This window comes from Synechococcus sp. CS-1326, from assembly GCF_025128115.1.
GTDB lineage: Bacteria > Cyanobacteriota > Cyanobacteriia > PCC-6307 > Cyanobiaceae > Regnicoccus.
Genome location: NZ_JAHLYV010000002.1, coordinates 1 through 54,258, shown reverse-complemented (window position 1 = coordinate 54,258; position 54,258 = coordinate 1). Strand labels below are relative to the sequence as shown.

56 protein-coding genes, 1 tRNA gene and 1 pseudogene (1 of these 58 only partly in view) are annotated in these 54,258 nt (G+C 65.0%); 25 read left to right on the top strand and 33 right to left on the bottom strand.

Annotation, left to right across the window (positions count from 1 at the left end):
* The 4 genes from KQ307_RS00375 to KQ307_RS00360 all read right to left on the bottom strand — a co-directional run.
* Positions 1-320, bottom strand: partial view of a hypothetical protein gene (locus KQ307_RS00375; RefSeq protein WP_259726613.1) — the 5' portion only. It extends 70 nt beyond the left edge of the window; the window shows 320 of its 390 coding nt (coding positions 1-320); the start codon lies at positions 318-320; its stop codon lies beyond the left edge, outside the window.
* A 26-nt stretch (positions 321-346) separates the two neighbouring features.
* Complete coding sequence (locus tag KQ307_RS00370; RefSeq protein ID WP_259726565.1) at positions 347-1,510, bottom strand: aromatic ring-hydroxylating dioxygenase subunit alpha; 1,164 nt, start codon at positions 1,508-1,510, stop codon at positions 347-349.
* A 115-nt stretch (positions 1,511-1,625) separates the two neighbouring features.
* Entirely contained in the window at positions 1,626-2,342 is a 717-nt protein-coding gene (gene bchM / locus KQ307_RS00365) for a magnesium protoporphyrin IX methyltransferase (RefSeq protein ID WP_259726564.1), read from the bottom strand.
* A 48-nt stretch (positions 2,343-2,390) separates the two neighbouring features.
* The gene (locus KQ307_RS00360; protein ID WP_259726612.1) at positions 2,391-3,551 is read right to left on the bottom strand and encodes an N-acetylglucosamine-6-phosphate deacetylase; all 1,161 of its coding nucleotides are present in this window, start codon (positions 3,549-3,551) and stop codon (positions 2,391-2,393) included.
* 143 nt (positions 3,552-3,694) lie between these two features.
* On the opposite strand from KQ307_RS00360, the gene purE reads away from it, so the two are divergent.
* Positions 3,695-4,201, top strand: coding sequence for a 5-(carboxyamino)imidazole ribonucleotide mutase (gene purE / locus KQ307_RS00355; protein ID WP_259701221.1), 507 nt, complete (start codon positions 3,695-3,697; stop codon positions 4,199-4,201).
* On the top strand, positions 4,201-5,319 hold the full coding sequence (locus KQ307_RS00350; protein ID WP_259726563.1) for an AI-2E family transporter: 1,119 nt from the start codon (positions 4,201-4,203) through the stop codon (positions 5,317-5,319). Before purE ends, KQ307_RS00350 begins: the two co-directional genes overlap by 1 nt.
* Positions 5,320-5,587: 268 nt before the next feature.
* On the opposite strand, the gene KQ307_RS00345 is transcribed toward KQ307_RS00350, so the two are convergent.
* The 3 genes from KQ307_RS00345 to KQ307_RS00335 form a co-directional block, all read right to left on the bottom strand.
* Positions 5,588-6,817, bottom strand: coding sequence for a pentapeptide repeat-containing protein (locus KQ307_RS00345; RefSeq protein WP_259726562.1), 1,230 nt, complete (start codon positions 6,815-6,817; stop codon positions 5,588-5,590).
* The gene (locus tag KQ307_RS00340) at positions 6,814-9,552 is read right to left on the bottom strand and encodes a pentapeptide repeat-containing protein (protein WP_259726561.1); all 2,739 of its coding nucleotides are present in this window, start codon (positions 9,550-9,552) and stop codon (positions 6,814-6,816) included. Before KQ307_RS00340 ends, KQ307_RS00345 begins: the two co-directional genes overlap by 4 nt.
* A gap of 80 nt (positions 9,553-9,632) precedes the next feature.
* The gene (locus tag KQ307_RS00335) at positions 9,633-9,959 is read right to left on the bottom strand and encodes a translation initiation factor (protein WP_259701193.1); all 327 of its coding nucleotides are present in this window, start codon (positions 9,957-9,959) and stop codon (positions 9,633-9,635) included.
* A 112-nt stretch (positions 9,960-10,071) separates the two neighbouring features.
* Between KQ307_RS00335 and trpB the strand changes: the two genes are divergently transcribed.
* Positions 10,072-11,331: a tryptophan synthase subunit beta gene (gene trpB / locus KQ307_RS00330; protein ID WP_259701192.1), complete on the top strand. Its 1,260-nt coding sequence runs from the start codon at positions 10,072-10,074 to the stop codon at positions 11,329-11,331.
* A gap of 22 nt (positions 11,332-11,353) precedes the next feature.
* Here trpB and glsA read toward each other — a convergent pair whose 3' ends face one another.
* Genes glsA through KQ307_RS00315 form a run of 3 tightly spaced genes read right to left on the bottom strand, consistent with a single transcriptional unit; the run spans position 11,354 to position 14,304 of the window.
* Entirely contained in the window at positions 11,354-12,355 is a 1,002-nt protein-coding gene (gene glsA, locus KQ307_RS00325) for a glutaminase A (RefSeq protein ID WP_259701191.1), read from the bottom strand.
* A gap of 4 nt (positions 12,356-12,359) precedes the next feature.
* Complete coding sequence (locus KQ307_RS00320) at positions 12,360-13,172, bottom strand: 20S proteasome subunit A/B (RefSeq protein WP_259701190.1); 813 nt, start codon at positions 13,170-13,172, stop codon at positions 12,360-12,362.
* 10 nt (positions 13,173-13,182) lie between these two features.
* A complete protein-coding gene (locus KQ307_RS00315) occupies positions 13,183-14,304 on the bottom strand; it encodes a heat-inducible transcriptional repressor HrcA (RefSeq protein ID WP_399241660.1) in 1,122 nt (373 codons plus the stop codon).
* 210 nt (positions 14,305-14,514) lie between these two features.
* On the opposite strand from KQ307_RS00315, the gene KQ307_RS00310 reads away from it, so the two are divergent.
* Positions 14,515-15,240, top strand: a complete 726-nt coding sequence (locus KQ307_RS00310) for a hypothetical protein (RefSeq protein WP_259726560.1) — start codon at positions 14,515-14,517, stop codon at positions 15,238-15,240.
* A 21-nt stretch (positions 15,241-15,261) separates the two neighbouring features.
* Here KQ307_RS00310 and KQ307_RS00305 read toward each other — a convergent pair whose 3' ends face one another.
* Positions 15,262-15,621: a rhodanese-like domain-containing protein gene (locus KQ307_RS00305; RefSeq protein WP_259726559.1), complete on the bottom strand. Its 360-nt coding sequence runs from the start codon at positions 15,619-15,621 to the stop codon at positions 15,262-15,264.
* Between the two features lie 91 nt (positions 15,622-15,712).
* Between KQ307_RS00305 and KQ307_RS00300 the strand changes: the two genes are divergently transcribed.
* From KQ307_RS00300 to KQ307_RS00260, 9 genes are all read left to right on the top strand, one after another.
* Positions 15,713-17,323 carry a DUF3352 domain-containing protein gene (locus KQ307_RS00300; protein WP_259726558.1) on the top strand — a complete coding sequence of 537 codons (1,611 nt, stop codon included), beginning with the start codon at positions 15,713-15,715 and terminating at the stop codon, positions 17,321-17,323.
* A gap of 4 nt (positions 17,324-17,327) precedes the next feature.
* Entirely contained in the window at positions 17,328-17,873 is a 546-nt protein-coding gene (locus KQ307_RS00295) for a histidine phosphatase family protein (RefSeq protein ID WP_259726557.1), read from the top strand.
* A gap of 41 nt (positions 17,874-17,914) precedes the next feature.
* A complete protein-coding gene (locus KQ307_RS00290; RefSeq protein WP_259701184.1) occupies positions 17,915-19,108 on the top strand; it encodes a citrate synthase in 1,194 nt (397 codons plus the stop codon).
* Between the two features lie 63 nt (positions 19,109-19,171).
* Positions 19,172-20,320, top strand: a complete 1,149-nt coding sequence (gene nuoH / locus KQ307_RS00285) for an NADH-quinone oxidoreductase subunit NuoH (protein WP_259701183.1) — start codon at positions 19,172-19,174, stop codon at positions 20,318-20,320.
* A gap of 73 nt (positions 20,321-20,393) precedes the next feature.
* Positions 20,394-21,002: an NAD(P)H-quinone oxidoreductase subunit I gene (gene ndhI, locus KQ307_RS00280; RefSeq protein WP_259701182.1), complete on the top strand. Its 609-nt coding sequence runs from the start codon at positions 20,394-20,396 to the stop codon at positions 21,000-21,002.
* Entirely contained in the window at positions 20,999-21,628 is a 630-nt protein-coding gene (locus tag KQ307_RS00275; RefSeq protein WP_259701181.1) for an NADH-quinone oxidoreductase subunit J, read from the top strand. Before ndhI ends, KQ307_RS00275 begins: the two co-directional genes overlap by 4 nt.
* Entirely contained in the window at positions 21,625-21,954 is a 330-nt protein-coding gene (nuoK, locus tag KQ307_RS00270) for an NADH-quinone oxidoreductase subunit NuoK (protein ID WP_259701180.1), read from the top strand. Before KQ307_RS00275 ends, nuoK begins: the two co-directional genes overlap by 4 nt.
* Before the next feature lie 15 nt (positions 21,955-21,969).
* Complete coding sequence (locus KQ307_RS00265; protein WP_259701179.1) at positions 21,970-22,896, top strand: NAD(+) kinase; 927 nt, start codon at positions 21,970-21,972, stop codon at positions 22,894-22,896.
* A 36-nt stretch (positions 22,897-22,932) separates the two neighbouring features.
* Positions 22,933-23,427, top strand: a complete 495-nt coding sequence (locus tag KQ307_RS00260; RefSeq protein ID WP_259701178.1) for a CYTH domain-containing protein — start codon at positions 22,933-22,935, stop codon at positions 23,425-23,427.
* 88 nt (positions 23,428-23,515) lie between these two features.
* Here the strand turns inward: KQ307_RS00260 and KQ307_RS00255 are convergent, their stop codons facing one another.
* Positions 23,516-23,779: a response regulator transcription factor gene (locus KQ307_RS00255; RefSeq protein ID WP_259701177.1), complete on the bottom strand. Its 264-nt coding sequence runs from the start codon at positions 23,777-23,779 to the stop codon at positions 23,516-23,518.
* Between the two features lie 126 nt (positions 23,780-23,905).
* On the opposite strand from KQ307_RS00255, the gene KQ307_RS00250 reads away from it, so the two are divergent.
* Complete coding sequence (locus KQ307_RS00250) at positions 23,906-24,802, top strand: methylenetetrahydrofolate reductase (RefSeq protein ID WP_259701176.1); 897 nt, start codon at positions 23,906-23,908, stop codon at positions 24,800-24,802.
* A gap of 12 nt (positions 24,803-24,814) precedes the next feature.
* Here KQ307_RS00250 and KQ307_RS00245 read toward each other — a convergent pair whose 3' ends face one another.
* From KQ307_RS00245 to KQ307_RS00220, 6 genes are all read right to left on the bottom strand, one after another.
* Entirely contained in the window at positions 24,815-25,990 is a 1,176-nt protein-coding gene (locus tag KQ307_RS00245) for an NDP-sugar synthase (RefSeq protein WP_259726556.1), read from the bottom strand.
* A 45-nt stretch (positions 25,991-26,035) separates the two neighbouring features.
* Entirely contained in the window at positions 26,036-26,902 is an 867-nt protein-coding gene (locus KQ307_RS00240; RefSeq protein ID WP_259726555.1) for a segregation/condensation protein A, read from the bottom strand.
* An 81-nt stretch (positions 26,903-26,983) separates the two neighbouring features.
* Complete coding sequence (locus KQ307_RS00235) at positions 26,984-27,355, bottom strand: LapA family protein (RefSeq protein ID WP_259701173.1); 372 nt, start codon at positions 27,353-27,355, stop codon at positions 26,984-26,986.
* Between the two features lie 111 nt (positions 27,356-27,466).
* Positions 27,467-29,089 carry an NAD(P)H-quinone oxidoreductase subunit 4 gene (locus tag KQ307_RS00230; RefSeq protein ID WP_259701220.1) on the bottom strand — a complete coding sequence of 541 codons (1,623 nt, stop codon included), beginning with the start codon at positions 29,087-29,089 and terminating at the stop codon, positions 27,467-27,469.
* A 135-nt stretch (positions 29,090-29,224) separates the two neighbouring features.
* Positions 29,225-31,228, bottom strand: coding sequence for an NAD(P)H-quinone oxidoreductase subunit 5 (locus tag KQ307_RS00225; protein WP_259726554.1), 2,004 nt, complete (start codon positions 31,226-31,228; stop codon positions 29,225-29,227).
* Between the two features lie 87 nt (positions 31,229-31,315).
* Positions 31,316-32,017: an NnrU family protein gene (locus KQ307_RS00220; RefSeq protein WP_259726611.1), complete on the bottom strand. Its 702-nt coding sequence runs from the start codon at positions 32,015-32,017 to the stop codon at positions 31,316-31,318.
* A gap of 159 nt (positions 32,018-32,176) precedes the next feature.
* Between KQ307_RS00220 and KQ307_RS00215 the strand changes: the two genes are divergently transcribed.
* Positions 32,177-33,136 (top strand): LysR family transcriptional regulator, encoded by a 960-nt coding sequence (locus KQ307_RS00215; protein ID WP_259701170.1) that lies wholly within the window; start codon positions 32,177-32,179, stop codon positions 33,134-33,136.
* 6 nt (positions 33,137-33,142) lie between these two features.
* Here the strand turns inward: KQ307_RS00215 and KQ307_RS00210 are convergent, their stop codons facing one another.
* Together KQ307_RS00210 and KQ307_RS00205 are read right to left on the bottom strand one after the other, a co-directional pair.
* Positions 33,143-33,817 (bottom strand): DUF3172 domain-containing protein, encoded by a 675-nt coding sequence (locus tag KQ307_RS00210; protein WP_259701169.1) that lies wholly within the window; start codon positions 33,815-33,817, stop codon positions 33,143-33,145.
* A complete protein-coding gene (locus tag KQ307_RS00205; RefSeq protein ID WP_259726553.1) occupies positions 33,817-34,164 on the bottom strand; it encodes an NAD(P)H-quinone oxidoreductase subunit M in 348 nt (115 codons plus the stop codon). The genes KQ307_RS00210 and KQ307_RS00205 overlap by 1 nt, the downstream gene beginning before the upstream one ends.
* A gap of 115 nt (positions 34,165-34,279) precedes the next feature.
* Here KQ307_RS00205 and pds point away from each other — a divergent pair, with 115 nt between their 5' ends.
* Complete coding sequence (gene pds / locus KQ307_RS00200; protein WP_259701167.1) at positions 34,280-35,668, top strand: 15-cis-phytoene desaturase; 1,389 nt, start codon at positions 34,280-34,282, stop codon at positions 35,666-35,668.
* A 20-nt stretch (positions 35,669-35,688) separates the two neighbouring features.
* Positions 35,689-36,603 carry a phytoene synthase gene (locus tag KQ307_RS00195; protein ID WP_259726610.1) on the top strand — a complete coding sequence of 305 codons (915 nt, stop codon included), beginning with the start codon at positions 35,689-35,691 and terminating at the stop codon, positions 36,601-36,603.
* Here the strand turns inward: KQ307_RS00195 and KQ307_RS00190 are convergent.
* The 3 genes from KQ307_RS00190 to KQ307_RS00180 form a co-directional block, all read right to left on the bottom strand.
* Positions 36,600-37,550, bottom strand: coding sequence for an alpha/beta fold hydrolase (locus tag KQ307_RS00190; protein WP_259726552.1), 951 nt, complete (start codon positions 37,548-37,550; stop codon positions 36,600-36,602). The two genes, KQ307_RS00195 and KQ307_RS00190, sit on opposite strands and share 4 nt — an antisense overlap.
* A gap of 72 nt (positions 37,551-37,622) precedes the next feature.
* Positions 37,623-38,051 carry an RNA-binding protein gene (locus KQ307_RS00185; protein ID WP_259701165.1) on the bottom strand — a complete coding sequence of 143 codons (429 nt, stop codon included), beginning with the start codon at positions 38,049-38,051 and terminating at the stop codon, positions 37,623-37,625.
* Between the two features lie 225 nt (positions 38,052-38,276).
* On the bottom strand, positions 38,277-39,602 hold the full coding sequence (locus KQ307_RS00180) for a CCA tRNA nucleotidyltransferase (protein WP_259726551.1): 1,326 nt from the start codon (positions 39,600-39,602) through the stop codon (positions 38,277-38,279).
* On the opposite strand from KQ307_RS00180, the gene KQ307_RS00175 reads away from it, so the two are divergent.
* The 3 genes from KQ307_RS00175 to KQ307_RS00165 are packed head-to-tail and all read left to right on the top strand — an operon-like array spanning position 39,595 to position 41,050.
* A complete protein-coding gene (locus tag KQ307_RS00175; RefSeq protein ID WP_259701163.1) occupies positions 39,595-39,846 on the top strand; it encodes a Ycf34 family protein in 252 nt (83 codons plus the stop codon). The genes KQ307_RS00180 and KQ307_RS00175 overlap by 8 nt on opposite strands.
* Positions 39,843-40,478 carry a tRNA (adenosine(37)-N6)-threonylcarbamoyltransferase complex dimerization subunit type 1 TsaB gene (tsaB, locus tag KQ307_RS00170; RefSeq protein ID WP_259726550.1) on the top strand — a complete coding sequence of 212 codons (636 nt, stop codon included), beginning with the start codon at positions 39,843-39,845 and terminating at the stop codon, positions 40,476-40,478. Before KQ307_RS00175 ends, tsaB begins: the two co-directional genes overlap by 4 nt.
* Complete coding sequence (locus KQ307_RS00165) at positions 40,478-41,050, top strand: YdcF family protein (protein ID WP_259726549.1); 573 nt, start codon at positions 40,478-40,480, stop codon at positions 41,048-41,050. Before tsaB ends, KQ307_RS00165 begins: the two co-directional genes overlap by 1 nt.
* Here the strand turns inward: KQ307_RS00165 and KQ307_RS00160 are convergent.
* From KQ307_RS00160 to rpaB, 5 genes are read right to left on the bottom strand one after another with little or no spacing between them, the layout of a single operon-like run.
* Positions 41,007-41,735, bottom strand: coding sequence for a 1-acyl-sn-glycerol-3-phosphate acyltransferase (locus KQ307_RS00160; RefSeq protein ID WP_259701160.1), 729 nt, complete (start codon positions 41,733-41,735; stop codon positions 41,007-41,009). The two genes, KQ307_RS00165 and KQ307_RS00160, sit on opposite strands and share 44 nt — an antisense overlap.
* On the bottom strand, positions 41,732-42,631 hold the full coding sequence (gene fabD, locus KQ307_RS00155) for an ACP S-malonyltransferase (RefSeq protein ID WP_259726548.1): 900 nt from the start codon (positions 42,629-42,631) through the stop codon (positions 41,732-41,734). The genes KQ307_RS00160 and fabD overlap by 4 nt, the downstream gene beginning before the upstream one ends.
* Before the next feature lie 28 nt (positions 42,632-42,659).
* A complete protein-coding gene (locus KQ307_RS00150; RefSeq protein ID WP_259701218.1) occupies positions 42,660-43,661 on the bottom strand; it encodes a beta-ketoacyl-ACP synthase III in 1,002 nt (333 codons plus the stop codon).
* A 51-nt stretch (positions 43,662-43,712) separates the two neighbouring features.
* Positions 43,713-45,035, bottom strand: a complete 1,323-nt coding sequence (plsX, locus tag KQ307_RS00145) for a phosphate acyltransferase PlsX (RefSeq protein WP_259726547.1) — start codon at positions 45,033-45,035, stop codon at positions 43,713-43,715.
* A complete protein-coding gene (rpaB, locus tag KQ307_RS00140; protein WP_259701157.1) occupies positions 45,016-45,762 on the bottom strand; it encodes a response regulator transcription factor RpaB in 747 nt (248 codons plus the stop codon). Before rpaB ends, plsX begins: the two co-directional genes overlap by 20 nt.
* A gap of 89 nt (positions 45,763-45,851) precedes the next feature.
* On the opposite strand from rpaB, the gene radA reads away from it, so the two are divergent.
* Positions 45,852-47,279 carry a DNA repair protein RadA gene (gene radA, locus KQ307_RS00135; RefSeq protein ID WP_259701156.1) on the top strand — a complete coding sequence of 476 codons (1,428 nt, stop codon included), beginning with the start codon at positions 45,852-45,854 and terminating at the stop codon, positions 47,277-47,279.
* Positions 47,280-47,303: 24 nt separating this feature from the next.
* Here radA and KQ307_RS00130 read toward each other — a convergent pair whose 3' ends face one another.
* Positions 47,304-47,825: a photosystem I assembly protein Ycf3 gene (locus KQ307_RS00130; protein ID WP_259701155.1), complete on the bottom strand. Its 522-nt coding sequence runs from the start codon at positions 47,823-47,825 to the stop codon at positions 47,304-47,306.
* A gap of 141 nt (positions 47,826-47,966) precedes the next feature.
* On the opposite strand from KQ307_RS00130, the gene KQ307_RS00125 reads away from it, so the two are divergent.
* Genes KQ307_RS00125 through KQ307_RS00115 form a run of 3 tightly spaced genes read left to right on the top strand, consistent with a single transcriptional unit; the run spans position 47,967 to position 51,967 of the window.
* A complete protein-coding gene (locus KQ307_RS00125; protein WP_259726546.1) occupies positions 47,967-50,285 on the top strand; it encodes a cation-translocating P-type ATPase in 2,319 nt (772 codons plus the stop codon).
* Positions 50,272-50,940, top strand: coding sequence for a dTMP kinase (gene tmk, locus KQ307_RS00120; RefSeq protein ID WP_259726545.1), 669 nt, complete (start codon positions 50,272-50,274; stop codon positions 50,938-50,940). Before KQ307_RS00125 ends, tmk begins: the two co-directional genes overlap by 14 nt.
* Complete coding sequence (locus KQ307_RS00115; RefSeq protein WP_259726544.1) at positions 50,933-51,967, top strand: DNA polymerase III subunit delta'; 1,035 nt, start codon at positions 50,933-50,935, stop codon at positions 51,965-51,967. Before tmk ends, KQ307_RS00115 begins: the two co-directional genes overlap by 8 nt.
* Here the strand turns inward: KQ307_RS00115 and KQ307_RS00110 are convergent.
* From KQ307_RS00110 to KQ307_RS00095, 4 genes are all read right to left on the bottom strand, one after another.
* Positions 51,882-52,643: a response regulator transcription factor gene (locus KQ307_RS00110; protein WP_259726543.1), complete on the bottom strand. Its 762-nt coding sequence runs from the start codon at positions 52,641-52,643 to the stop codon at positions 51,882-51,884. The genes KQ307_RS00115 and KQ307_RS00110 overlap by 86 nt on opposite strands.
* A gap of 279 nt (positions 52,644-52,922) precedes the next feature.
* Positions 52,923-52,994 (bottom strand) — tRNA-Asn (locus tag KQ307_RS00105).
* A 23-nt stretch (positions 52,995-53,017) separates the two neighbouring features.
* The gene (locus KQ307_RS00100) at positions 53,018-53,707 is read right to left on the bottom strand and encodes an ABC transporter ATP-binding protein (protein WP_259726542.1); all 690 of its coding nucleotides are present in this window, start codon (positions 53,705-53,707) and stop codon (positions 53,018-53,020) included.
* A gap of 3 nt (positions 53,708-53,710) precedes the next feature.
* Complete coding sequence (locus tag KQ307_RS00095) at positions 53,711-53,977, bottom strand: hypothetical protein (protein WP_259701149.1); 267 nt, start codon at positions 53,975-53,977, stop codon at positions 53,711-53,713.
* Positions 53,978-54,123: 146 nt separating this feature from the next.
* Between KQ307_RS00095 and KQ307_RS00090 the strand changes: the two are divergent.
* A pseudogene (locus KQ307_RS00090) lies at positions 54,124-54,258 on the top strand (photosystem II D2 protein (photosystem q(a) protein)); the annotation flags it as partial.

Sequence of the window (54,258 nt, the reverse complement as noted above, 5' to 3'; positions counted from 1 at the left end):
CGAGCGAGCCCAGTCACACCGCTGTTGCCAATCCAGGGGGGAGGTTCTGCTTGCCATTGAACCTGAAGGCCACCACGATCAGGAGTATGTACGAATTCGGGGCGAATCCTGAAGGCCTCAGATCCCCGTTTGGCCGCAGCCATGATGCCCTCTTTCCGCAAGGTGAAGGCGCCGGTGGCTTTGCTGGGACCCGGGGAGACAACACCAGAGCGCTTCAACTCGGCGAGCAGGGGTGCGCAGGGCGCGAAGCTCACGATCAGCTTTCGTTTGGTATCGCAGCAGATGTTTAGGAGAATAGGCCCAAAATTCTGACCCAGCAAATCAAACAGCCGGGCTGAAATGTTGTCTACCGACTTGACTGGGCCAATGCCTTCCAATAGGCCTCCCTGAACCAGGCGATCCGGTTTTCTTCACGCCCGAGTATGGGGGACTCATTGATTGAACTCGCAGGGACCTGCATGGCCTCGCAGATCACATGATCTTCATGGGTGATCTTTCTGTTGAAGATTCCAACAAAGAATGGCAGCCAGAGATTGATGAATTGCTCAACCTGAAGTCTGAACCATGAGGCTTGAGGCCTCTTGAAAGGGGCTTGGAAAAACCAGCTCCGAACCGTGGTCGAGTGATGATCTATAGGGACTGACTGTGTTATCGTTACATACCATGCTTGAAGAGCTAGGTTGTGATTAACTAGGAAGTTTGGGAAAATGTTCAGGATTCGGTACTCTTTGGGCTGATAGTTTCCAGCCTGGCAATCTGCCGCCATGGATGACAGGTCACCTTGCTGCCCGCCATAGAAGAATGCACTGTGTGGATCGAATCTTGGATAATAGGCTTCATCGGGATCGAGCCAGCCTCCCTTTCCAAAGCTGGTTGGGTGAACGGCAAACGCGTGATACTCCTCAAGCGTGATCTCAACAAGCAGTTTCCAATTTGCCTGAACTACGGTGGAGCTGTAGCCAGGTCGAATCCCTTTTCGGCACATCGCCCGCAGAATGGGCCAGCCATCACCAAGAAACTCCTCAAGACCCTGGTCCTGGTTGGTAGTCGAAGGATCTGCTGTGGTCCACTCGGATGAAGCCGCTTCGCCCGCGGTGGAATCTGTTCTCATCGAGGCCTGATGAGCAAAGCGTCCAAAGATGAGCACACCGCAGCAGGCGATCTCAACGCTCCTCAGCCGTGCCCCCAGCTCCTTGGGGGACCTTCCGAACAGTTTCTTGCACTGGGGGATGCCCACCGCTTCCCCTTCCTGGTTGTAGACCCAATGATGGAAGGCGCAGCGGACCAGGCCGGATCCTTTCGCTGCCGTGCGAATCGGATGAAAGCGATGGCGACAGACATTCTCAAATCCCTTGATCGATGCCCCGAAGCGCTGAACAAACACCGATCCGCCGCCCAGGCTGCAGCGGATCCAGTCGTTGTCGTTCGGGATGTCGGTCGTCAGGCCCAGCAGCGTCCAGACCTGGCCCAGTGCGGCTTGCTCACTGGCAAAGGCCTCCGGCTCCCGCATCGAGCGGGCCCAATCGACACAGTGTCGTTGATCAATCAAGGGAGCACTGCTCTCCAGCGAACCTGGTGGCCATCATGGCCAGAGTATTCCTGGATTCGAGAAAACCCAGACTGCTTCAGATCCGCTCGAATTCGATCAGCCTCGAAAAGTAGAACGGTGCCTTGTTGAGGCTGCGGCGCTGAGCGCGAAAGCCACTCCTCTGGGCCGCCGCCACAATGCCGTCCTCCCGCAAGGTGTAGGCGCGGGTGGCCTTGCTCGGGCCCGGGAAGAAATCGCCCACCCGCTTCAGGGCGGCGAGCAGGGGGGTGTAGGGCGCGAAGCTCACGATCAACTTCCGGGTGGCCAGGGAAGCGAGGTGGTTCACCATCTGCTCGGCCGGCTCCTGGGGATAGTGGATGAACACATCCAGGCAGATCACCGTGTCGTAGCTGCCGCCCAGGCTCTCCAGATCCGAAGCGGTGAACTGAAGGCGCCCGGCCTCGATCCCGGCCGCCTCGGCGCGTCGCCGCGCCTCCGTCACCATCGCTTCCGACAGGTCGCTGGCCTCGATCGAACCGGCACCCAGCGCCGCCAGGGGCAGGCTGAGGCTTCCCACTCCGCAACCGGCGTCGCAGAAGCTGCGCGATGCCAGATCCCCCTCCTCCTGCAACCAGGCCAGCACCTGATCAACGGTCTTCTGGTGGCCGAGCCGGATGTTCCGCTGCACCCTGTTGACGTCGTCGCTCTCGCTGTAGATGCGGTTCCAGCGTTCGAAGCCGGTGTTGTTGAAGTAGGCCTGAACCTCCGCCTTCTCGTCGGCGATGACGCCTGTTTCGGCTGGGGTGGTGGACATGGTGCGGGGTGTTGCTCGAAGCCGTTCCCGCCGAATCCTAAGGAGGGCTCAGGAGCTGCTCCTTGACCACCCCAGCTGTCCCTCGCTGCTCTGGCTCCAGCGCAGGGTTTCGGCCAGGGGCAGTCCCACCAGAATCTCCTCCACCGGCCGGTCCTCACCCAGCACCCGGCGGGGCAGCACCGTGGCGGCGGCGATCGCCCGACCTGGTTCGCCACTCCAGCGGGCCAGCCGCACCACCCCCTCCAGCAGCGGCAAGGTGGCTCCGGCCAGGGTGCCGTCCTCCAGGCGGCAGCTGCCGTCCTCCACCAGCAGGAGACGTTCGTCCCAGCTGTGGCGACCGGCCGCGAGTCCGTAGGGGCCGAGGGCGTCGCTGACCAGCACCACCTGCTGGGGGGCCAGCCTCTGCAGCAGCACCGCCATGGTGGGAGCCACGTGCACGCCATCGGCGATCAGGCCGAGGGCGACATCCCCCCGCAGGACGGCAGCCCCCACCGGCCCCGGTGCACGATGGTGCAGGCCAGGCATGGCGTTGAAGGCATGGGTCACCATGCCCACTCCGGCGCCAAAGGCGTCCGTGGCTTCGGTTTCGCTGGCGGCGCTGTGGCCCAGGCTCACCACGATTCCCTGGCGGCGCAGGGCGTCGATCACGGCGTCGGCCCCCTCCAGTTCCGGCGCCAGGGTCACCAGGTCGATGGCGTCCTCGAAGCCTTCGATGCGTTCGGCCAGGGCGGCGCTGCTCGGGACGCAGAGGTGTTGTTCGGGGTGGGCGCCGCGGCGGGCGTGGGCCAGGAAGGGGCCCTCCAGGTGTGCTCCCAGCAGCTGGCAGCGGCCGGAACGGTGCTGGGCGCGGGCTTCGCCGAGCACCGTCAGGGCCTGGCGCAGCGGCTCGATGGCGCAGGTCACCAGGGTGGGGCAGATCGCTTCGACTCCATCGCGCCAGAGCAGCTCCAGCAGCTCCAGCAGGCGCGGCAGATCAGCCGGTTCGAGTTCCGGGAAGGCCAGGCCAAGCCCACCGTTGATCTGGAGGTCCACGCCGGCCGGGCTCAGCCAGTCGCCGCGCCAGTCGTGACCGGCGGCCTGGCTGCCGCTTGCCAACAACGTGACGCTGGCGATCTGGCCTTGGGGGTCGACCCCGATCCGCCAGCGCCGGTCCCGCCTGTGGATGCAGGGGCCGGACTGGGGAAGCCGAACGTTGCTGAGCCAGCGCATGGTGATGGGCACCGGGGCGCCGTGAGCGGGAGAATGCCATCCTCGCTGCCCATGCTCCATGGTTTCTCTCCGTGGTTGATCCGCCCCTGGCTGCCGCCGGCAACCCTTCAGCCCTGCCCGACCCCATCCGGGTGGCGGTGGTGATGGGCAGTGATTCGGACCTGCCCACCCTGGAGCCGGCGGTGGCCGTGTTGGAGCAGTTCGGGATTGCCGTGGAGGTGCGGGTGCTCTCCGCCCACCGCACACCACTGGAGATGGTGGCCTTTGCCCGTGGGGCCGCCGAGCGTGGCCTCAAGGTGATCATCGCCGGGGCCGGCGGGGCGGCCCATCTGCCCGGCATGGTGGCGGCGCTGACGCCCCTGCCCGTGATCGGGGTGCCGGTGCAGAGCCGGGCCCTCTCCGGACTGGATTCACTGCTTTCGATCGTGCAGATGCCGGCAGGCATTCCCGTCGCCACCGTGGCGATCGGTAACGGACTCAACGCCGGCCTGCTGGCGGCGCAGATCCTGGCCACGGCGGATGCCGCCCTGGCCGAGCGGCTGGTTCAGCATCGAGCCGAACTGCACGACCAGGTGCGAAGCAAGGACGAGCGTCTGCTGAGGCTGGGGGTGGCCGGCTACGGCCGGGACATCGAACGGCAGGACGGCTGATGGTTCCCGACGCGCCCCCTGCCTTCCCGTCGTCGCTGCCGATGCGCGTAGGCCTGACCCTGCCGCTTCTGGTGCTCAACCTGTTTGTGCTGCGTCAGCTGCTCGTTCCCCTGGCGCCTTTTCCGGCCCTGTTTCTCACAGCGGCCCTGATCGCTTTCCTGCTCGACATCCCGACCCGCTGGCTGACCGGCCATGGCGTGCCGCGACGGCTGTCCTTCCTGCTGGTGATGGGCGCCGGCCTCGGGCTGCTGGTGCTGGTGGCCCTGTGGCTGCTGCCGCGCCTGGTGCAGCAGCTGAGCGACCTGCTTCATGCCTTGCCAGGCTGGCTGGTTCAGGGGGAAATCCTGCTCAACCAGGCCCAGGACTGGGCCACGGCCCATGGGCTGCCCGCTGACTTCGGCGACCTGAGCAGTGAGCTGCTCAGCCGCTCCACCAAACTGGCCAGCCAGCTCAGCCAGCAGTTGCTCAGCCTGCTCGGGGCCACGCTCACCCTCACCATCAACAGCGTGATCGTGGTAGTGCTGGCGGTGTTCCTGCTGGCCGGGGGCGAATCGATCAGTCAGGGCCTGGGTCGCTGGCTGCCATCGAGCTGGAGGCAGCTGGTGCTGAGCACGGTGTACCGCACCTTTCGCGGCTACTTCGCCGGACAGGTGGTGCTGGCTCTGATTCTCAGCGGTGCCCAGATCCTGGTGTTCACGCTGCTGGGCATTCCCTATGGCGTGCTGTTTGCGGTGGCGATCGGTTTCACCACCCTGATTCCCTATGCCAGCGCCCTGACGATCATCCTGGTGAGCGCCCTGCTGGCCCTCGAGAATCCCCGCACCGGCCTGGAGGTGCTGGCGGTGGCGATCACGGTGGGACAGGTGGTGGACCAGGTGATCCAGCCGCGGCTGATGGGCCAGATCGTCGGGCTGCAGCCCGCCTGGCTGCTGGTCAGCCTGCCGATCGGCGCCCGGGTGGGCAGCCTGCTGGGGATGGGCGATCTGCTCGGCCTGTTGCTGGCGGTGCCGGTGGCGAGCTGCCTGAAAACCTTCCTCGATGAACTGGCCCGGCGACTGGAGCTACCTGAGCCCCCTGGGGAGGCGCTCAGGGCCGAGGCGGCACAGGCAAATTTGTAGAAATCGCATGTTACCGCGATAACAATTTAATGATGCAGGGTGGGCATAAGGGCGATGAGCAGAAGGCGCTCAGAATGCTTTTGGCCAGGTTGCTCTTGCCGGCCCCCGAGAGTCCGTTGAACCTCAGGTTGGAGCTGTGATGGCTCCAATGATGGGTCTGTGCCGCTTGGCCCCCCGCTTAGTGGTGCCATGTGATGTTGGTGGCGGGGTTGGGGGTAGTGTTGGAGGCTGGGGCGGTGGTGATAGGAATGTGATGGCCTGGAAGGCATCATTGCGTCTTTGCGGAACCAGCCCTGGATGCCACTAGCCTGCCCGATTCGCACAAACCATCGGGAAGTTTTGGAGGCGGATTTCTTAAATTAGATCCGATAGAGTCCATGGGGACCGAAGTCCAGATGGGCTCGTCACGCTTGTTGTTGCACATCAGGGCGGGCCATTCACTTGAGCTGGCGGCCAGAGGCAGATTGGAGTGGATCCGACTCCCCATAACGTTGAGAGAGAGTCGGTTTTTGATCGCGTAAAAGCTGGCCAGCGGGCCAGCCGGGATTACCTCCAACAAACATCCCTCGGTCGGGCATTGTTGCAATTCCGCCAAGGAGGAGAACCGCAGATTTGCGGCAGGTAGGCGGACCGCCAGATGGCTTACCTGAGCCTGCCAGAAGTCGGAGAACAGGAAGTTGCCGCTCTCAAGCAGCAGGTGGTCGAGGTTGGTCTGAATGAAGCTGATTCCGGCATAGGCCTGCCTGCCCGCTCCCTTGGGGGAGGGGGATTGGTTGATCAGGGCCACGCACCGCAAGGTGGCCCGCTCAAAGCGGGCGCCATCCAGCTTGCCCTGGATCACTAACCATTGCTCACAGGGGTTGCTCTTGGGGATCTCACCCTTGGTATTGACTTTCCATTTGTCCGACAACTTCCCTTGCAAGAAGGGGTCGGTCTTGGGGATCTCACCCTTGGTATTGACTTTCCATTTCGACAGCTTCCCTTGCAGCAGCGCGCCGCTGAGGTTCGCTCCAACCAGATCGGCCTTGAGGATGAAGCAGGAGCTGGTGCCACCCAACAGCTTTATCCCCTCCGGACATTTTTTGTCCAAGGGGGGCAGCTGTGATTGGCAGGAGCTGAAATCGAAACGTGATTCGTGCAGATCCGCTCCGGAGAAATCCACATTCTTGAGGGGTACGCAGCTGAAGTTGGCTTGGCTCAGGTGGCTTCCCCGCAGTCGCAGGCCGTGCAAGCCATGGTGGGAAAACATGGCCTTGCGAAGGTCCATGCCGGAGAGGTCCTCCCCGCGGATCTGGCCTAGAGGCAGGGGGGCTCCCATCCCCTCCAAGCTCAGGTCCATTCCGTTGAGTAAATAGGGATTGTCCTTCTGGAGAAAGGGCAATAGAGCTTTGTCATAACCTCGTAAAGGTTGCTCTACCGAGCTGCCATTGATGTATATCGTGACTGCGCCAATCAGCATGAGGCCGAGGGTATGGCTGCAGGCTTGTATGGTCTTCACGGGGCCGTGCCTGGGTGGATGGCGAAATGCTGTGGCAGGGCGTTGGGCAGCATCCAATAAAGAAGATGCAGGGGGCGAAGTGTCAGCGGGCCGAACAGGATTGGAGCCAGAAAGTCCTGGCGGAAGGTTGCCAGTTCGTCCTGGACGTGTCTCTCGAAACCGTTGCTCTTGAAAGCCCCTTCGCGCTGTAAAGACTCGTTGTAGGAACCCAAGTTGAGGAAATTGTCGACAACGATGCCCTGAAGGTGTACGTTGCGAGCGCGCACCCGTTCAAAACTCACCTTGCGCAGATTGGCTCCGGTGAAGTTCACATCCTCCAGGGTGGAGTCACTGAAAGTGGCGCCCTGCAGGTTAGCGCCGGTGAAGTCCACGTTCTTAAGTCGCACATTTTTGAAATTGGCATTTTCAAGTGTGGCCCCTACCAGGTCAACATTTTGCAAAGTTAGTAGTTCGAAATGGGTATTGATGAACTCCCCGCCAGACCAGAAGATAGTGTAGTTGCGGTTCAGGGGATCGCTCTTCAAAAGGCTGACTGAATTCACCCCATACACCCCACCTTCGAAGCGCCTGTTTGAGCATCTCGATCCTGCCTGGAAGTGGTCCTGGTCCTGGATCAGCTCCTGAACCGGGTCCAGCGGGCAGAAGGACCACCGGGCACGGTCTTTCTCCTCGTCAGACGTCAAGGGGCGAGTATACTTTAAGGGATCCCAGGAAATCACCTGAGGTTTTTTCAAAGGAATATCTTTTCCACATTTGCCGGGATCTGGCAGGGCATTGCGGTTCTCGGGAGGGAAATGGGCATAGAAGGCTACGAGACCATCCATTTGAGTTTTGCAATCGAGCTGTACGTCGGTGAGGTCGGAACCGACGACTACGGCTCCCCTCAGATCGGCCCCTCTCAGATCAGCACCTCTGAGATCAGTGTCTTGCATTTGGGCATGCCTCAAGTTCGCGCCCTGTAGTTTCGCTCCGCGCAGATTGGCAGAGTTAAGATTGAGAAAAGGCAAAAAACTTCTTTCTAGAAATGCACCGTTCAAGTTGGCTCCGCTGAAGTTCATGCTGCCGAGATAAACTCCCGGTAAACAGCTTTTTAGCTCTGTTGAAATTATACTTTCAGCATCTCGCTGGGACTTTCCCCCCAGATTCGCAAAGTCTTGATATTTGTCCAACTCTTTCGCGCATTCAGTCTGTCTGTCGTTCGATTTTTTATGCTCGGACGGTTTCTGATCATTGGGCAGCAGCAGTCCCGATTCGTAGAGGTGACGCAGGATGTTGCCCTTGCGTTCCCCATCCGCCCCACCATCGGGCCGTCTCAGCTGGGGCAGCACATCCCGCAGATCCGACGCCATCTGGACGCGCTGATCTTGGTTGTCCTTCTTGGCGTCGAGAACGAAGGTTTCCACTTTGGCTTTGAGTGCTATCTCCAGCCCGTCCATGCGGCCGTTCAACTGCTGTTTTACCTCCTGCTCCGCCTTGTGGTTCTGTTCCTGGGACTGCTGATCCTTCTGTTGCTGGAGCTGGCCATCCTGCACCGAGGCATAGGTCTGGACCGCGACAGTGCCCAATGCCGTGAGCAGGGTTCCGATCCCGAGGGTGGAACTGGAGAGCCCGAGATCCTTGGCCAGGAAATCCCTTGCCCCACCGATGGCGTTCCGCACGGCCTTGTCGAGTCCTTTCCGCAGACTGAGCGGACTGCGGTGCCCTAGTCTGACCAGCAGCCAAACCCCACAGGCCACCGCGCCCACCACCACGGTCAGGAACCCCAGCTTGAGAAGCAGGTCGACAGACGCTTGCACCGTGGAGGTCACGAACGCCACCATTCCCTGGAAGGCCTCCACCAAAGCCGCCGTGTTGAGCAGTCCATTGCGTCCCAGCTGGTATACCAGCCACAGGCCCATCGCCACGCTGATTGCAGTGGCGGCCCATCCGCTCATCGCCCCAATGCGCCCAGCGAGTAGGCGCAGGCTGCTCAGGCTTTCTGGATCGAGCGGGGAATCGTTCAGAGTCGCATGGTTGGCATCGTCCTCGGCGATCAGCAGGTCATCGACATCGATCGCCATCGATCGCACCTGGATCCGCAACTGGGCCAGTGCAAAGAAGCCCAGCCAAAGCAACAGCGCCAGGCCGGCGAGTAATAATCCAAGGATTTTCAGCCAGGGGGGGGGCAGCTCTGTGGCCCATTGACGCAGTCCAACCACCAACGAGCCGCCGGCATAGAGCACCAGGCCTGGGGTCAGCAGGCGTGCCAGGAACCGCCACGGCTCGGAGCTGATCAGCCGGTAACTCCGGCCCATGCCACCGACTAGGGCGCCCGCGATCGAGCGATTGCCCAGGTTCACATCAAGGGCTTCCACGCTGGTGAACAGCAGGAACATCGCCCCGATCCCGAGCAGGGGATGCACGGTCACCAGCAAGCTGAGCACCGCCATAAACAAGAATCCCCCGTAAAGATCCAGGGTTAACCTCCGCCAAAGGGAGGGGTGCTGGGTTTCCGTCGCCTGAAAACAGCGCCGCAGACTGAACAGTTGCTCGCACCAGGCGCACCACACCACAAGGAATTGCAACAGGTTCAGCGATTCCACCACGTACGCCGATGCCTCTCGGGAGGGCATCTCCAGTAGGTACGGGATGAATAGAACGAACTGCAGACCCAGCAGCCAACGGGCTGGCCGTGTAAGGGCCCGCCACCAAAAGGGCACAGCATCAATGGCCACTTGCAGGCTGGTCAGCGTCACCAATCAGCCCGGTAGGTCATCCTCACTCTGATGCATTTCTCTAACTTTTCCAGCGGTTCGTTATGTGGGGTCCATTGCCGTCAACCCCCCGCCTGCTTCGGCCGGAAGCCGGCCGCCTCCAGTGCCTCCAGCGCAGTTGCCAGCTGATCCCCCTGCAGCTCGATCACCCCGTCTTTGAAGCTGCCGCCGGTGCCGGCTTTCGCCTTGAGCAGCTTCAGCAGGGCCCTGGCCTCGGCTTCGGCGATCTCCAGACCGGTGATCGCCGTCACCAGCTTCCCCCCCTTGCCCGCTCTGGTGCGCTGCACCCGCACCCGTTGCAGGGCGCGGGCCGGGGGTGGCGCGGCTGGAGAGGAGGGCCGCTCAAGGCTGTCCGCCCCGCTGAATTCCTGCCAGCCTCCCTTGCCCATCCGATCCGCTTCCCTGCCTGAGCGATCAAAGCGCAGCGTTCCCCCTGTTGGTGCGCCGGGCGAAGCTCAAGCGGGCTTCTTCCTAGGCTGATCGCCTCGCGCCCAGCTACCGGTGACCAGCACGCTCCCTTTCCCCCAGCCGGATCCCGCCACCCTGGAGCCTTCGGTGCGCCCCAATGCCCTGGGCCGCTTCGGCCGTTTCGGCGGCCAGTACGTGCCGGAAACCCTGATGCCCGCCCTGGCCGAGCTGGAGGACGCCGCCGCCGAGGCCTGGGCGGATCCAGCCTTCACCAGCCGGCTCGATCACCTGTTGCGCACCTATGTGGGCCGGCCCACTCCGTTGTACGAGGCGGAGAGGCTCAGCGATCACTACCGGCGTCCCGAGGGTGGGCCGCGCATCTGGCTGAAGCGGGAAGACCTCAACCACACGGGCGCCCACAAGATCAACAACGCCCTGGGCCAGGCGCTGCTGGCTCTGCGCATGGGCAAGAAAAGGATCATCGCCGAAACCGGTGCCGGCCAGCATGGGGTCGCCACAGCCACGGTGTGTGCCCGTTTCGGCCTGGAGTGCGTGATCTACATGGGCGCTGAGGACATGCGCCGTCAGGCCCTCAACGTGTTTCGGATGCGGCTGCTGGGGGCCACCGTGCAACCCGTCACCGCCGGCTCAGCCACCTTGAAGGATGCCACCAGCGAAGCGATCCGCGACTGGGTGACCAACGTGGAGGGCACCCACTACATCCTCGGCTCGGTGGCCGGCCCCCATCCCTACCCGATGCTGGTACGTGATTTCCATGCGGTGATCGGCCAGGAGGCCAGACGCCAGTGCGCTGAAGCCTTCGGCCGCCTGCCGGATGTGCTGCTGGCCTGCGTCGGCGGCGGCTCCAATGCCATGGGCCTCTTTCATCCTTTCGTGGCTGACACCGCCGTACGCCTGATCGGTGTGGAAGCCGCCGGTGAAGGGGTGGCCAGCGGCCGCCATGCCGCCACGATCACCGAAGGCAGGATCGGTGTGCTGCACGGGGCGATGAGCCTGCTGCTCCAGGACGCCGAGGGTCAGGTGCAGGAGGCCCATTCGATCAGCGCCGGCCTGGATTATCCCGGTGTCGGTCCGGAGCACAGCTACCTCAAGGAGCTGGGCCGCGCCGAGTATGTCGCCGTCACCGATCAGCAGGCCCTTGATGCCCTGCAGCGGGTCAGCCGGCTGGAGGGGATCATCCCTGCCCTGGAAACCGCCCATGCCTTCGCCTGGCTGGAGCAGCTCTGCCCCACCCTGGCGCCGGGCACCGAGCTGGTGATCAACCTTTCCGGCCGCGGCGACAAGGATGTGAACACCGTGGCCGAGCGGCTCGGCGACACGATGGCGGGCTGATGGCTCCGCAGGGGCCGGGCAATCAGCTGCTGCAGCCTGGCCTTGAGGCGAACAGGTTGAGGCCCAGTTGCTCGGAGAGAAACCGGGCGGTGAGCTGACCGCGCACGCTGTTGCCTGCCTCATCGAGCGGCGGTGAATAGGTGGCCAGTCCGCCCTTGCCGGGTGCCACCGTGATCATGCCGCCGGCCACACCGCTCTTGCCCGGCAGGCCGATCGCATAGAGCCAGTCGCCGGAGTTCTCGTAGAGCCCTGCAGTCACCATCACTGCCAGCACATGCTGGCAATGGATCGCTTCGATCACCTGCTCGCCGCTGAGCGGGTTGCGGCCGCCGTTCGCCATCGTGGCTGCCATCACCGCCAGATCCCCGCTGGTCACGGCCAGGGAGCACTGGCGTGTGTAGAGGTCGGTGGCGGCTTCGGGATCGAAGTAGATCCGCTCATGGCTGCCCAGCAGGCTGGCGATGCCGGAATTGCGCTGGTTGCTGGCGGCTTCGGAGGCGTAGACCTCAGCATCGATCTGCAGCTCCCGGCCGGCGAAGCGGGAGAAGCCCTCGCTGATGAAGGCCCATTTCGCTTCAGCCGTGCTGCCCGGCGCCAGGCTGGTGGCGGCGATCGCTCCGGCATTCACCATCGGATTGCTGAGTCCCTCCACCGAGCGCTCCGCCGCCAGCACCGAGTTGAACGGCAGGCCGGTGCTGTTGACTCCCAGCTTCAGGCGGGCGTCCTGCTCGCCGATCGCCTGGCAGACGAGGGCGAACATGAAGGGCTTGGAAAGGCTCTGGATGCTGAATGGCTGGCTTGCATCGCCTACTGCGAAAAGGTCGCCGTTGGTGTCCGCCACGGCGATCGCGAAGCTGTCGGGGTTGGCGCTGGCAAGGGCGGGGATGTAATCGGCGACACGGCCATCACCGATCGTGCCGAAACGCTGGTGGGCCTCGCGGATCAGCGCCTGGACGATCGCCGGGTCCGGCAGGTGACCGGTGGACACCCAGCTGGAGCCATGGTTCTGGCTGGCATTCCCCATGCCCTCAGCCCTGCTCTTCCCATGGGAAGCGGGGCATCCGCTCCAGGGCCTGGCGTTGGCTCTCATTCCAGACATCAACCATGGTGTCGAGCTCGGCGGCCCCACGCTCCAGTTTGAGTTGCTGCGAGATGGCCAGGCTGTCGCGTGGGTAGAGCGCCACTTCGAACGGCGGGCCGACGGTGAGGTTGGAGCGTCGCGTGATCACCTGGGACATCAGGCAGAGCCGGGCGGCATCATTGAGCGAAAGCCGGTGATGGCCGACGCCGTCGAGAGGTGGCTTGCCGTATTTGCTTTCCCCGATCTGCAGGAAAGGTGTTTCCGGTGTGGCCATGATCGCGTTGCCCTGCGCATAGATCTGGAACAGGCCGTGGGGCTGGCCGGCAATCTGGCCCCCCAGGATGAAGGAGGCGGCTCCGCTGGCACCCACCTGGCGCAGGGCCGAATGGGTTTCCTTCTGCACCGCCACGCTCAACCTGCCGATGTAGTCGGCGGCTTCGAACAGATAGCGGGCGGTCAGCAGGTCGGCATGGGGTGGGGTGTCGTGATCGGACGGTGCGTCAGCCAGGGATTCCGGGCCGTCCTGGAGATGGGTGCTCCCCTCGCGCCGGGCCCGGTTGAGGTCGCGGTTGATCCAGTTCAGGATCGCCTGGGTGGTGGCCAGATTGCCGGCCGCCAGCAGCAGGAACAGGCGATCGGCGCTGGGCTGGAAGACATGCAGCTTGCGATAGCTGGAGATGTAGTCCACCCCTGCATTGGTTCGGGAGTCGGAGGCCATCACCAGCCCGTCCTCCAGGAGGAAACCAACGCAATAGGTCACCGGTCGAGCCTCAGCTCAGCAGTCGCTGCAGGCTAGTGGCCACCGTTCGGACCGCGGCCCTGGCCGTGGCGTAGGCCATTCGCATCGGTCCCACCAGGGCCACCTGGCCGCGGCTGCCATCGCCGGTCCGGTAGGAGGCCTGAACCACGGAGCAGGCCCGCAGGGCGGGGTGGGGGTGTTCCGCTCCGATCCACACGCCGTCGCCGGGGTTCGCCGCATCGTTCGCATCCGGTGGATCGCTCGCCCAGGCGGACTCGGGGCCCTTGCGCCGCAACAGCCGTTGTGGCTCCTCCTCCACCAGCTTGACGAGGGGGCGGAGCATGGCCGTCTGGCTGAACTCGGGCTGGGCCAGGAGTCCGCTCAGCCCCAGCGCCACAGCTCCCTCGGGATTGGCCGCCGAGCGTGCCAGGCGGTGGCTGCTCAGGGCCTGGCGCACCACGCGGCCGCTGCATTCCAGTTGGGACGGCAGCTCCTGCCAGTGAATGGTGCCGTTGAGGCTGCTTTCGAGCTGTTGAACCACCCAGCACTCCAGTGTGGTCAGTTCCACCTCAGCCCCCGGCGGCAGCCGCACGTTCAGGCTGCTGGCTGCTCCGGCGGCTTCCACCAGGAAAATCAGCAGACGTCCCTGGCTGGGAACCAGCCGAACCGCCTGCAGCGTTGATTGCGGTCGTTGCGGTCGGGTGATCAGGCTGAGCAGGCCGGTCAGGTCAGCCAGGCGGCGGGCCAGATGCAGCAGCAGGTCGTCCAGGGCCGCCCACTGAAGACTCAGGGCCAGCAGCTCCTTTTCCAGTTGCAGGGCACCAGCACCGGGGGCTGGCAGCAGATCATCCACGAACAGCCGATAGCCCTGCTGGCTGGGCACGCGACCTGCCGACGGATGGGGTTGAACCAGCAAGCCTCTCTGCTCCAGCACCCCCATCGCCGTGCGCACCGTGGCCGGACTGGCAGGAAATCCGAATCGTTTCACCAGGGTCTGACTGCCAACGGGCTCAACCGTGTCGACGTAGTGCTGAACGGTTGCCCGCAACACTTGTTGATCCCGCCGAGTCAGTTCTGGCAACACAGGTTGGAAAGGCTTTTTGGCAATAGCTTGGGAGCACTTTGGCAACACTTTGGCAGCGTATGATGCCATTTCAAACCAAGTTTAAGCCATTCAGCAGGGCGTGGCAGCCCTGGGCCCAGGTCCTGCTGAATTCTTCATCCCTGTGCGTGAAATCTCTGTTTGGCCCGATGGTTGCTTCCAACGATGACACTGCCGAGTTGACGTCACGCGGACCGATTGATGTCAGCGAGGTGCCCCCGGCTCCCGCCACCCCTGAGCCCACTTCCCCGCCGGCGAGAAATGCAGCGGCTGCTGTTGCCGCTGGCCCTCGCCTACGCCCTGCTGGCCCCCCTGGTGGTCACCGATGCCTTGCGCGCCTACCGCGGCGCTGATGAGCAGGGGACCGTTCAATTGCAGCAGGCCCGTCAATTCCGCCGGCAGGTCGTTGATGCGGTCAAGCCCGTATCAACGCCGGTCGAGCTCGCCCGGGTTCTGCAGAGATTCCCCCAGATCCGCTCTGCCATCAATCCATCTCAACCGCTCGAATCCATCAAGAAATCCCTGTTTGATTCTCTTGATCAGGCTGTTGTCACCCTGGAGAACAGACAGGGGGATCAACTCAGTGGTGCCCGGGTTGGTTTGTTGCAGCGCACGATTGTCACGGTTCTGCTTGCCTTGATCACAGCTGCCTTCCTGCAGTTGCTCCGCCAGCAGAACTTGCGTCGGGTCGGCTACTACAACCTGGCACTGAAGCCCTATTTCATGGCGAATCTGTTTGAGCCGGTTCGTGTCGTTGGTCCGCGCCGCCCCGAACAGCTGCCTGGATCCGAGGTGTCCACGGGATGGTTCGCCAATCTCTTTCGCCCAGACCCGAACAAGCCGGCGCGGCGACCTCCCCAGCCGCAAAGGCCCGCCCCGCCGCGTGGCTCCGCTCAACCCTCCCTGTGGCAGAAGTTCTGGGGCGGCACCCCGCCGGCACCGCGGCCGATGCGGCCACCGAATCCACCCAAGCACCCCCGGGGCTGAGCAGTTCCCCGGGCCCCTGGCTCAGTAGCGCGGCACCGATCGATCCACCTGCACGCTCCAGGAATCGATGCCTCCCTGCAGGTTCCAGACCCGATCAAAGCCCTGGGTTTCGATCAGCCAGCAGGCGAACTGCCAGCTGCGGATGCCCGCATGGCACAGCACCACCACCTCTCTCTGCCGGTCCAGAAGCTCGTCGATCCGCTCAACCCATTCGGCGGAGCGGCTCAGGGGCAGATGCAGCACCGGCTGGGCCAGTCGGGCCAGCTCCAGCTCAGCCGCTTCGCGCACATCCACCAGTTGCAACGGCTCCCCCCGGCCGAAACGCTCCTGCAGATCGGTGGCGGTGAGTGTGCCCGGGGGCTGAGGGGTTGGGGTGGTCATCACAGCTGGGTTCGGTGAAGCAGGAGTTGAAGCAGGAATGGTGGAAAGGAAGCTGTATGGATAAAGATGATGGGGTCGCTGGGTTCAAGGCATGAAGGCGCGCCCCTTCCTGGTGCTGGTGCTCAGCTTCTCCCTGGTGCTGCTGGCCCTGGGCCTGGGGGGCTGGTGGCTGGTGTTGCGGCAGAGCCCGCTCAGCCTGCAGCATCGCAGTCTCTCGATGCCGGAAGCGGCGCGGTTCGTCCCCCGCAGCGCTCCGCTCAGCCTGCATCTGCTGGTCAGTCCCGACCGGCTTGCGTCCTATGCCAGGGCCGTTTCCGCGCCGGGCAAGCGGCGCCAGGCGGTGGCAGCCGTCGAAGCCCTTCGCGATGGGGCCTTCGCCACGGCGGGCCTCGATTACTCCAGCGAGCTGGCCGATTGGCTGGGGGATGAAGTCAGCCTGGCCGTGCTGGCTCCCGAAGGAACAGACGGGCCCACGGGTTGGTTTCTGGCTCTGCGCAGCCGGGATGAGGAGGGAGCCCGCCGCTTCCTGCAGCATTTCTGGCAGACCCGCAGCCTTGCTGGAGCGGAACTGCAGATCAGCAGTTATCGAGGCATGGGATTGATCAGTGGTCGCGGTGCCCTGGCCGACCAGTCCGTCAGGCCCCTGGCCACGGCCTTGATCAACGACCGAATGGTGCTGATTGCATCCGGTCGCGGCATCCTCGAGCAGGCTCTCGATGTTTCCCAGATCGATGAGCTCAATCAGGCGGCGAACCCTCGCCTGGCGGCTGATCTGGTCAGGCTTGGCGACGGCGTGGCTCTGCTCACTGCCAGGCCGGAGGCCCTCGTCGACTGGCTTGGAATCCCTGCGGAGATCGCCACGGATCCTGCGGTGGTGGGTCTGGTCGCCGCGCTTTCCCCCAGTGGGGAAGCCCTGCGGCTGGAGGCTGACCTCGACCTGACAGAGGACCTCCCGCCCCTCGCCCTGGCTGCCGCGCCACCCTTGCTGGCGGAATTGAGCGCTCCGGCCTCTTCCCTGGTGGTGGTCCAGAACCCCGCAGCACTTCTGAGCGAGACCACGACTGTGGCCGCCGAGGCCTGGCAGCGCCTGCTGGGACCACCGCTGCGGCAGGCCCTGGCTGGGCTGGCTGGCCCCCTGCCCGTCCTGGTGGGTGCCAACTCCACCGGTCCGCTGATCTGGGCACAGGAGTCTGGCGGCTGGCTGCTCGGGACCTCGCCCGGGGCGCCCAGTGTCAGTCAGATCCAGCCTGCCCTGGCCAGGGATGGGCTGATCGCCGCGCCGCTCAGCCGGGCCGGCGTGCCGCTTCAGGTCTGGACCCGGCTCGAGGCCCGGGCCGGCAGGCGCGATGCCGACCAGCTGCTGGCCAGGGTGGCTGGGACCCGTTTGGAGCGGAACGATGTCGCCTGGTGGGGCGAGGGACTTGCCGTTCTCGATGAACAGCTGGAGGGTGGGCGGCCGCCCCGTCAGCTGCTCAGCCAGCTGGCGGCGCTGGAGGCCCCGGGTGCCGCCCTGCAGGTGGCCGTGGCAGACCAACCTGGGAGGCGGCTGCTCTCCCGCTGGCAGCCCTGGCGCCTGCTGATGGGCCTGGCCGGCAGCCCGCTCAGGGACAGCGTTCAGGGTTTTGGCTGCAGCCTGGAGCCTGAGCTGGATTCAGGCGTTGCGCCGGCTCTGCGGCTCCATGGCCGCCTGGAGCTGGGCTGAGCCGATGCCCGCCGTTGAGCTGCTGCTGTTGCGCCATGGAATTGCCCAGGAGAGGAGCTTGGCCGCAGCCCAGGGTCTGCCGGAGCGGGAGCGGGCCCTGACGGCAAAGGGACGGCAACGCACCGCTGCGGTGGTGGAGAGGCTGGTTGACCTGCAGCTCGACTGTGACTGGATTCTCTCCAGCCCCCTGCCGCGCGCCCTGCAGACCGCGGAAATCGCCCTTGCCGGCGGCCTGGCGCCGCGGATGCTCCTGGCCGACGAGCTGGCGCCCGAGGCTGATCCCCTGGCCCTGCTGGCAAGCTGGCTGGGACCCTCAGCCCCTGAGCCGGGCTGGAAACGGCTTTGCCTGGTGGGCCACGAGCCTGATCTGAGTCTCCTGGCGGGCCGTCTCTGCGGAGCCCCGGCCGGTTTTCTGCGGCTCAGGAAGGCCGGCGTGGCCGTGCTCGAGCTGCCGGCCGCCTGCGAACGGTCCGGTGCCCCGCTGACGGGCGCTTGCCTGATCCAGCTGCTCACACCCCTCAGCCTGTCGGGGGCGCTACGCCGTCCCTGAAGGGCGGGACCTAAATTCCCACATCAGTCGGGCCGCACAGCATGGTGGTGGAAACAACGCAGACAGCGGCAGCCGGAACTCCGGTGACCCCGGCTTTCCGCCCAGGCCTGGAGGGGGTGCCGGCCACCCAGTCGGCGATCTGCGACATCGATGGTCAGAAGGGGCGACTCACCTACCGCGGCTATGGCGTCGATGCCCTCGCGGCGAACAGCAGCTTTCTGGAAACCGCTTACCTGCTGATCTGGGGGGACCTGCCCAGCCCTGATCAGTTGAGGGCCTTCGAGAACGATGTGCAGATGCACAGGCGGGTGAGCTTTCGCATCCGCGACATGATGAAGTGCTTCCCAGCCGATGGCCATCCAATGGATGCGCTCCAGTCGAGCGCTGCTTCGCTGGGCTTGTTCTATTCGCGCCGTGCCCTCGACGATCCCGAGTACATCGTCGATGCGGTGATGCGCCTGATCGCCAAGATCCCAACGATGGTGGCGGCGTTTCAACTGATCCGCAAGGGACAGGACCCGATCCAGCCCCGGGACGATCTGCCTTATTCGGCCAACTTCCTCTACATGATCACCGAGCGGGTCCCCGATCCGCTTGCCGCCAGGATCCTGGACGCCTGCCTGATCCTGCACGCCGAACACAGTCTCAACGCCAGCACCTTCAGCGCCCGCGTCACCGCCAGCACCCTCACGGATCCCTATGCCGTGGTGGCTTCGGCGGTGGGCACCCTGGCGGGCCCCCTGCACGGCGGTGCCAACGAAGATGTGTTGGCCATGCTCGAGGAGATCGGCAGCGAGGATCAGGTGGAGCCCTATCTGGATCGGGCCATCGCCGGAAAACAGAAGATCATGGGCTTCGGGCACCGGGAATACAAGGTGAAGGATCCCCGGGCCGTGATCCTTCAGGACCTGGCTGAGCAACTCTTTGATCGCTTTGGCCATGACTCGATGTACGACCTGGCCCGGAGCCTGGAGGCCGCCGCCGCCGTGCGGCTCGGGCCGAAGGGCATTTACCCCAATGTGGATTTTTATTCCGGGCTCGTGTACCGGAAACTCGGCATCCCCCGCGACCTGTTCACACCGATCTTCGCGATCGCCCGGGTGGCCGGCTGGTTGGCCCACTGGAAGGAGCAGCTCGGTGCCAACCGGATCTACAGGCCCACCCAGATCTACACGGGCAGCACCGGCCGCGACTGGGTGCCCCTGGATGCCCGAAATGACGCCTCCGGCGGTTAACTTGCTTGTACCGGTCCCGATTCGTGAGCTCACACCGTGGTGATGATGACGGCGCCAGAGTCCATGACAGCCCTGAGAGCCCCGCTGGCGGCTGTCAGTTCAGGGCTTGACCTTCAGAGCAGCTTCACCACGACCCTGGAAGGCTATGGGCTGACCCCGGCCACGGCCCATCTGCTCTGGCTGCCTCTGCCGATGTTGCTGGTGCTGGTCGCCGCAGTGGTGGGGGTGCTGGTCAACGTCTGGCTGGAGCGCAAGATCTCGGCTGCCGTCCAGCAGCGGATCGGCCCCGAGTACGCCGGCGCCCTCGGCGTGCTTCAGCCCCTCGCCGACGGCCTCAAACTGCTTTTCAAGGAAGACATCATTCCGGCCCGCGCCGATGGCCTGCTGTTCACCCTCGGCCCGGTTCTGGTGCTGATCCCGGTGATCCTCTCCTGGCTTGTGGTGCCTTTCGGCCAGCACCTGCTGATCAGCGATGTGGGCATCGGCGTGTTCCTCTGGATCGCCCTGAGCAGCATTCAGCCGATCGGCCTGCTGATGAGCGGCTACGCCAGCAACAACAAATACTCGTTGCTGGGCGGCCTGCGGGCGGCGGCCCAGTCGATCAGCTACGAGATCCCCCTGGCACTGGCCGTGCTGGCGGTGGTGATGATGAGCAACTCGCTCAGCACCATCGACATCGTCAATCAGCAGAATGGTGCCGGCATCCTCAGCTGGAACATCTGGCGCCAGCCCGTTGGCTTTCTGATCTTCTGGATCTGCGCCCTGGCTGAATGTGAACGGCTTCCCTTTGATCTTCCTGAAGCCGAGGAAGAGTTGGTGGCCGGGTATCAAACCGAGTACGCCGGCATGAAGTTTGCCCTGTTCTATCTGGGCAGCTACATCAATCTTGTGCTCTCGGCCCTGCTTGTTGCGGTGCTCTACCTGGGTGGCTGGGGCTTCCCGATCCCGGTCGAGTGGCTGGCGGGTGCGATCGGCCAGTCCGTCGATGCTCCCCTGGTGCAGGTGATCACCGGTTCGCTCGGCATCGTGATGACGGTTCTGAAGGCCTACCTTCTGGTCTTCATCGCGATCCTGCTGCGCTGGACACTCCCCCGGGTTCGCATCGATCAACTTCTCGACCTCGGTTGGAAGTTCCTGCTGCCGATCGCCTTGGTCAATCTGCTTGTCACGGCCGGCCTAAAGCTGGCTTTTCCCGCCTTTTTCGGCGGCTGATGCCTGATCAGGCCATGATGGGCCACAGCTTCGATCCCTCTGTTCGTCCAGTCCCCCCCCTCCAACGCTGATCATGTTCGGGTTTCTTCAGAAGGTCGGTGACTACACCAAGGATGCGGTGAGCGCAGCCTCCTACATCACCCAGGGTCTCTCGGTCACCTTCGATCACCTCAGTCGTCGACCGATCACGGTGCAGTATCCCTACGAGAAGCTGATCCCTTCAGAGCGCTACCGGGGCAGGATTCACTTCGAATTCGACAAGTGCATCGCCTGTGAAGTGTGCGTGCGTGTCTGTCCGATCAACCTCCCGGTGGTCGACTGGACGATGAACAAGCAGACCAAGAAGAAGGAACTCAGCAACTACTCGATCGATTTTGGAGTTTGTATTTTCTGTGGCAACTGTGTGGAGTATTGCCCCACCAATTGCCTCTCCATGACCGAGGAGTATGAACTGGCTGCCTTTGATCGGCACAGCCTCAATTTCGACAACGTGGCCCTGGGCCGCCTGCCGACCAGCGTCACCAGTGACCCCGCCGTTGTTCCGCTCCGGGAGCTTGCCTATCTTCCGAAGGGCGAGCTTGATCCCCACGTTGTTCCAGCCACCAGTCCGAGGGCAGGCAAGCTGCCCGAACAGGTGCTGGCCGATCTGAAGGCTGAATCCAACGGGGGCACCGGCTCATGACGATCGCCTCCTTCACCCAGTGGATCTGCTTCCTGGCTCTCTCAGCTGCTGTTGTGCTCGGCTCGCTTGGCGTGGTGCTGTTGCCCAACATCGTTTATTCGGCGTTCCTGCTCGGCGGGGTCTTTCTTTCGGTGGCCGGGCTCTACCTGATGCTCAATGCCAGCTTCGTCGCGGCAGCACAGGTGCTGGTCTACGTCGGGGCGGTGAATGTGCTGATCCTCTTCGCGATCATGCTGGTCAACAAGAAGGAAACCCTCGCTGAGATTCCCGGGCTGCCTTTGCGCCGGTTGCTCTCCGGTGGTGTCTGTGCAGGCTTGTTTCTGTTGTTGCTGCGCGTTGACATCACCACCCCTTGGGCCGTCCCCGGTCCCAGTCCCGCCGGGGATGACGCCACCATCAAGATCGGCATGCACCTGTTCTCCGATTATCTGTTGCCCTTTGAGCTCGCTTCGGTCCTGCTGTTGATGGCCATGATCGGGGCGATCGTGCTGGCACGCAGAGATGTCTATACCGTTGATGTGATCACCGGAGAGAATGCTGACCAGGCCCTGATTGAAAAAATCAGAACTCCCCTCCTGGTGGAAACGGCTTCCGATCGGAATCCCGCCCTCGAAACAACCCGATGAACCTCTCCATTCCCGTTGATGTTCCCCTGCAGGCCTATCTGGTTCTTGCAGCCATTCTGTTTTGCACAGGGGTCTGGGGCCTGATCAACAGCAGGAACGCCGTTCGTGTGCTGATGAGCATCGAGTTGATGCTCAATGCGGTGAACATCAACCTGATGGCCTTCTCCAGCTACATCGATGGCCAATTGATCCGTGGCCAGGTGTTTGCCATTTTTGTGATCACCGTGGCAGCTGCTGAAGCTGCCGTTGGTCTGGCCATCCTGCTATCGCTTTATCGCAACCGTGAAACTGTTGATATGGAGCGTTTCAACCTGCTGCGTTGGTGACTCCCACCCATTCCTATGCAGCTTGAGCGGGTATGGCTGATTGTTCGTGCCAACAGTCAGGCTGCCCAGCGTCAGGTACGGCGTTGCCGGGAAGATCTCGAAAGGCAGGGCGTTCAGGTCGTCGTGGCCAGCAGTGGCCTCAGGTCCAATCCTTTCCCAGGCCTTCTGGCCACGGAAGCCCGGCTTCCCGACCTGACCGTGGTGCTCGGTGGTGATGGCACGGTTCTCGGTGCGGCAAGGCATCTGGCTCCACTGGATGTGCCCATTCTCAGCTTCAACGTCGGCGGCCATCTCGGCTTCCTGACCCAGGAGCGCAAGCTGCTGGTGCTCTCGGATGCCTCTGACGACAATCTCTGGCAGCGCCTGCGGGATGACCGCTTCGCTCTTGAGCGCCGCATGATGCTTGAGGCGGGCATCGACCATGGGGATGGGGTGGTCGATGCCGATGAATCGGTCCATTGCGCCCTGAATGATTTCTACTTCCGCCCCTGCCTGGAAGAGGTGTCGCCCACCTGCCTGCTGGAGCTTGAGATCGATGCGGAGGTTGTGGATCAGTTCCGCGGTGATGGCCTGATCATTGCCACTCCGACAGGATCCACCGGCTATTCGATGGCGGCGGGTGGACCGATCCTCCACCCAGGGATCGAGGCGATCGTTGTCAATCCGATCTGTCCGATGAGCCTCTCGAGCCGGCCAGTGGTGATTCCCCCCCGCTCGGTGCTGGCGGTGTGGCCCCTCGGGGAGACCAGCCGTCGGGTCAAGCTCTGGAAAGATGGTGCCCATGCCACCGTGCTCGAGCCAGGTGATCGCTGTGTGGTGCGCCGCTCCGACCATGGCGCCCTGATGGTGGTGTTGGAGCAGAGCCCTTCGTACTACCGCACCCTCAGCCACAAGCTGCACTGGGCCGGTGACCTCACTGCCGCCGAGCCTTCCCACAACTGAGCTTCAGGATGGGGGGTGTCCGTTGCTGGAGTGCCGATGGCCCTGGAGATTGAACGACGCTTCCTGGTGCGGGGACGTGAATGGATGGCCCACAGCCGCTGGCAGCAGCGCTTTCGCCAGGGCTATCTGGCGGCTTCGGCGACTGGGTTCACCGTGCGGGTCAGGATCAGTGCCGACAGCCAGGCCTGGATCACCCTCAAGGCGGCAGCTGCCGGAATCGCTCGTCATGAGTTCGAGTACCCGATTCCGCTGGATGAGGCTGAATCGTTGTTCACGCTCTCTCCCCATCGGCTCAGCAAGATCCGCCATGGTCTGGATCTGCCGGGCGGGGACTGGGTGCTGGATGTGTTCGAGGCGGAGAACGAGCCGCTCGTGCTCGCCGAAGTGGAGTTGACAAGAGCTGATCAGCCCCTGGATGTGCCGGGCTGGTGTGGGCTGGAGGTCACCGGCCTTGGTGAGTGGAGCAATGCCGCGCTCGCTTCCCGGCCTTTTGGCAGCTGGACAGCGGCTGAGCAGCGCCTGCTGGCTTGAAGCTGGCTCTGGACTGCCGCCCCCCGGTCATCTCATAGTCCCAGCCTGCCCAAATCCAGTGCCCAGAGACGGCTGCCGTAGCCCGGGATCAGCTGGAGGGCAGATGGCAGCAGTTGAAGCCATCGCGGCAGATCTTGCCGTGATCCATCGCCCAGTTCAGCAGGGCCACACGGTTCTTGGCGCCTGTTTTGCTGAAGATGTTGCTGACGTGGTTATCAACCGTGCGTTTGCTGATCATCAATTGAGCGGCGATGTCCTGATTGGTCAGTCCGGTGGCAACCAGCTCGATGATCTCCAGCTCGCGGCCGGAAAGGTTGGTCTGGAACGGGTCAAGACCATCTGAAACCGACATCAAAGGCCTCCACTCAACCTCTCATCAGCCACTCTAGGCAGGGGCGGTCTGCGATCCGTTCAGCCCGACGGGCCTGGCGATCTCCACCACTTGCACCATGATGGTGGGCTGCTGAATCGCCCCATTTTGCTGCTGCAACAGGCTCTTAAGCGTGGTCAGTTCGCCCTCACCGCAGAAGTGATGCCGCCGCGAGGGGGGGATCCAGGTCGCACCCTGGCGGTGGCGGCCACCTTGAAGGGCCTAGTCCATGCCGTCAACGTCACCGATGGAAGCAGGGCGGTGATGCGAATGAGCAGCCTGGCCCTCTGCCGCCTCCTGCTCGACATCGGCCTGGAGCCCGTGCTGCAGCTTTCCTGCCGCGATCGCAACCGGATCGCCCTGCAGGCAGAGCTGCTCGGTGCCCATGCCCTGGGAATCCCCAATCTGCTCTGTCTCACCGGTGACCCGGTGCGGGCAGGAGACCAGCCTTCCGCCCGTCCCGTCAACGAGCTCGAAGCGGTTCGGCTCCTTCAGATGGTGAGCCGCTTCAATGCGGGTGAGGATCCGGTTCAGGGGGCCCTGCCGGACGGTCCCACCTCTCTGTTCGTTGGTGCGGCGGCTGATCCCCAGTCCGCCAGCTGGAGTGGGCTGCAGTCGCGGGTTCGCCGCAAGCATGCTGCCGGCGCCCGCTTCATCCAGACCCAGATGGTGATGAACACCGACGCCTTGAAGCGGTTCTGCGGAGAGGTTGCGGCACCGTTGGATTTGCCGGTTCTGGCCGGGGTGTTCCTGCTGAAGTCGGCCCGTAACGCGGCATTCGTGAATCGGGTGGTGCCGGGGGCGATGATTCCCCAGTCGCTGATCGATCGCCTGGCGGCAGCGGCCGATCCGGCGGCGGAAGGGATCAGGATCGCCGCCGAGCAGGTGCAGGCCTACGCCGGGATCGCGCAGGGTGTTCACCTGATGGCGGTCAAGGCGGAGGAGAGAATCCCGATGATTCTTGAACAGGCAGGCTTTGGTCAGCTCCAGCCCTGCTGTGACTAGGGTTCAGCTACCTCACTGGCTCAGGCTGAAATCGGAGCCCAGCAGCTGGGCCAGTGCTTTTTGATGGGGGGAGGGCTGGGCGACATCCTGGCGACGCACATCGGTGATCAGCCAGTCAAGGGCCGCTTCCTGCAGGTCGAAATGGTCGCCGTTGCGATCGACGCAGTAGCGACCGAAGACCAGCTTCTCAACCAGACGCACTCCGGCACCAATCCGTGAATATTCAAAGATGATGGAGTTGTCGATGGTGGCCCCCTCGCAGATATGGCAGCTCGGACCGATCATGGCCGGCCCTATGATCGTGACTCCTGGTTCAATTTTGCTCATTCCCCCCACATAGACCGGACCGCGGATGTCAATCTGATCCCAGTCCGCTGCCACATTCAGCCCGGCGTAGACGCCAGGTCGCACCTGCCTGCCTGGGATCTGGACTTGGCGCACGTCCCCCAGCAGGACACTGCGAATGGCCTGCCAGTAATCGGGTACCTTGCCAATGTCCACCCATTCAAAATCCATGGGAAGGGCATAAAACGGTGCACCGGCCGCTGCCAACCTCGGGAAAAGATCAGAGCCGATGTCGAAGGGAACACCTTCGGGGATGTGATCGAGAACTTCGGGTTCAAAGATGTAGATGCCGGTGTTGATCATGTCACTGGCGGCATCCTCAACGGATGGTTTTTCCTGAAATGTGATCACCCTGGAGTCTTCGTCGGTGACGACAACGCCGTAACTGCTGACCTGATCTTTCGGGACCCGTTTGGTGACGAGGCTCGCCACGGCTCCTTTCTCCTTATGGCGCCGGACGGCTTCGGTGAGGTCGAGATCGATCAGCGCATCACCGCAGAGCACCACAAAGGTGTCGTCGAAGAAGCGCTGAAAGGATTGGATTTTCTTGATTCCTCCGGCTGAACCGAGCGCTTCGCCGATCAGGGCACCATCTTCAACCCGGCCTTCGAAGCTGTAGGCGATTTCGACGCCGAACCGTTGGCCATCTCGGAAATAGTTTTCAATTTCCTCCGCCAGGTGAGACACATTCACCATCACTTCATTGAAGCCGTGCTGCCTGAGCAGCTCAAGCAGAAACTCCATGACGGGTTTCTGCAGGATCGGGATCATTGGCTTGGGAATGGTGTGGGTGATCGGTCTCACCCGCGTCCCTTTCCCTGCTGCGAGGATCATCGCCTTCATGGGCGCCAGCTTACGTCGAATCCGGAGGATACCTTAAGAAAGAAGTCAGGCGGCCAGCCGTAGCCGAGCCGGCACGAGAGCTGGCCCTTCCGACCAGTGGCTTGCCTGGAGCTCACTGGGGCGTTTCAGGTGGAGCGGTCCGAACAGGCCGCCGCTTTGCTGCAGATCCAGCTGGCCCTGGGAGCAGAGGAACAGCAGCGCCCAGAACACCCCCACCCGGTCAGAATCGAGATCAACCGGGGCCTGCTCCGCCCAGGCTTCCACCAGTTGCTCGAAGTTCACCCAGTCCAGCGCCTGGGTCCATTGCTGCAGAAAGAGACTCAGGGCTGCAGTGGTTTCAGGCAGTTTTTCGCGATGGGCGAGGGCGGCAATCTGCTCGATCGCCGCCCGCTCGCTGTAGGGCCGGTTGCGGGGTGAAGGGCGGCTGCGGCTGCTGCCCTGCTCCAGCCGCTCGGCGATCTCCTCCAGCTGGCTGATCAGCTCCCCCAGGCTGACCGGGCGCAGCAGGGGGGGAGGCGCCACGGGACGGCGCCACAGGTGTCGCTCGGGCCGCAGCGGCAGGGCGTAAGGCGAGGCGGGCTCCCAGTCGCCGCCGTCGGGATCGAAGTCGAACGCTTCCTCGCTCAGGGCTGGCGGTGGAAAGGTCTGGCGCTCCAGCACCTCCGCCTTCAGCCCCACCAGCACCGAAGCCGCCAGAAAGGCCTCGCTGGAGGAGGCCAGATCCTGCTCGTAGCTCCCCCCCTGGCCGGCCCGGGCTGCGGCGATCAGCCGCGGCACCTCGATGCGTTGGCGGAGCTGATCGAGGAAGCCGTCCACCACCGCGATCACATCCACGTCCCAGGGATCCAGCTCACCCCGCTCGGCTGCATCCTGGAGCAGGCGAATGGCCAGCCTGGCGCCCGCTTCTGCCACTCTCCTTGCCTCGTTAGCAGCAACGTACCGGCATGCAGGCGAACCAGCCACCGGTTTGGCCTGACTGTGTGGAGCGCGGGTTCAGTCCGCAGCGCTGGCAGGGGCTGCAGGGGCCGAACTCTCGCCGGCCGCCGGCAACAAGGCGAGCTGGGCGTCCACCGTGGCCCGGTAACGCTGGATGTCCGCCTCCAGTTCGCTGATCCTCACCTGCTGGGCTTCCCGATCCCCCTGGCTTGAGACCAGCTCCACCTTCCTGACCACACCGGTCCAGACGGCGAACACCCAGGCTGCCGTGGCGCCGATGCCGCCAACCAGGAGCAGCATCGCCGCCAGGGGCAGGGTGGTGCTCACTCCGGGCAGAAAGTGAACGGTGGTGGCGGCCGTGTTCTCCAGGGTGAACATCACCGTGGCCAGCCCGAAGCTGAAGATCAGCAGAAAATTCAGCTGTCGCATGACTCGATTCAGCTGCTCAAGGTGCGTGGCAGGGAGCGTAAGCAGGGCACCCTGCCCGTGGGGACAAGCGCTGCCATCCGCAGGGTTTCGTAACCGCGGGGCCTCGGCGGCTCAGCCAACGGCCGGAGCCTGGAGCAAAGCAGGAGCCAGCCAGTCGCCGCGCTGAGCGTTGCGGATCAACCCGGTTGGATTCGGACCTATCACCCTCGCCATGGCGGCGTCTTCCCGCAGCACCAGTGCTTCGATCGAAGCCCGGTAGCTGTCCGTCACCAGACGCGGATAGAGGCCGATGCCGATGATCGGCACCAGCAGGCAGGAGATCACGTAAATCTCACGCGGTTCAGCGTCGACCAGCTGGGAGTGGGAGGCGAGCTCGGCGTTCTCCTTGCCGAAGAAGATCTCCCGGAGCATCGAGAGCAGGTAGATCGGTGTGAGGATCACCCCCACCGCTGCCAGGGCCGCCATCACGATGCGGAAGCTGAGCGCGTAGGCCTCGCTGTTCACGAAGCCCACGAACACCATCAGCTCCGACACAAAGCCGCTCATGCCAGGCAGGGCCAGGGAGGCGAGCGAGCAGATCGTCCAGAGCGCGAACATCTTGCGCATCTTCTGGCCCACGCCGCCCATCTCATCGAGCTGCAGGGTGTGGGTGCGGTCGTAGGTGGCGCCCACCAGGAAGAAGAGGCTGGCGCCGATCAGGCCGTGACTCACCATCTGCAGCATCGCGCCGCTGGTGCCGAGGGCACTGAAGCTGCCGATGCCGATCAGCACAAAGCCCATGTGGCTGATCGAGCTGTAGGCGATCTTGCGTTTGAGGTTCCGTTGGGCGAAGGAGGTGAGCGCTGCATAGATGATGTTCACCACCCCCAGCACCACCAGCAACGGCGCGAACTGGGCGTGGGCCACCGGCAGCAGCTGCACGTTGAAGCGCAGCAGGGCATAGCCCCCCATCTTCAGCAGAATGCCGGCCAGCAGCATGTGCACCGGGGCGGTGGCCTCCCCATGGGCATCGGGAAGCCAGGTGTGCAGGGGCACGATCGGCAGCTTCACGCCGAAGGCGATCAGCAGGCCCGCGTAGGCCAGCAACTGGAAGCGGGCGGGGAACTCCTTGGCCGCCAGCACGGTGTACTCGAAGCTCGGAGAGCCGCCCCCGAAGAAGCCCATCGCCAGCGCGGCCAGCAGGATGAACACCGAGCCGCCGGCGGTGTAGAGGATGAATTTGGTGGCGGCGTACTGACGCTTCTTCGCTCCCCAGATCGCCAGCAGCAGATACACAGGCAGCAGTTCGAGCTCCCAGGCCAGGAAGAACAGCAGCATGTCCTGCACGGCGAACACGGCGATCTGGCCGCCATCCATGGCCAGGATCAGGAAGAAGAACAGCCGCGGCTTGAAGGTGACCGGCCAGGCGGCCAGCACCGCCAGGGCGGTGATGAAGCTGGTCAGCAGGATCAGCGGCATCGAGAGCCCGTCGGCTCCCACCGACCAGGCCAGGCCCAGATCAGGCAGCCACTCCACCCGCTCGATCAGCTGAAGCCCGGCCACCGAGGGGTCGTAACCGTTCAGGTAGGCCCCCACGGTCACCAGAAAAGTCACCAAGGCCACGCCCAGCGCATACCAACGGATCGTTTTGCCGTTGCCGGGATCGGGGATGAACGGGATGAGCAGAGCTGCCGCGATCGGCAACAGAATTGAGACGCTCAGCCAGGGGAAGGTCCCGGTGTGGTCGGTGCCCAGGACCCCGAGGGCACCCTGAGCATCGGCAAAATCGAGCGGCACAGTCCAGGTCAGCGGTTCTGGCCGGAGTGTAGAAATGGTCACAGGGCCGGAGTCCCCCAGATACGGGATGACACACACAGTTGGCCCTCGGATTCAGAAGCTGCTGAACAGCACCACGAGGGCGATCACGCCGCCGAACACGATCAGGGCATAGAACTGGGCGCGCCCGGTCTCGAAGTATTTGAGCCCTTCCCCGCTGCCGAGGGTGAGCAGACCGGTGAGATTGACCACGCCATCCACCACCTTCGCGTCGACCTCAAGCACCTGACGGGCCAGCTTGCGGCTGCCCTTCACGAAGATCCTCTCGTTGATGTCATCGAGATACCACTTGTTGGCGAGAAAGGCATTGATCCTGGGAAAGCGGGAGGCCACGGCCGCAGCCAGATCCAGTTTGTGGAGCGCGTAGGCAAGCACCGCCACGGTGATGCCAGTGAGCGAGATCGCCACCGAGGCGCCGGCCAGGGGCAGAAAGCCCCCCCAGCTGAATTGCTCGGCCATCTCGACGGCTTCATGGGGATCGAGCAGCTCGGCGAAACGGCTGTGCCAGGGGGTTCCAAGCAAACCGATCAGCACCGACGGCACGGCCAGGATCGCCAGAGGTGCGGCCATCTGCCAACCGGACTCATGGGGATGGCTGGCCAGTTCGCCGTGGCCTTCCTGCTCTGGAGCCCCTTTGCCCGCCGCGGCCAGCAGACGGGACTGGAGGGCCGCATCGGTTCCCCTGAACGGACCCTCGAAGGTGAGGAAGTAGAGCCGGAACATGTAGAAGGCGGTCATGCCGGCGGTGAGGAAGCCGACGCCCCAGAGGATCGGGTAAGCGTTGAAGGCCTGACCGAGGATTTCGTCCTTGCTCCAGAAGCCGGCCAGGGGTGGGATGCCGCTGATCGCCACGCAGCCGATCAGAAAGGTGATGGCGGTGACCGGCATGAACTGGCGGAGTCCCCCCATCAGCCGCATGTCCTGAGCCAGCACCGGTTCATGGCCCACCACCTCTTCCATGGCATGGATCACCGAGCCGGAGCAGAGGAAAAGCATCGCCTTGAAGAAGGCATGGGTGACCAGGTGGAACATGCCGGCGACCGGGGCACCGCAGCCCATCGCCAGCACCATGTAGCCGAGCTGGGAAACGGTGCTGTAGGCAAGCCCCTTCTTCAGATCCATCTGGGTGAGGGCGATGCTCGCGCCCAGGAAGCAGGTGATCGTGCCGATCACGGCGATGAAGGCCTGAACTTCATCGAACTGGATGTAGATCGGCTGGAGGCGGGCCACCAGGAACACACCAGCGGCAACCATGGTGGCCGCATGGATCAAGGCGGAAATCGGGGTTGGTCCCTCCATGGCATCCGGCAGCCAGACATGCAGGGGGAACTGGGCCGACTTGGCCATCGGTCCCATGAACACGAGCAGACAGAGAATCACCGCCGCGGTGTGGGACACACTGCCGTTGCTGAGGGCTTCGCTGAGGCGAACGCCAATCTCCTCGAAGCCGAAACTGCCCGTGGCCCAGAACAGGCCAAGAATTCCCAGCAGGAGTCCGAAGTCGCCGACACGGTTGACGATGAAAGCTTTCTGGGCCGCATTGGCGGCGCCGTCCCGGTCGTACCAGAAGCCCACCAACAGGTAGGAGCACATGCCCACCAGCTCCCAGAACACGTAGATCTCGAGCAGGTTGGGGCTGATCACCAGGCCCAGCATCGAGCTGCTGAACAGGGCGAGGTAGGTGAAAAAGCGCACGTAACTCTTGTCGTGCGCCATGTAGCCATCGGAATACACCATCACCAGCAGGGCGATGGTGGTGACCAGAGCCAGCATCACGGCGCCGAGCGCATCAACCCGGAAGCCCATCTGCAGGTTGAAGCTGCCGGCGCTGGCCCAGTCGAACAGCACCTCGGTGGGGGCTGGGCCGGCGATCTGCTCGATCAGCACGGCGAAGCTGAGCACGGCGGCCGCTCCGACGCAGCTGATCAGAAAGAGAGCAACCGGTTTTCGCAACCGGTTCACAGTGCGATTGAAGCTGATCAGCCCCAGACCGACCAGGGCTGCCCCCAGCAGGGGAAGCACCGGAATAACCCAGGCAAGTTCCGAGGCCGACGTCATCCGGTTCTGGGCAGGCCACGGCAGTGTAGGCAGGCCTCCCGGCTGGATCCGGCTGTGTGTGGGACTTCGATCAGCCCACCGGATCGTCTAACCCAGCACTCGGCCCAGCGGGCCGTTCAGGAAGGCCACCGAGGCGAGGCCGATGAAGCGATGGCTCCACCAGAGGATGCCGATCGCCACGGCGATGCCGAGTTGGGAGGGCCTGAGGAATTCGCTCAGCACCAGCGACTGGCGACCGTCGAGCACCGCCTGGAAGGGAAGGACCGAGGTGTTCTGCCGCAGGTGTTCGAAGGAGGCCCCGAAGCGCCTGGCCAGACGCCGGTCACCGTGCCAGATGGCGAAGAGGTGATGGGCGATCAGCCCGAAGCAGGTGACGAGCATGAAGCTGCTGCCGATCCAGAGGAGATGGGTGGCGCACCAGATCACCTGACCGATGGCCTGGGGATGGCGGCTGATCCGGATGATCCCCGTGGCGTAGAGCCGTTGCTCGGGCTTGAGCACCGCTGGAATCTCCAGCAGGTTGTAGGTGGCTGGATAAAGAAAGAAGAAGCTGATCGCCGTGCCCAGCCAGATCACTGGAATCAGGCCAGGCGTGCCCTGCAGATTCCACAGCCGGAGCCCCTCGTAGCGATGGGCGAGGAAGAAGCCCACCACCAGCACGGCTGATGGAATGCTGATCGCCGCAAACAGCAGGCGCCAGGCGCGGGCGCCGATCCGCTCCTCCCCCCAGACCCGCAGTGCCGCCCCGCCACTGTGCAGCACGGCGAAGCCGAGCAGAAGGGCCAGCATCTCCAGGCTGGATCGGTGCGGTTCGAGCGGCAAAAAGGCGGGGCGGCAGCAGCTGATTCTGGCCTTCAGCAGGGTGGCTCCGCCGGCGGCCGGAGCTGCTGCGAAGCTTTCGCCTTAGAGTCGCCACTTCCAGCCGGAGCAAGCCCCACGGGTCATTCGATGGCTGATCTGCCTTTCACTCTCGATCAGCTGCGCATCCTGCGGGCCATTGCCAGCGAGGGCAGCTTCAAGAAAGCTGCCGACAGCCTCTATGTCACCCAGCCTGCGGTCAGCCTGCAGATCCAGAACCTGGAGAAGCAGCTGGATGTCTCCCTGTTCGATCGGGGCGGGCGAAAGGCCCAGCTCACCGAAGCGGGTCATCTGCTCCTCAGCTACTGCGATCGCATCCTCGGCCAGTGCCAGGAGGCCTGCCGCGCCCTCGACGACCTCCACAATCTCAAGGGTGGATCGCTGATCGTCGGCGCCAGCCAGACCACCGGCACCTATCTGATGCCACGCATGATCGGCCTGTTCCGGCAGAAGTATCCCGATGTGGCCGTCCAGCTCCAGGTGCACAGCACCCGGCGCACCAGCTGGAGTGTGGCCAATGGACAGGTTGATCTGGCGATCATCGCCGGTGAGCTCCCCACCGAGCTCAACGACCTCCTGCAGGTGGTGCCCTATGCCAGTGATGAGCTGGCCCTGGTGCTGCCGATCAAGCATCCCCTGGCCCGGCTGGGGGAACTCCATAAAGAGGATCTCTACCGGCTGGGCTTCGTCTGCCTCGATGCCCAGTCCACCACCCGCAAGATGGTGGATCATCTGCTGGCCCGCTCAGGGCTGGAGGTGCAGCGCCTGAAGGTCGAGATGGAGCTCAACTCCTTCGAGGCGATCAAGAATGCCGTCCAGTCGGGGCTGGGGGCAGCGTTTCTGCCGGTGGTTTCGATCGAGCGGGAGCTGGCGGCGGGCAATCTGCACCGGGCCTGCATCGCCGACCTGTTGGTGCGTCGTCAGCTGAAGCTGATCACGCATCCGGCCCGCTACTGCTCCCGCGCCGCGGAGGCTTTCCGGCGTGAAGTGCTGCCGGTCTTCGCAAGCGCGGACAGCCCCCTGCGGCAGCCGGTCCCGCTGGCGGCCTGAGCCTGCTCAGAACTGATCCCCTTCCGGTGTGATGCCCACCGAGTCATCGGCGGCCCCGGCGATGCCACGGGTCTGGAACTTGTTGCCACCGATGTCGGTCTGGTAGACACAGCGCACCACAGGCTTGTCGCGGATCGAGCCGATGTAGGCGAAGGTATTCATCCGCTGTTTGCACTGGCGCATCTGCTCAGCGGTGACCGCCCCTTCCTTCTGGAGCACACTCCAGTTTTCGCGGCGGATCACGCAGCCCGGTTGCAGGGTGGGCTGGGTCACGAAGCTGCTGCTCGGGTTCATCGTGGTGTAGAGCTCAATGTCATTGACGAAGGCGCTCGCTCCCCACTGTTTGCAGAACTCGGGGTCGGGAACGGCCAGATCGAGTTGCTGGCTGCTGGCGATGTTGCCCTGGTTGCCCACGGTGTTGCTGGAGAGGGCGGTGCCGATGCCGATGCCCACCACGAGCACCCCGGCCAGCACAGCCACCGTGGCCACGTTGAATTTGAAGGGTGGATCGCCAGAGCCGCCGCCCGGCCCTCCGGGGCCCGCCGCACCAGCTTTGCGGGGCGGCGCTTCCCGTCGCCCCCTGGGCCGATCGTCGTAGGCGGTCGATCGGTAGGCGTAACCATCACGATCCTGGTCGCGGTCCTGGGAGGAGGAACTGCGGCCGTAGGGGGGGCGGCTCATCAGGCTTCAGGGCTGCGGGGCAGGCCCATTGAATAGTTCAGCACCCGGGCATCCGGGTTGTAGCGGAGTTCGCCGGCCTGCAGCAGCTGCCGGATCGTGCCTTCCAGCTCCGAGCCGATCCGGCGCAGGTTGTACTCGGTGAGGTCCGCTCCGGCGAAGCTGCCCACCAGGTCGCGGAAGCGTTGCCGCACTGTCTCGAGCACGGCTGGCTGCCAGAGGAACTCGTTGTCGGGATCAAGGTCCAGGGTCAGCAGGGACGGATCCGCGACGAGCTGATCGTCTTCCACCCGGGCGGTGAACAGCCGCACATGCCGGGTGGTGGACTTGAGCAGGAGAGCGTCGGCCATGGTGGATGGGGAGGCAGGCGTGCCGGATCGGGTCGCACCCCAATACTTTAGGAAGCCGGTGATCGGCGCTGGCTGTCCTGACCCTTTTAAGGTTGGACCTGGTTTTTGATTTTCCATGCGCGTCGCCATCGCCGGGGCAGGTCTCGCCGGCCTTTCCTGCGCCAAGTACCTCTGTGACGCAGGCCACACCCCGGTGATCTACGAAGCCAGGGACGTCCTGGGCGGCAAGGTGGCCGCCTGGCAGGACGAGGACGGCGACTGGTATGAGACGGGCCTGCACATTTTCTTCGGGGCCTACCCGAACATGCTTCAGCTCTTCGGGGAGCTTGGCATCGAAGATCGGCTGCAATGGAAAGATCACGCGATGATCTTCAATCAGAAGGACGACCCGGGCACCTACAGCCGCTTCGACTTTCCTGATCTTCCGGCCCCGCTCAACGGCGTGGCGGCCATCCTGGGCAACAACGACATGTTGACATGGCCGGAGAAGATCCAGTTTGGACTTGGCTTGGTCCCCGCGATGCTGCGTGGCCAGGATTATGTCGAAAGTTGTGATCAGTATTCCTGGACGGAATGGCTGCGCTTGCACAACATCCCGGAGCGGGTCAATGATGAAGTGTTCATCGCCATGAGCAAGGCCCTGAACTTCATTAACCCCGATGAAATCTCCAGCACGGTCCTGCTCACCGCTCTGAATCGCTTTCTGCAGGAGAAGAATGGCTCGAAGATGGCCTTTCTGGATGGCAATCCTCCTCAGCGGCTCTGTGAGCCGATCGTGGCTTCGATCCGTGAGCGGGGGGGGGAGGTGCACCTGAACCGACCCCTGCGGCAGATCCAGCTGGCCGCGGATGGTTCCGTCGCCTCTTTCCGGATCGGCGGGGTGAAGGGCAACGAGCCCCTGGAGGTGGAAGCCGATGCCTTCGTGAGCGCCCTGCCGGTCGATCCGCTCAAGCTGTTGCTCCCTGAGCCCTGGAAGCAGATGCCCTACTTCCAGAAGCTGGAGGGCCTCAAGGGGGTTCCGGTCATCAACATTCATCTCTGGTTCGACCGCAAACTCACCGCGATCGACCACCTTTTGTTCAGTCGTTCCGAGCTGCTCAGCGTGTACGCCGATATGAGCAACACCTGCCGGGAGTATGCCGATCCCCACCGATCGATGCTGGAACTGGTTTTTGCGCCCGCCGCCGCCTGGATCGGCCGCAGCGATGCGGACATCGTGGCGGCCACCATGGCCGAACTCCAACGGCTGTTCCCCGTCCACTTCAGCGGTGACGACCAGGCCCAGCTGCGCAAGGCAAGGGTGGTCAAGACCCCCCAGTCGGTCTATAAGTCGGTGCCGGGCTGTCAGCAACTCCGGCCCTCGCAGGATGCACCGATTGCCAATTTCTTCCTGGCCGGCGATTTCACCATGCAGCGCTACCTCGCCTCGATGGAGGGTGCTGTGCTGAGTGGCAAGCTCTGCGCCGAGGTGGTGAGTCGCCAGTCTGCGCCGGTGCTGGTGTGACCGTGCTGGTCGCCCACCCGATGGCCGCTCTCCGCTCACCGCTGAACCTGGCCCAGGCCTACGAGGCCTGCCGCCAGGAAACGGCGCAGTGGGCCAAAACCTTCTATCTCGGCACCCTGCTGATGCCCCGGGCCAAGCGGCGGGCGATCTGGGCGATCTACGTCTGGTGTCGGCGTACCGACGAGTTGATGGACAGCCCCCAGGCTCAGGCGTTGCCCGAGGACCGGCTGGCCGAGCGGCTGGATCGCTGGGAAGAACGCACCCGCGCCCTGTTCAACGGTCAGATCGAGGATGGCCTCGATCTGGTGATGGAAGACACACTGGAGCGCTTCCCCCAGCCCCTGCAGCCCTATCTCGACATGATCGAGGGCCAGCGCATGGATCTGCGGCGCCGGCGCTACGCCAGCTTCGAGGAGCTGAAGCTCTACTGCTACCGGGTGGCCGGCACCGTGGGTCTGATGACCCAGGAGGTGATGGGCCTCGATCCCGCTTACACCTCAGCCCCCTGGAGTGAAAAACCGGATACATCCCAGGCTGCCGTGGCCCTGGGAATCGCCAACCAGCTCACCAACATCCTGCGGGATGTGGGTGAAGACCGGAGCCGTGGCCGTATCTACCTTCCCCAGGAGGATCTTCGGCGCTTCAATTACTCAGAGGCCGACCTGATGGCAGGAACGGTGAACGACAACTGGCGGCAACTGATGGCCTTTCAACTCCAGAGGGCCCGCCACTGGTTCGGTCGCTCGGAAGCAGGGGTCCGCTGGCTTGCTGCCGATGCCCGCTGGCCAGTCTGGGCTTCTCTGCGCCTGTATCGCGGCATCCTTGATGCAATCGAGCGCCAGGATTATGATGTGTTCAATCGGCGTGCTTTCGTGCCAAGGGGGTCAAAGCTTCTCGACTTGCCCTGCTCCTATCTGATTGCCCAATCCCGTTAATTCTCGCTGGCCGCTTCGGCTTGCTGAAGCCAGTTGATCAGGATGGGATTAACGAGATCGGGGGCCTCATCCTGGGGGCAATGGCCCAGGCCAGGCAGGATGCGCAAATCCAGGATGCAGGCAAAGGTTCTCTGCCAGCTTTCGGCTTCCGCCGGACTTTCCCATGGATCCTTCTCCCCCCAGATCATCCGGACCGGCAGGCTGAGTCCGGCCAGCAGCTCCGTCGCCAGCACATCCTCGAACAGATTGATGAAGCCGCGAAAGCTTTCTGCGGCCCCTGGATCCGTGCTGGGCCGGTAGAGCATGGCCACCAGCTCAGCGTCGATGTTGGCGCCGGTGGGGTAGGCCTTCGCCAGAACCTGACGGATGAATCCGGGCCTGGCGAAGACCTTGAACAGTGGGGCCACGATGCTTCGCTGCCGCACCAGTTGCTTCACAAGCGGGCGGAACAGCCGCTCGAGCGGCGGCAGTTCCGCCCGGCGCTTTTCATCGAGGGTGCGCTGGGCACAGTCGATCAGAATCACCTGAACCGGCGCCAGAGCGCGCTCCAGAAGCAGTTGGCTGGCCCGCAGAACAACGAGCCCACCAATCGAATTGCCGACCAGCTGGATCGGACAATCCCGCTCCTGGGGCCCCAGGCTTTCGACGAAATCAGCCACCTGGGTGGCCCAGAGGTCGAAGCAGTAACGAACCGAACCGGGCCGCTCCGGCTCACCGGTCAACCGGGAGCTGGGTTTGGAGCTGGCGCCGAAGCCGAGCAGATCGAGGGCGTACACCCTGAAGTGCTCGGCCAGGGCCGGTTGGTTGTGGCGCCAGTGGCCGCAGCAGGCTCCGAAACCGTGGACCAGGATCACCGTGGAAATCCCGGTGGGGTTGCCTGGAGGGAAGGCCTGCAGCAGGTGGATGGAATGGCCATTCCACGGCCAGAACCGGCTCTGGGGAGCCATGGGCCGCAGAGCTGCACTCACCCCTTGTTCCCCATCCACGCGATCGTTGGTTGGCTGCTGTCTGCCGCCGGATCAGACGGTTGCGGTCTGGTTGGCGAGCAGAGCCTTGAGTTTGGCCAGTTCACCGGCCCAGCGGGGATCAGGAGCGCCTTCGGTGATTGTGTCGCTGTGGACCACCTTGTTGGTGGACTTGCGGGCCGCCGCCGGTGCACCGGCCGGACGACGGTCGCTGCCGGTGGGGGTGGTGCGGGTTTCCTTGCGCTCGGATCGTTCGATGCGAAGGGTGTTACCTCCGAAGGCGAGGCCGTTGAGCTGTTCGATCACAGCGTCAGCGAGCTTTTCGTCGTCGACGTTGGCAAAGCCGAAGCCACGGCAGGCGCCCGTTTCACGGTCTTGAACCGTTTTGAATCGCACGCCTTCACCGATCGCCGTGAACAGAGCGTCCAGCTCTTTGGCATCAAAACTCTGCGGCAGGTTGCCGACGTACAGACGAACACTCATGGGGAGGGGGGGAGAAATTGGAAAAACTGGCTCGAGGGCGCTGGTCAATCGATCGACGGGCTGGATCACGAAGCTGGATCACGTCGCCGGATCAAAAAGACGGATCACAAAGCCAGATCGCCGATGACGATGGCCGCTGGATCCATGGATGAAAGTCTGATGACTAACCGACACCTGCCGGGCACTAAGCAGGCAGCTGATCGTGCCTATGCAGCTCAATGTAAATCACAGCCCCCTGCTCTCCAGCCAGATTCGTGCAGCCTTCAAGGCTTCTTCAGGTTTGTTGATCCTGCCGAAGGCCAGCTCCGCGCTCAGGTGGGCGAGCAGCTGGCCCACCTGGCGTGAGGGCCCCAGCCCGAGGGTCTGCTGCAGTGTCCAGCCATCCACGGGGAAGCGGGGATGGAACAGGGGGTCGTCGGGGTTGCGCCAGCGCTTCATCCAGGCCAGAGCCACCGCCGGAGGGAAGAACAGCAGCAGGGAAGGCAGATCCTCGGCCAGTTGCTGGTGGAGGCTCAGGCGCTGCGTCTCCGTCAACGTCTGCAGTTGCCCCTCGACCCCGCCGGGGCCCTGGGCGAGCAGCTGATTCCACCAATGTTGCAACTGCCCGCAGCGCCGTTGGAGCTGGCGGCTGGCGTGGAGTCGCTCCAGGCCTTTTGCGTCGAAGAGCACCGCCAGACGGGCCAGCCCCAGGGCGGCGACGGCTTCAGACGGGCTGAGGCCCAGGCGGCCGGTTTGCTCGGCATCGAGCCTCTGCAGGCTGAGCAGCTGGGCCGCCCGGTTCGGCTCCGCCTGGTGAGGGGCAAGGACACCTGGACCGCTCAGCCATGGGTCCAGCAAGCGGGATTCAAAGGCGACGGCAAGACCCCGCTGGCCTGCCGGGCAGGCGGCCAGTTTTTCCAGCTCCACCAGCACCCGCTCCGGTGCCACCTCGGTGATCTGGCGGTGATGCGCCCGGATCCACTCACCCGTCTGGTCGTCGAGCTTGAAACCAAGCTCGGCGGCGAGTCGGATGCCTCGCAGGAGCCGCAGTGGATCGTCGAGCAGGTTGGCTTCCCGCACCGCCACGATCCGCGCCAGTGCCAGATCCCGCAGGCCTCCGGTGGGATCGAGCAGGGGGGCCTGGGAGCCCAGGGGCAGAGCGAGGGCGTTGAGGCGGAAATCGCGCCGCCAGAGGTCCTCCTCCAGGCTGCTGCCCACCTGGCGAGCCAGATCCAGGCACCAGCCCTTCAGCACCAGGCGGGCGATCGAGCGCTTGCCGTCCAGAACCACGGCACTGCCGCCGTGGCGGCGGCTGAGTTCCCGGCAGAGGCTGATCGCATCGCCTGGAACCACCAGGTCGAGATCGGGTCTGGCCCCCAGGCGCTGCAGCAGTCCATCCCGCACGGCGCCGCCCACCAGCGCCGCGCCGGCGGGGAGCTCCGCCAGGGGCAGGGGCCAGGCCTCGATCCGCAGGGCCCGGCGCAGCATGGCGGCCGCCTCGGCCAGCCCAGCGGAGCCCTGGTCGCTCCACCCCAGAATGGTGGGGTCCGTGGCCCGCCGGGGGATGTGCATCTGCGTGGACTGTCTCTGGGTCGAGCGATGCCAGGCCTATCACGCGGTGGAGCGGCAGCATGGTGTCTGCCACCTGAGCGCCAGCCCTGATTTTCAGCCGCTCGAGCCGCGCATCCACGTGCAGGTGATCGATCTGCCAGACGCCAAGGTGGGGGTGGAGTGGGACGTGCGGGCCTGCCGGAGCTACCAGGCCGATCCAGGCCGCTGGCTTCGGCTCAGGCCCGGGGAGCCCCAACCCGGATGAGCGAGCGGATCCCCCTGTTGCTGGCCCTGCACAGCAGCACCGACACCCTCGCGGTGGGCCTCCAGCCCCTCGGTGGCGGCCTGGCGACCGTGGCCTCCCATCCCCTCGGCCGCAGCCTGGGGAACGAACTGCTGGTCTGCGTGGAGAGGCAGCTTCCCGCCAGCCGCTGGAGCGAACTGGGCCGCCTGGCGGTGGCCACCGGACCCGGGGGCTTCACGGGAACCCGGCTCAGCGTGGTGCTGGCCCGCACCCTCGCCCAGCAGCTCGGCTGCCCCCTCGATGGGTTCAGCAGCTTCCTGTTGTGCGCCCGCTGCCTCTGGCTGGCTGGGGAGAGCGGCAGCCTGCACAGCCCTTTCTGGGTGACCCAGGTGCTGCCGCGTCGAGGCGTGGTGGCGGGCCGCTACCAGGCCGATTCAGCGGCGCTGGGCGGGCTGGCGGAGATGGAGCTGCCACGGCTGTTCCCGTCCTTGAGTGCCCTCTCGGGTGCTCCCTGCTTCGAGGCCAGGCTCGACCCAGCCGCCGATCTGAGCCAGTTGCTGCTGCTGAGTCAGGCCGCGGCGGCTGCCGGCCGGCCGGCACCCTGGCAGCCCGTTCTGCCGATCTATCCCACCAGCCCTGTGCTGCCCGCCTGATGCGGCGACTCCTCCCCTGGGCCCTGCTCGGACTGGCCCTGGTCGGGCTGGTCCAGTTGACGAGGCCCGGACCGCTGCCGGTTCCCTCGTTCGCTCTTTCGCCGGCTGCACAACCCCAGCTGATCCTGGTGCTGGGCGGCGATGTGGCCAGGGAACGACGGGCAGGCCAGTTGGCTCAGCGCTATCGGTTGCCTGTGGTGGTGAGTGGTGGCAGCAATCCGGAGTACGCCCAGTGGTTGTTCCACCAGGAGGGGCTCGGCCCCCACCAGTACCAGCTCGATTACCGGGCCCGCGACACCGTCACCAACTTCACCACGGTGGTGGACGATCTGAAAGGCTCCGGCATCCGCCACGTTCTGCTGGTCACCAGCAGCGACCACATGGAGAGAGCCCTGCTGGTGGGCCGCATCATCGCCGGCAGTCGGGGCATCCAGCTGACCCCGGTGACCGTGCCCTGTGGGCCCCGCTGCCTGCCGGAACGCCGCAGCAAGGTCTGGCGTGATGGCTTCAGGGCGTTGGTCTGGGTGATCAGCGGCCGTGATCCGGCCCAGTGGGCGGTAGCAGGGAAATGACCTTGCCCGGTGGCAGCAGACCCTGGTCCAGCAACCCATTGATCTGTGCCTGGCAGGCGAGGGTGGTGGCCTCCAGATCGCTGCGGCGCCGCGAAGCCGGCGGTGGAATCGGCTGGCCGATGCGGATGTGAATCGGCACCAGCCGCGGCCAGAGCCGACCGGTGCCGAGTGCCCGGTGGCTGTTGACGATCGCGACCGGCAGCAGGGGGATCCCCGCTCTGGCTGCCAGAAAGGCGGCTCCCTGCTGGGGATCGTTCACCCGGCCATCCCCCTGGCGGGTGCCATCAAGGAACACGCCTGTGGCCCAGCCTTCGGCCAGGCGGGCCATGGCGACGCGGATGGCCTCACGGTCGCTGGCGCCGCGGGCAACCGGGTAAGCCCCGCACGCCCGGATGATCGCGCCCAGCAGCGGAACCCGAAACAGCTCCGCCTTGGCCATGAAGGCCACCGGACGACCGAGGGCGTGGCCCAGCAGCGGTGGATCCAGATGGGAGCCATGGTTGGCCACCACCACCAGCGCCCCCTCCATCGGCACCTGGGCGTTGCTGGCGGTTCGACCACGGAAAAGCAGTCGGTAGATCGGAAAGACCAGCAGATAGCTGACCAGTCGGTAGGTGAAGCTGGGCCGGGGCGTCAGCAGGGCTGGCGGCAGAGGATTCCCATCCGGCGAGGCGGGACCACTCAAGATCCCAGATCCTCGGCACTGGCGATCCGCGCCGTGACGATCGCGTCGAGGTCCCGCTTGATCAGACCACTGAGCACGTTGCCGGGCCCGATCTCCACCACGGTGTCGATCTGCTGGATCGGGAACTGGGCCATGGTGTCGCGCCAACGCACGCCGCTCACCATCTGCCGGGCAAGCCTGGCCTTGAGAACCTCGCCGGCGGTTTCGGGCCTGGGATCGGCATTGCTGAGCACAGGAATGGTGGCGTTTGCGAAGGCAATCGGCTCCAGTACCGCTGCGAAGGCGGTGGCCGCCTCCTGCATCCAGGGTGAATGGAACGCCCCCGAAACGGCGAGGGGAACGGCCCGCTTGCAGTGCAGGGCGCTGATCACTTCGGCCACCGCCGCCGGCTGACCGGAGAGCACCACCTGGGAGCGGCTGTTGTCGTTGGCGATCACCACCCCCTCGACGGCCGCCACCAGCTTCTCCAGTTCGTCTCGATCGAAGCCGATCACGGCGGTCATCGCTCCACCCCCGGCCGCTGCCATCAGTTCACTGCGTCGTTGGATCAGCTGCAGACCGGTGGCGAAGTCGAACACATCGGCCGCATAGAGAGCCACCAGTTCCCCCAGGCTGTGGCCGGCCACGAGCTGGGCTGTGCGCCCCTGGGCCTTGAGGCCATCCACCAGCAGGCTTTCAACCACGAACAGGGCTGGCTGGGTGTTGCGGGTGTCGTTGAGATCACTGGGATCCCCGACTGGATGCTGGCCGGATCCGGCGCAGATCCCCAGCAGATCGCGGCCCAGCCGCTGTGAGGCTTCGTCAAAACGCCGCCTGGCATCGGGGAGATTCAGAAGTCCCTCGGCCATGCCGAGTTTCTGTGATCCCTGGCCGGGAAAAACCCAGGCAATCCCCATGGTGACGTTTTCGTGAACCGGCAGGAGATTAGGTGCTGGCCGCCATCGGCCCCTGCCAGCGCAGCAGGGCGGCCCCCCAGCTCAGACCGGCGCCGAAGCCACTGGTGGCGATCAGCTGACCCGGGCGGATGCGGCCGTCCCGGACGGCTTCATCCAGCATCAGCGGGATCGTGGCCGCTGAGGTGTTGCCATAACGGGCCAGGTTGCTGAGCACCCGTTCGGCGGGAATATCGAGGCGTGTGGCCACGGCATCGAGGATGCGCTGGTTGGCCTGATGCAGGAGCAACCAGTCGATCTGGTCGGCCTTGGTGGCGGTGTCTTCCAGCAACGCCTCCAGCACGGAAGGAACCTCCCGCACGGCGAATTTGTAGACCTCCTGCCCGTTCATGTGGATGGGCAGGAAGCCCCCGCGCTGGGCGGAGTGGCCGTTCACCAGGGGCTGACGTTCCAGGCTCTGCTCCAGGGAAAGGCAGGCGGCGCGGCGACCATCGGAGTGCATGCGGAAGCCCATCAGTCCATCCCGTTCGCCCGGACAGGCTTCGATCGCCACGGCGGCGGCCCCATCACCGAACAGCACACAGGTGCCGCGGTCGTTCCAGTCGACCCAGCGGCTCAGTTGATCGGCGCCGATCACCAGGGCCCGCCGCATGCTGCCGCTGCGGATGTAATGACCGGCCGTGATCAGGGCGAACAGGAAGCCGCTGCAGGCGGCGGTGAGATCGAAGGCCACCGCCCGGTGGGCCCCCAGCGCTCCCTGGATGCGGGGGGCGGTGCCGAACAGGTCATCGGGGCTGGAGGTGGCCAGCAGGATCAGATCCAGATCCTCCGGACTCCAGCCGGCGTGCTCCAGGGCCTTGCGGGCGGCTCCGGTCGCCAGTGTGGTGAGTGTTTCCTCAGGACCGGCGACCCGACGCGAGGCGATGCCGGTGCGGCTGCGGATCCAGGCGTCGCTGGTGTCCACCCGCTGGCTCAGTTGTTCATTGCTGACGCTGAGAAGGGGCAGCTCACTGCCGCATCCCACCAGGGCCATCCCCCTGCCCAACTGACCGAGCGACACCTGCGTGACCACCGTTGGGCACAGTCAACCACAGGCCTGCGCCGCCTCCACCTCGGTGCTCAGCTGGTGCAGATCGTCCATCACGCCGTGGCTGGCGGCCCGATGGGCCAGGCGCAGGGCACTCACGACCGAGAGGGCCTTGCTGCTGCCGTGGCCGATCACGCAGATCCCATCCACCCCAAGCAACAGGGCGCCGCCGTGCTCGGCGTGGTCAAGGCGCTTCTTGATCCTTACCAGGTTGCTGCGCAGGAAGGCAGAACCCACCTTGCCGCGGCGGCCGCGGGGCAACTCGGCCCGCAGCACATCGAGGAGCACGCTGCCGACCGATTCCAGGAACTTGAGCACCACGTTGCCGGTGTAGCCATCGCAGACCACCACGTCGAACTGGCCCGAGAGCACATCACGGCCCTCGCAGTTGCCGACGAAACGGAGCCTGGGCTCCCCCTGGAGCAGAGGAAACGTCTTGATCGTGAGGTCATTGCCCTTGCAGGCCTCCTCCCCGATGTTCAGCAGGCCGATACGCGGGCGGGTCACCCCCATCACATCCCGGCTGTAGATGCTGCCCAGCAGGGCGAACTGAAGCAGGTAACTGGGTTTGCAATCCATGTTGGCCCCCACGTCCAGCACCAGCACCTGCTCAGCGGGATCCTTGGTGGGGAACAGGGCGCCGATCGCCGGTCGCTCGATGCCTTTCAAGCGGCCCAGGCGGAAAATGGCCGCGGCCATCACGGCTCCGGAATTGCCGGCGGAATACACCGCCACGGCTTTCCCTTCCCTGACCTGATCCATGGCCAGGTTGATGCTGGCATCGCGCTTGCGGCGCACCACCGTGGCTTCCTCGTGCATTCCCACCGAAGGGCCACTGCCGATCAGCTGCAACAGACCGGCGGCGATGGCCTCGTTGAGCTCATCGTCCAGATTCAGAGCGGCCACGGCCTGGCGGACGGCCTCGGCCTCGGCGACGAAGCGGATCCGCAGCGGCAGCACCCGCACCGCATCCAGGCAGCCGGCCAGGATGGGTCCCGGGGCGTAGTCACCCCCCATGCCATCCACCGCCACCCAGCGACGATCGGCATCGCGGATCGGCGCCACGATCGGCACACCTCCCTGCTGCAGCCGTCGCAGCGGCTGGATCATCAGGGGCTGCAACACCGAGCCGGCGGTGGAGGCCATGCTCCCGGCCATCGAGCCGGCGGCGGAAGCGGCGGTGCTGGCTGAAGAGGTGGCGGTGTCCACCAGGCTGGTGACGGCGGCGTTGCGTCGATACCAGATCACCAGCCGGCGGATCGCCCGACTGGGTTTGGCCCGCCGCTGGCGGGGGTCGAATTCAGAGTCCTTCGCTGCCAACGGCTTCCACGATGCGCTGGAACAGATATCCCGTGCCCCGGGCCGTGAGAATCAGCTCGGGGTTGGCGGGATCATCTTCCAGTTTGGAGCGCAGCCGGGAGATGTGGACGTCCACCACCCGGGTGTCCACATGACGTTCCGGTGTGTATCCCCAGACCTCCTTGAGGATCTCGCCACGGCTGAACGGCTCGCCGGAACGGCTGACCAGCAGTTCCAGCAGGCTGAACTCCATGCCGGTGAGGCGGATGCGTTCATCACCGCGGTACACCTGCCGCTTGTTGGTGTCGATGCGCAGATCGCTCACCTGGATCACGCCGGAGTTGGGAATGCCCGCCACCTGCTCCTTGTCGACGCGGCGCAGCACGCAGCGGATCCGGGCCTCCAGTTCCTTGGGGCTGAACGGTTTGACGACGTAGTCATCGGCGCCGAGCTCCAGGCCGGTGATGCGGTCGGCCACATCGCCGAGGGCGGTGAGCATCACGATCGGCACGTCCGACTCCTTGCGCAGCTCCTGACAGACGCCGTAGCCGTCGAGCTTCGGCATCATCACGTCGAGCACGACGAGATCGGGACTGGAGAGCCGGAACGCTTCGAGGGCCTCAAGGCCGTCGGAGGCGGTGACCACGTGGTAACCGATCATCGAGAGCCGTGTTTCCAGAATCCGACGAATGCTGGCCTCGTCATCGACGACCAGGATCGTTTCCTTGGCGGGGGTGGAAGCCGTCATCGCGGCGGGCAGGATTACAACAGATCCGACCACTGAAAAGGCCTGAGTGCCAAGGGTTCATCGAACGCCACCATTCTTCATACACCGCTTTGGCACGCTCCCCCGTTTCCTACGTCTGCCAGAGCTGCGGAGCCCAGGCGCGCCAGTTCCTGGGCCGTTGCCCCGGCTGTGGTGGCTGGAACACCCTGGTCGAGCAGCTCAGCCCTGCCACCGAAGGTCGCCGCCGCCGGTCGGCGGGTTCCTTGGCCGCCGCTCCCCTGCCTGGGGAGCCCCGGCCGCGGCGCTCTCAGCCGATCCAGGCGGTGGGAGAGCGTCCCCTGGCGCGGCTGGCCAGCGGCTTCGAGGAACTGGATCGGGTCCTGGGGGGTGGGCTGGTGCCCGGGTCGCTGGTGCTGGTCGGAGGTGACCCCGGCATCGGCAAGTCAACGCTGTTGCTTCAGGCCGCCCAGGTGATGGCCCGCAGCTGCTCGGTGCTCTACGTGAGCGCCGAGGAATCGGCCCAGCAGGTGAAGCTGCGCTGGCGCCGGCTGGGGCCTGACGCCGGCCAGGGCCCTGAGCCCGTCTGCCTACAACTCCTGGCTGAAACCGATCTCGACCTGGTGCTTCAGGAACTGGAGTCGCTGCGGCCGGCGGTGGCGATCATCGACAGCATCCAGGCTCTCCACGATGCGGAACTCACCAGCGCGCCAGGCTCGGTGGCCCAGGTGCGTGATTGCGCCGCCGCCCTGCAGCGCCTGGCCAAGCGCCAGGACACGGCCCTGCTGCTGGTGGGGCATGTCACGAAGGAGGGAATGCTGGCCGGGCCGAAGGTGCTCGAACATCTGGTGGATGCCGTTCTCACCTTCGAAGGGGACCGATTCGCCAGCCACCGGCTGCTGCGAGCGGTCAAGAACCGCTTCGGCGCCACCCATGAGCTCGGTGTGTTCGAGATGCGGGATCGGGGCCTCATCGAGGTCAGCAACCCCAGCGAGCTTTTCCTGGGCAGCGATGGCCCCGCCGCCGGCACGGCCACGATCGTGGCCTGCGAAGGCACCCGCCCCCTGCTGGTGGAGCTGCAATCGCTGGTGAGCAGCACCAGCTATGCCAGCCCACGCCGCACGGCCACCGGCATCGGCATCAACCGCCTCCACCAGATCCTGGCGGTGCTGGAGAAGCACATGGGCCTGCCGCTCTCCCGCTTCGATTGCTACATCGCCGTGGCCGGTGGGCTCGATGTGGAGGAACCGGCCGCCGACCTGGGCGTGGCGACGGCGGTGGTGGCCAGCTACCGCGACCTCACCGTGCCGGCGGGCACGGTGCTGGTGGGGGAACTGGGGCTGGGGGGGCAGCTGCGTCCGGTGGGCCAGCTGGAGTTACGCCTGCAGGAGGCCGCCAGGCTTGGTTTCCGTCGTGCGGTGGTTCCCCGGGCCAGCGGCCTGAGCCCCCTGGCGGCGGATCTCGATCTTGAGGTGATCGAGGCCGCCAGCGTGGCCGAGGCCCTGGTGGCGGCCCTGGGGGTCGATCCGGCCGCCGACTGAAAGCCCCAGCCGCCGGCTCTGGGCTCAGAAGTACACGTCGACAGAACCGCGGCCGCTGGTCTTGAGCCAGTTCTGGGCCTCGATGTAGTTGTTGGGAGCCATCCGGATCGCCCGGCCCCAGAATTCGGCAGCGCGGGAGAAGCAACGATCCGATTCATCGGTGTCGCCCCGCTCCTCAGCCAGGGAGCCGAGATGGTGATGGATCACGGCCATGTTGTTGAGGGCCTGGGGCATGTTGCCATTGAGTTCGAGAACCTGGTCATAGAACTCCAGGGCCTTCTGGTGATCGCCATTGCTGGTGAACACCAGAGCCATGTTGTAGAGGATGAAAGCGCGGTCGTTGGGGTCGTCCTCAAGCCTGAGCGCCTCTTCGTAGTTCTCCAGCGCCTCGGCGTACTCCCCGTCCCCCTGGGCGCTCATGCCGTCGCGGTAGTAGGCGAAGGCCTCCTTGGAGCGTCGATTCGTGGGCAACACCTTGAGGATCAGGTCGGCCATCACCGTGAAGCTCTTGTCGATGAAGTTGTCGTTGCGTTGGCTGCGGGGCACGGTGGCGGACGGCGGCTCGGTGATCCCATCCTGACGGTTGCCCGCCGTCGGGGGCCTGTCCGGCTCGACTGCCTAGCCTTGGACCCTTCGGCGCCGGCTGTGATCTCTCCTCCTGCCCCATCCCCGCAGAGCACGCTCCTGTTGGAACCTCTGCTGCTCGATCTGGAGGGACTGAAATGCGGCGGCTGCGTACGGGCCGTGGAGCAACGGCTCCTGGAGCAGCCCGGCGTCCGGCAGGCCAGCGTCAACCTGCTCACCCGCACCGCCTGGGTGGAGCTGGAGGCTGATCAGGCCGGCGATCCCGTGCCGGACCTGATCGCCAGCCTCCAGTCGCTCGGATTCGGTGCCCAGCCCCGCGACCCAGGCATCCCGCCTCGCAGCCGCTCCGAGCGACAGGACGACCACCGCTGGTGGCAGGACTGGCGCCAGCTGGTGGTGGCCCTGGTCCTGCTGCTGGTTTCGGTGCTCGGCCATCTCACCATGGCCGGCAGCCTGCCCCCTTCGCCCCTGGGTGCCCTCGGCTTCCATGCCCTGCTGGCCACCGTGGCACTGCTAGGCCCAGGCCGTTCGATCCTGGTGCGCGGCGCCAGCCAGGCCTGGCATGGGGTTCCCGGCATGGACACCCTGGTGGGGCTGGGGATGGGCAGTGCCTATCTGGCCAGTCTGGTGGCTTTCCTCTGGCCCCGTTCGGGCTGGCCCTGTTTTTTCAACGAGCCTGTGATGCTGCTCGGGTTCGTGCTGCTGGGGCGCTTCCTGGAGGAGCGGGCCCGCAACCGAACGGGGCGGGCGCTTGAGCAGCTCGCCGAACTGCAACCGGATACGGCCCTGTTGCTGCTGGGAGATGACCCGCCTCGCCAGGTGAGGATCGGCGGCTTGCGGCCGGGTGACAGGCTGCGCCTGCTGCCCGGTGACCGCATTCCCGTCGATGGGGTTGTGCTTGAGGGCTGCTCTGCTGTGGACGTTTCGAGCTTCAGCGGCGAATCCCTGCCGTTGGAAGCCGGGCCCGGCACCGAGCTGGAGGCCGGCATGCTGAACCTGCAGGCCCCCCTGGTGCTGGAGGTGCGCCGGGCCGGCGCGGCGACCGCGCTGGCCCGCATCATCGATCTGGTCGAGCAGGCCCAGGCCCGCAAGGCGCCGATCCAGGGCCTGGCCGATCGGATCGCCGGCCGTTTCTGTCTGGCTGTTCTGGTCCTGGCTCTTGGCACGTTCCTGTTCTGGTGGCAGTGGGGAACGCTGCTCTGGCCCCAGGTGCTGTTGGCCGCAAGCGATCGCCACGGCGCGATGGCCGGCCACGGCGGTCTGCAAGGTGTGCTGGGCGCAGCCACAGGCACGCCGTTTTCCCTGGCTTTGCAACTGGCGATCTCCGTGCTGGTGGTGGCCTGTCCCTGCGCGTTGGGCCTGGCCACCCCCACCGCCATCACGGTGGGCTCGGGCCTGGCGGCACGCTCCGGTCTGCTGTTCCGTGGCGGCGATGCGATCGAGATGGCCGCCAGCCTCAGGGCCGTTTTGTTCGACAAGACCGGCACCCTCACCCTGGGACGTCCCCTGGTGACGGCGATCGAGCCGGTCGAGGTGGGCGGCACTGAGCGGCTGATCCGTGTGGCCGCCAGCCTTGAGCAGCAGACGCGCCATCCGCTCGGCCATGCCCTGCTTCAGGAGGCCCAGCTCCGCGAGCTTTCGTTGCTGGAAGTGGCCAACAGCACCACCTTCGCCGGCGCTGGCGTTGAGGGGGAGGTGGCCGGTGAGCTGGGGGTCTGCAGGGTGGGCCGGCCCGACTGGCTGGCCCAGCTCGGTCTGCAGGCAGGCCAGGCACTGGCGGCCAGGCTGGCGGCGCTGGAAGCCGATGGCGCAACGGTGATGGCGGTGGCCGCCGGTGACGCCCTGCTTGGCCTGGTAGCGGTGCAGGACCAACCCCGCCCCGATGCCTCCAAAGCACTGGAGACCCTGAAACGGAACGGCCTCAGCCTGGGTGTCCTGAGCGGTGATCGGCGCCAGGCGGTGCTGCGCCTCGGCGCGGAGCTGGGACTGGAGCCTGGATCCCTGGCCTGGGAGCTTCGTCCGGAGCAGAAACTGGCGCAGATCCTGCACCAGCGCCAACAGGGGCCGGTGGCCATGGTGGGCGATGGCATCAATGACGCCCCTGCCCTGGCGGCGGCCGACCTCGGAATCGCGATCGGGACGGGCACCCAGATTGCCCAGGACACGGCCGACCTGGTCATCCTCGGCGATCGCCTTGAGGCCGTGGCGGAGGCCCTGCTTCTGGCCCGTCGCACCATGGCCAAGGTGCGACAGAACCTGGCCTGGGCCTTCGGTTACAACCTGGTGATGCTGCCGGTCGCGGCGGGCCTGCTGCTGCCGGGCTTCGGCCTGCTGCTGTCCCCTCCTCTGGCCGCCCTGCTGATGGCCGCCAGCTCGATCACCGTGGTGGTGAATGCGCTTTCGCTGCATGGCCGCCCCTGACCCCGGTTCAGCTCCAGGCAGGTTCCTTGTGCTGGAAGGCATCGATGGCTGTGGCAAGACCACCCAGCTGCAGCAGCTGCGCCGCTGGCTCCCAGCCAGTGGCCTGATGCCTGAAGGAGCCAGGCTGGTGATCAGCCGTGAGCCCGGGGGCACGGCCCTCGGCCTGGCCCTGCGGGCGCTGCTGCTCGATCCGCCGCCCCACTCCGCACCCTGCCCCACCGCTGAGTTGCTCCTCTACGCGGCGGATCGGGCCCAGCATGTGCAGGAGATCCTCCAGCCCGCCCTCGCCGCGGGTGACTGGGTGGTGAGCGACCGGTTCTGCGGTTCGACCGTCGCCTATCAGGGCTACGGCCGCGGCCTCGATCTGGAGCTGATCGCCGGCTTGGAATCGATTGCCACAGCTGGCCTGGAGGCCGATCTCACCCTGTGGCTCGATCTACCCCTGGAGCTTTCGCTGCAGCGGCGTGGCGATCGACCCGCCGATCGGATCGAGGCCGGTGGAGTCGCCCTGCTGGAGCGGGTTCGCGATGGCTTTGCCACGCTTGCCCGTGAGCGCGGCTGGGAGCGGATCGATGCCGCGCCGCCCTCGTCAGCGGTGGCCCTGTCGATTCGCTCCGCCATCCGCCGCTGGCTCGGGGACCCCGGCGATGGCTGAGCTGTTCGCCGACCTGATTGGCCAACCCCGGGCCGTGGGCCTGCTTCAGGCCAGCCTCGTGCTCCAGCGGCTGGCTCCTGCCTACCTGTTCGCCGGCCCGGATGGGGTCGGTCGGCGTCTGGCCGCGTTGCGTTTCCTTGAGGGTGTGCTGGTCGGGCTGGAGGGATCGCCCGCCGTGCGGCGGCGACTGCTGGAGGGAAACCACCCCGATCTGCTCTGGTTGGAGCCCACTCACCTGCATCAGGGTCAGCTGCTCACGGCCTCCCAGGCCGACGAGCTCGGCGTCACGAAGCGGGCGCTGCCCCAGTTGCGCCTGGAGCAGGTGCGTGCCGTCAGCCGCTTCCTGGCCCGTCGTCCCCTCGAGGCCGGCCGCTGCCTGGTGGTGATCGAGGCTGTGGAAGCGATGGCTGAAGGGGCGGCCAACGCCCTGCTCAAGACCCTGGAGGAGCCGGGTGATGGGCTGCTGATCCTGCTCACGTCCGCGCCGGAGAGGCTGTTGAGCACAATTCGCTCCCGCTGCCAGCTGATCCCCTTCGGCCGGCTGGATGCCGGGGCGATGGTCCAGGTGCTGAGCCGGTTGGATCCTGGCGTTGAAGCGGCGGCCGTTCCAGCCTCAACAGACCCGGCTGCCTTGCTGGAGCTGGCGGCAGGATCCCCGGGCGCCCTGTTGCTTCATCGTCAGCAGTGGCGGGCGCTGCCCGAGGAGCTGGCCGGGCGGCTGCTTGCCGGCGACCGCCTGCCGATCGAGGCGCTCGCCCTGGCCCGCGATCTCTGTGAAGCCCTCGACCTTGAGCAGCAACTCTGGTTGCTCGACTGGTGGCAGTGGCAGCTCTGGCGCAGCACTCTGCGGCCCTGGGATCAAGCCCGGATCGAGCGGTTGCGCGGTCAGTTGAAGGGCTTTGTTCAACCCCGGCTGGCCTGGGAGGTGGCCTTGCTGGAGCTCAGCGAGCCTGCTGGGCTCCGGCCTGCTCCAGGTGCGTTCCGGCAGGAAGTTCCAGGCAGTAGCCGGCTCCGTAAACCGTCTTGATGAAGCGGGGTTTGCGGGGATCCGGCTCCAGTTTCGTGCGCAGATGGCGGACGTGCACCCGGATCGTCTCGATGTCGTCGTCGGGTTCATAACCCCAGACTTCCTTGAGGATCAGCGGCGGTGCCACCGTCTGTCCATGGCGCTGGAGCAGGCAATGCAACAGCTCGAATTCCAGATGGGTCAGCCGCACGGCCGTGTCGAACCAGATCGCTTCGAACCGTTCCCGCACCAGGGTGAGGGGGCCAAAGCTGAAAATCTCCCCTGGTTTGGTGGCGAGAGAGGCACGATCACTGCGGCGAAGCAGGGCCTTGACCCTGGCGAGCAGCTCCTCGAGATCGAAGGGCTTGGTGAGGTAGTCGTCGGCGCCGGAGTTGAAGCCGCTCACCTTGTCCTTGGTTCCTCCCAGGGCCGTGATCATCAGGATCGGGATGCCGGCGCTGCGTTCATCCCGCCGCAGCCGCTGACACAAGGTGATCCCGTCCACTTTGGGCAGCATCAGGTCGAGCAGGATCAGATCCGGATTGGCCTGCATGGCCAGGGCCTGGCCCTTGATGCCGTCGTCGGCGCACTCGACCCGGAAGCCGCCGTGCTCCAGGTGACCCGCCACCAGCTCCCGCATGTCCGTGTCGTCCTCGATCAGGAGGATGCAAGGCTTCGTGGCAGCTTGCCTGGGCACCGGGATTGACACTGTCATCGCCCAATGGGTTCCGTACTGCTGAGCCAGCTCTGAGCCAGCTCTGAGCCAGCTCGTGGCCAGCTCCGAGCCGGATCGGGGCCGCCTGGGAAGGCCAGGAGTGCCCCAGGCCAGGGCCCGGAGCAACGGCGGAGACAGCCGGAACGTGAACCCTGAAATCTTAAGTCTTCCTTTTCTTTCGGCCCCTGTCAGGACCAGGCTTGGAGGCGTTTCAGGGGGCGTGGAACCCCAGTTACAGCGGCGATGGGCTTGAGCGGAAAACTCCCCGGGCGGGATTCGAACCTGCGACCAATCGGTTAACAGCCGACCGCTCTACCACTGAGCTACCGAGGATTGTGGCTTCGTGAACCTACCCCTCAGCCTTGCCGCCCGGCAAGGGGGGGAAGGCTCCGCTCCAGGTGCTCCCGCAATCGCCTCCCCTCTTGCCAGGGTCCCAGGCCTCCCCTCTCCATCTGGGCGGCAGCGTGGCAGCTGTCGAGCTCTTCGAGCCTGTGGGTGATCCAGAGCGCGGCCAGGGGGCTCTCACGGCGGCTGCAGAGCTGCCTGATCAGGCCGAGCACCTCCTGCTGGCTGATGGGATCCAGCAGGGCGGTGGGCTCATCCAGCAGCAGCAGGCCGGCCTCGCTGGCCAGGGCACCGGCAATCGCCAGCCGCTGTTTCTGGCCACCGCTGAGGGTGTGGATCGGGCGTTGCTCGAAGCCACCGAGCCCCACCTGAATCAGGGCCGCCTCAACCCTGGCCTGCCGCTGGGCCCGATCGAGTCCTTCGGGAAGGGAGAGCTGAAGATCGGTGCCGCAGCTGGGCAGCAGGAGTTGGTGGTCGGGGTTCTGGAACACCAGGGCGGTTCTGTGCAAGCAGTCGATCCGGCCCCGCTGCGGCAAAAGCAGGCCGGCGATCAGCCGCAGCAGAGTGCTTTTGCCGCTGCCGTTGCCGCCCACCAGCATCCACAGCCCTGGCTCCGGCAGGCGGAAGCTGCACTGATCAAGGGCCAGGCTGCCGGAGGGCCAGGTGAAGCCGAGTTGCTCCACCACCAAAGGGCTGGTCAAGGGTCAGGTATCGAAGGAAAAGCCGGGCCGCTTGCTGCCTCCACCACCGGCCGCCGATTTTTCGTAGATCTGCAGGGCCACCAGTTCACTGCTCAGCAGGCTGACCCGCTTTTCCTCGGCCTTCTCACAGGTGAGCTCGATCACCCGGGGTTGGCCGCTCTCCAGGGCGTTCTTGATCCGGTCGTAGAGGGCCTGGGCGTCGCCCAGCTCCTTGCGCTGCACCGAAACGGGCATGGGGCTGAGCTTGAGAGAGAGCTCGACGACGTACACAGCTTGAAGGGAAAGGCCAGGGTTCACTCTGGCGAATGGCGGGGCAGCGCGCCGAGGCGGGTCCGGTTCGGCGGGAGGAAGCTGCCGGGCCGCAGTGACCGCATCCATCCACCTAACCTGGTGATGTAAAGCTTCATGAAGCACCCATGACGATTGCCCTAGGGCGCGCGCCTGCCACACGGGGATGGTTCGATGTCCTCGACGACTGGCTCAAGCGTGACCGCTTCGTTTTTGTCGGCTGGTCCGGTCTGCTGCTGTTCCCCACCGCCTACCTGGCACTG

What these genes read in the sequence shown, in the direction of transcription:
- KQ307_RS00370 (WP_259726565.1), bottom strand. Translation starts at nt 1,510, where the DNA reads ATGCGGGAGCCGGAGGCCTTTGCCAGTGAGCAAGCCGCACTGGGCCAG.
- bchM (WP_259726564.1), bottom strand. Translation starts at nt 2,342, where the DNA reads ATGTCCACCACCCCAGCCGAAACAGGCGTCATCGCCGACGAGAAGGCG.
- KQ307_RS00360 (WP_259726612.1), bottom strand. Translation starts at nt 3,551, where the DNA reads ATGCGCTGGCTCAGCAACGTTCGGCTTCCCCAGTCCGGCCCCTGCATC.
- purE (WP_259701221.1), top strand. Translation starts at nt 3,695, where the DNA reads ATGGGCAGTGATTCGGACCTGCCCACCCTGGAGCCGGCGGTGGCCGTG.
- KQ307_RS00350 (WP_259726563.1), top strand. Translation starts at nt 4,201, where the DNA reads ATGGTTCCCGACGCGCCCCCTGCCTTCCCGTCGTCGCTGCCGATGCGC.
- KQ307_RS00335 (WP_259701193.1), bottom strand. Translation starts at nt 9,959, where the DNA reads ATGGGCAAGGGAGGCTGGCAGGAATTCAGCGGGGCGGACAGCCTTGAG.
- glsA (WP_259701191.1), bottom strand. Translation starts at nt 12,355, where the DNA reads ATGGGGAATGCCAGCCAGAACCATGGCTCCAGCTGGGTGTCCACCGGT.
- KQ307_RS00315 (WP_399241660.1), bottom strand. Translation starts at nt 14,304, where the DNA reads ATGGCATCATACGCTGCCAAAGTGTTGCCAAAGTGCTCCCAAGCTATT.
- KQ307_RS00310 (WP_259726560.1), top strand. Translation starts at nt 14,515, where the DNA reads ATGCAGCGGCTGCTGTTGCCGCTGGCCCTCGCCTACGCCCTGCTGGCC.
- KQ307_RS00305 (WP_259726559.1), bottom strand. Translation starts at nt 15,621, where the DNA reads ATGACCACCCCAACCCCTCAGCCCCCGGGCACACTCACCGCCACCGAT.
- KQ307_RS00300 (WP_259726558.1), top strand. Translation starts at nt 15,713, where the DNA reads ATGAAGGCGCGCCCCTTCCTGGTGCTGGTGCTCAGCTTCTCCCTGGTG.
- KQ307_RS00295 (WP_259726557.1), top strand. Translation starts at nt 17,328, where the DNA reads ATGCCCGCCGTTGAGCTGCTGCTGTTGCGCCATGGAATTGCCCAGGAG.
- KQ307_RS00290 (WP_259701184.1), top strand. Translation starts at nt 17,915, where the DNA reads ATGGTGGTGGAAACAACGCAGACAGCGGCAGCCGGAACTCCGGTGACC.
- nuoH (WP_259701183.1), top strand. Translation starts at nt 19,172, where the DNA reads ATGACAGCCCTGAGAGCCCCGCTGGCGGCTGTCAGTTCAGGGCTTGAC.
- ndhI (WP_259701182.1), top strand. Translation starts at nt 20,394, where the DNA reads ATGTTCGGGTTTCTTCAGAAGGTCGGTGACTACACCAAGGATGCGGTG.
- KQ307_RS00275 (WP_259701181.1), top strand. Translation starts at nt 20,999, where the DNA reads ATGACGATCGCCTCCTTCACCCAGTGGATCTGCTTCCTGGCTCTCTCA.
- nuoK (WP_259701180.1), top strand. Translation starts at nt 21,625, where the DNA reads ATGAACCTCTCCATTCCCGTTGATGTTCCCCTGCAGGCCTATCTGGTT.
- KQ307_RS00265 (WP_259701179.1), top strand. Translation starts at nt 21,970, where the DNA reads ATGCAGCTTGAGCGGGTATGGCTGATTGTTCGTGCCAACAGTCAGGCT.
- KQ307_RS00260 (WP_259701178.1), top strand. Translation starts at nt 22,933, where the DNA reads ATGGCCCTGGAGATTGAACGACGCTTCCTGGTGCGGGGACGTGAATGG.
- KQ307_RS00255 (WP_259701177.1), bottom strand. Translation starts at nt 23,779, where the DNA reads ATGTCGGTTTCAGATGGTCTTGACCCGTTCCAGACCAACCTTTCCGGC.
- KQ307_RS00245 (WP_259726556.1), bottom strand. Translation starts at nt 25,990, where the DNA reads ATGAAGGCGATGATCCTCGCAGCAGGGAAAGGGACGCGGGTGAGACCG.
- KQ307_RS00235 (WP_259701173.1), bottom strand. Translation starts at nt 27,355, where the DNA reads ATGCGACAGCTGAATTTTCTGCTGATCTTCAGCTTCGGGCTGGCCACG.
- KQ307_RS00225 (WP_259726554.1), bottom strand. Translation starts at nt 31,228, where the DNA reads ATGACGTCGGCCTCGGAACTTGCCTGGGTTATTCCGGTGCTTCCCCTG.
- KQ307_RS00220 (WP_259726611.1), bottom strand. Translation starts at nt 32,017, where the DNA reads ATGCTGGCCCTTCTGCTCGGCTTCGCCGTGCTGCACAGTGGCGGGGCG.
- KQ307_RS00215 (WP_259701170.1), top strand. Translation starts at nt 32,177, where the DNA reads ATGGCTGATCTGCCTTTCACTCTCGATCAGCTGCGCATCCTGCGGGCC.
- KQ307_RS00210 (WP_259701169.1), bottom strand. Translation starts at nt 33,817, where the DNA reads ATGAGCCGCCCCCCCTACGGCCGCAGTTCCTCCTCCCAGGACCGCGAC.
- KQ307_RS00205 (WP_259726553.1), bottom strand. Translation starts at nt 34,164, where the DNA reads ATGGCCGACGCTCTCCTGCTCAAGTCCACCACCCGGCATGTGCGGCTG.
- pds (WP_259701167.1), top strand. Translation starts at nt 34,280, where the DNA reads ATGCGCGTCGCCATCGCCGGGGCAGGTCTCGCCGGCCTTTCCTGCGCC.
- KQ307_RS00195 (WP_259726610.1), top strand. Translation starts at nt 35,689, where the DNA reads ATGGCCGCTCTCCGCTCACCGCTGAACCTGGCCCAGGCCTACGAGGCC.
- KQ307_RS00190 (WP_259726552.1), bottom strand. Translation starts at nt 37,550, where the DNA reads ATGGCTCCCCAGAGCCGGTTCTGGCCGTGGAATGGCCATTCCATCCAC.
- KQ307_RS00185 (WP_259701165.1), bottom strand. Translation starts at nt 38,051, where the DNA reads ATGAGTGTTCGTCTGTACGTCGGCAACCTGCCGCAGAGTTTTGATGCC.
- KQ307_RS00175 (WP_259701163.1), top strand. Translation starts at nt 39,595, where the DNA reads ATGTGCATCTGCGTGGACTGTCTCTGGGTCGAGCGATGCCAGGCCTAT.
- KQ307_RS00180 (WP_259726551.1), bottom strand. Translation starts at nt 39,602, where the DNA reads ATGCACATCCCCCGGCGGGCCACGGACCCCACCATTCTGGGGTGGAGC.
- tsaB (WP_259726550.1), top strand. Translation starts at nt 39,843, where the DNA reads ATGAGCGAGCGGATCCCCCTGTTGCTGGCCCTGCACAGCAGCACCGAC.
- KQ307_RS00165 (WP_259726549.1), top strand. Translation starts at nt 40,478, where the DNA reads ATGCGGCGACTCCTCCCCTGGGCCCTGCTCGGACTGGCCCTGGTCGGG.
- fabD (WP_259726548.1), bottom strand. Translation starts at nt 42,631, where the DNA reads ATGGGGATTGCCTGGGTTTTTCCCGGCCAGGGATCACAGAAACTCGGC.
- KQ307_RS00150 (WP_259701218.1), bottom strand. Translation starts at nt 43,661, where the DNA reads ATGGCCCTGGTGGGATGCGGCAGTGAGCTGCCCCTTCTCAGCGTCAGC.
- rpaB (WP_259701157.1), bottom strand. Translation starts at nt 45,762, where the DNA reads ATGACGGCTTCCACCCCCGCCAAGGAAACGATCCTGGTCGTCGATGAC.
- tmk (WP_259726545.1), top strand. Translation starts at nt 50,272, where the DNA reads ATGGCCGCCCCTGACCCCGGTTCAGCTCCAGGCAGGTTCCTTGTGCTG.
- KQ307_RS00115 (WP_259726544.1), top strand. Translation starts at nt 50,933, where the DNA reads ATGGCTGAGCTGTTCGCCGACCTGATTGGCCAACCCCGGGCCGTGGGC.